Origin of the sequence: Mesorhizobium sp. B3-1-6 (assembly GCF_006439555.1) — a bacterium.
In the GTDB taxonomy this organism is placed as follows: Bacteria; Pseudomonadota; Alphaproteobacteria; order Rhizobiales; family Rhizobiaceae; genus Mesorhizobium.
Window position 1 is genome coordinate 54241 of the sequence record NZ_VFTM01000017.1, and the last position, 57671, is coordinate 111911.

Sequence of the window (57671 nt, forward strand, 5' to 3'; positions counted from 1 at the left end):
CATGGGCGCCATGGCTTTGATCACCGACCTGATCGGCGTGCACACCGTGCTCGGCGCCTTCGTCGCCGGCATTTTGGTGGGCGAGTCGCCCATCTTGTCGCGCCACATCGAAGGGCAGTTGCGCGGCATCATCACCGCGCTGTTCATGCCGGTCTTCTTCGGCGTCGCCGGCCTGTCGGCCGATCTCACCGTGCTTATCGATCCGCAGCTCGCGCTACTCACCGTGGCGCTGGTGGTGATCGCCTCGATCGGCAAGTTCGGCGGCGCCTTCATTGGCGCGGAAGTCGCCGGCATGAGCCGCGCCGAAGGCATCGCTGTCGGCTGCGGCATGAATGCGCGAGGTTCCACGGAGGTCATCGTCGCTTCGATCGGCCTGTCGATGGGCGTACTTTCGCATAACCTCTTCACCATGATCGTCACCATGGCCGTCATCACCACTTTGATCATGCCGCCGACCTTGCGCTGGGCGTTGCGCCGCCTGCCGATCGGCGAGAAGGAAAAGAAGCGGCTGGAGCGCGAGGAGGTCGACCAGCGCGGATTCGTCGCCGGTCTGGAGCGGCTTCTGGTGGTGGTCGACGAGGGCGTCGTCGGCCGCTTCGCCGCCTATCTTGCCGGCGTCATCGGCGCCGGCAAGCCGACGACGGTGCTGCATTCCAGCGGCGAGATCGACGCCGAGCCGACCGAGGGGCTGCATCTGGAGGAGATCGAGAAGGGTGCGGAGGACAGCCGCGAGGCGGCGAAAAAGGGCGACGAGACGCCGGCGCGCGAAGCGCCGGTCACCCGCCGCCAGCACGAGGTGCTTTCGGCCGAGGCGGTCGCCAAGGAGGCGCGCAAGGGCTACGGCATGCTGCTCGTCGGCCTCGGCCGGGCGGTCACCCCCAAGGGCGGCTTCTCGCATCGGCTGAATGAAGTCGCCGGCGCATTTGACGGGCCGCTCTGCCTGGTGTTGAAGCCGGCGGCCGCTGGCCGCCAGATGCCTCGGCTCGGCCCGGGATCCGGCAAGATACTGGTGCCGGTCAACGGCACGGCGGTTGCGCGCCGAGGCGCCGAACTGGCTTTGGCCATCGCCGCCGTCACCGGCGCGCCGGTCAAGATGCTCTATGTCGCCAGGGTCGGCCGCGACGAGCCGCGCGACACGGTCTCGCATCGCCGCCGAGAAGCGGTGTTGAAGGACATCGTGGCCCTTGCCGACCGCTACGGCGTCGAGATCGAGACGGCCATCCGCTCGCGGGCCGCCGCCGCCGATGCCATCGCCCGCCAGGCCGGCCGCAGCGTGGCGTTGATCGTCATGGGCGTGGCGCGGCGCCAGGGCGAGGAGCTGATTTTTGGCGAGACGACGACGGCCGTCCTGCGCCGCGGCCCATGCCCGGTGGTGCTGATCTCCGACGAGCGGGTGAAACGCGACGAGAGCGACCGCGAGGCCGTACGCACGGGGACTGGGGCAGGGTGATTGGCCGATCTCCCCCGCAGGGAGGGGATTACCCGCTCCCTCGGCGTCGCCTTGTCCTCACTTGCCTTCGAAGAACGCGTGGATCGCCGCTTCCAGTTTCTCGATGAGCTCGCCGTTGCGGGTGCTGCCGGCCCAGATCAGGGCGTTGAGCCGCATGTCCTTGTTGAGGAAGTTTACCTTCCTGGACTCGAGCAGATAGTCAGCGACCGCAAAGTGCCGCCCCTTGATGGCTTCGATGAGGGCGCTGTTGCGTCCAGTCTTGTCGGCCGCATTGACGTCCGCGCCGTGCTCGACCAGCAGCTTGACGGCATCGAGATGTCCGTTCCTTGCCGCTTCGATGAGCGCCGTCCTGCCGTAATAGTCGGCACGGGCATCGATATCGATACGGGGATGGGCCGCCAGCGCCTGGATGCAGGCGTAGTGGCCCTTGGCCGCCGCCAGGCTCAAGGGCGTGCTCTTCCATTTGTTCCTGGAATTGACGTCGATTGCCGGATCCGCGATCAGCGCCATGAGCGCCGCGATGCGGGCATTATGGGCGGCAAGATGCAGCGCCGACCAGCCGTCTTCGTCGGCCTGGTTGATGTCGGCGCCTGCCGCGAGTTCCGCCCGAACGGCTTCGGTGTCGCCCTTCTCCGCCGCGATCAGCAGGTTGGACCACCCCCTGGCGTCGTCGGCTTCCACGCTTGCGCTCACTGCGATGCTCTCCGGACCACGATCGCGCCGACACCCACTGGATATTCGTCGGCCGGCGCTCATCGATCGCGGCTTTTATGGAGCGTTTCACACTCACCGGCGTCCGGCAACGGATTTCGAGCCGGTGGAGCCGCCAATCTCCCACAAAGCGGGAGATCAGCAGTTTCCTCACGCCATCTGCAGCTTCTGCCGGCTGGGCTGCGGCGGGAAGGCGATGGCGATGCCGGCCGCGCCCAGCCCGATCAGCGCCGAGCCGATGAACAGCCAGTGATAGCTGGCGGTGGCATCGTAGATCATGCCGCCGGCCAGCGGCCCCAGCGACATGCCGAGGCTGGAGAGCATCGTGGCCGCGCCGAGGATCGTGCCAATGATGCGCAGGCCGAAATATTCGCGCGCCAGCACAGCGTAAAGCGGCATCACGCCGCCATAGGTGGCGCCGAAGATGACGGCCAGAAGGTAGAACTGGTCGAGCTGGCCGACGGTGAGATAAGCGGCGATCACCAGCCCCTGGATGGCGAGCCCGGCGACCAGCACCGGCTTCACGCCCAGCCGGTCGCCGAGCATGCCATAGAGAATGCGCCCGCCAAGGCCGGCGAGCCCCTCGACGCTGTAGATCGATACGGCCGCCATCGGCGCCACGCCACAGGACATGGCATAGCTCACCATGTGGAAGATCGGGCCCGAATGCGCTGCGCAGCAGGCAAAGAAGGTCAAGCCCAGCACGATGAATTGCGGCGAGCGCAGCGCCTGGCCGACGCTCATGCCGGGATCGTCGGCGGCGGGCGCCGGCGTCCCATCGGCGGTAGTGATTGCCGCCGCGGGTTGGCGCACCAGGAAGACGGCGGGCAAGAGCAGCACCCAGGCCATGACGCCGATGTCGAACATGGCGGTGCGCCAATCATAGGCCGTGATCAGCCAGCGCGCGAAGGGCGAGATGGTCATCGGCGCGACGCCCATGCCGGCCGAGACCAGCGAGACGGCCAGGCTGCGGTTGGTGTCGAACCAGGCGGTGGTGAGCGCGATCATCGGCGCGAAGAAGGCGCTGGCCGCAAGGCCTACGATCACGCCATAGCTGAGCTGGAAGACCAACAGCGAATTGGCGCGGCTCGCCACCACCAGCGACAGGCCGAGCAGCACCGCGCCCGCAAGCACCACGGGCCGCGCGCCGACCCGGTCATAGATCGCGCCCCAGGCGAAGCCGCCGAGGCCCATCACCAGGAAATTCAAGGTCATGGCGCTGGAAATGCCGGTGCGCGACCAGTTCGTGTCGAGCGACATCGGCTCCAGAAAGATCGCCAGCGAAAACATGGCGCCGAGCGCCACGCAGGTCATCAGCGCGCCCGCCGCGACGATGACCCAACGATAGGAATGGTTCATGGTTCTGCTCCCATGCCGAAAGGCATCCTGTTTGATGCGGCACGGTTTTTCCAGTCCACCGGGCCGTTTGCGTCCGAAGGACGCCAGGGCGGGAGCCGATCCTACAATCTGGTTGCATTTTTTATCCGGATTTTTGGCGCCCAAGAGAGTGGAAGGCGCCGACGAGGAAAGTCATCGCTCTGCGAAATCCCCTCTCTGGCATTTTCCAAGCACTTGCTTGGGACAAGTCCGCTCGCAAATGCAGGAAAATGCTATCTCTCCCCTCGTGCGGGAGATGTCCGGCAGGACGCTGTCCCGCCAGCGTCTCCAACTGTCAGCAGCCTGCAGACCCCCGCGTTGACCGCACAGCAGGCGCTTCTAGATTGAGCCGCAGCATTCAGAAGGAGGCGTCACCCATGGAACTCTATCGCGGCCGGCTCATCGACCATCTGCACCTGGTGGTGCGCGACCTTGAGGCCAGCCGGCATTTCTATGGCGCGGTGCTTGAGGTGCTGGGCATCCCGATTGGCGGCGAAGCCGAGGATTACTTCTGGGTGGACGAGCTATTCATTTCCGGCATCGACAGCCGCGCGTCACGCGGCGCGCTCACCGGCCGCCACCATTTCGCTTTCCAGGCCAAGGACCGCGCCATGGTCGACGCTTTCTACCAGGCGGGGCTCGCCGCCGGCGGCAAGGACAATGGCGCGCCGGGCGAACGCCACTACCATCCCGGCTACTACGCCTGCTTCCTGCTCGACCCCGACGGCAACAACGTCGAGGCGGTGTTCCACGGCGAGGCCAAGCGAAGTGCCGCGGCGGTGGAGATCAGTTTTTAGAGCAGCCCCGCTGCTACTCCTTCACCGCGCCCGTCATCGATGAAACATAGTGCTCGACGAAGAAGGAATAGAGCACCACCACCGGCAGCGAGCCGATCAGCGCGCCGGCCATAAGCGCGCCCCATTCATAGACGTCGGAGCGAACGAGTTCGGTGAGCACGCCGACCGGCACCGTCTTCTTCTCCGAAGACTGGATGAAGGTCAGCGCATAGATGAACTCATTCCAGGACAAGGTGAAGGCGAAGATGCCGGCCGAGATCAGGCCGGGCACCGACAGCGGCAGCACGATCTTGGTGAGGATCTGCCAGCGGCTCGCGCCATCGATGAGCGCGCATTCCTCCAACTCGAAGGGGATAGAGCGGAAGTAGCCCATCAGAAGCCAGGTGCAGAACGGGATGAGGAAGGTCGGATAGGTGAGGATCAGCGCGAATGGTGTGTCGTATAGACCGAGGTTGAACACCATCACCGATAGCGGGATGAACAGGATAGAAGGCGGCACGAGATAAGCGAGGAAGACGGCGAGGCCAACTTGCCGCGCCCCCGAAAACCTCAGCCGCTCGATCGCATAGGCGGCAAGCACGGCAGCCGCCAGCGACAGGAAAGTTGCGGCGGTCGAAATGATGATGGTGTTGAGCAACCAGCCTGGGTAGGAGGTCTCGAAGAGCAAATAGCGAATGTGCTCCAGCGTCGGATGCACGACCCAGAACGGATTGTAGTTCACATAGTCGGTCATCTCGATATTGGGCTTAACCGCAGTGATCGTCATCCAGTAGAACGGAAACAGGAGCACGATCAGAAACACCAGCAGCGGCAGATAGACCGTCACCACCCGCCGCGGAAGGCTTTGCAGGTAGCCCATGCCGCCTTCGTCGGTCTCCAGGCGCTCGATTTCCTTGATTGCGGCCATATCAGTCCCCGCCGCCTTGCTGCCATCTGCGCCGTTGGAGGCCGAAATAGCTGAACAGGATCGCCGCCAGCAGGAAAGGAATCATGGCGACCGCGATTGCCGCGCCTTCGCCCAGTTGGCCCCCCGCAATACCGCGCTGGAAGGACAATGTCGCCATCAGATGCGTGGCGTTCACCGGGCCGCCGCGGGTCAGCACATAGATCAGCTGGAAATCGGTGAAGGTGAACAGCACCGAAAACGTCATCGTGATGGCTATGATCGGCGTCAGCAACGGCAGGGTCACGTAGCGGAACAGCTGCCAGCGGCTGGCGCCGTCGAGCGTAGCAGCCTCGTAGAGCGATTGCGGAATGGTCTGCAGTCCGGCAAGCAGCGTGATGGCGACAAAGGGAATGCCTCGCCACACATTGGCAGCGATGACCGAGGCGCGCGCATTGGTCGGATCACCGAGAAAATTGATGCGGTGGTCAATCAGGCCCATCTGTTGCAACGCCCAGGACAGGATCGAAAACTGCGAGTCGTAGATCCACCAGAAGGCGATGGCCGACAGCACGGTCGGCACCACCCAGGGCAGCAGCACTACGGCGCGAAAGAACGACTTGAAAGGCAGCTTCTCATTGAGGATGAGAGCCAGCCACAGTCCGAGCACGAATTTCAGGATCGAGGCGCTGACCGTGTAGAGCAGCGTGTTGAAGACCGACAGCCAGAACACGCTGTCACTCCACAGATATTCGTAGTTCTCGATGCCGATGAAGATGCCCGGTCGGCCGATGCGTGTGTCAGTGAAGCCGAGCCAGACGCCGAGGCCGAGCGGATAGGTGAGAAAGACCAGGAGCAGCGCCGCCGCCGGCAGCATGAAGCCGAAGCCGAGAGCGTTCCTGCTCTCGGCGAGCCGCGACAGGATCGACGGGCGCGGCTGAACGGCAACGGACGGCACGGCCATGGCGCGGGCTCCTTGTTATGCGGGTGGAACTGTGGCTGACCGCGCTTGGCGTGCGTAGGCCGCAAAGCGCGGTCAGCCTGCTTCAACTACGCCACGATCAGACGCGGTAGTAGCGGTTGGCGCGTTTTTCAGCCTCTTCCATTGCTTCCTGCGGCGTCGCCTGGCCCGTCACCGCTTTGGCGAACATGTCCACCAGCACGTAATCGGCCATTGTCGCGGCGGATGCATAGCCGAGCGGCCCGGCATAGCCGTTGGGGCGCAGCGTCGCCGAGGCTTTCGCGTAGGCCGCATTGTTAGAGTCGGCCTTCCAAACCGGGTTGTTGTCGAACGCTTTCAGCGTCTGGCAGCAATAGCCCGCCGACGAAGTGATCCAGTCGGACATTTGCGGATCCTCGAACATGAACTGCAGATAGGCTTTGGCAGCATTGGGATAGGGCGTGTAATTGAAGATGACAGCCGTGGTCACCTGGAAAAGCTCGACCGATTTCCCGACCGGCCCGATCGGCATGTTGGTAGTGCGGATGTCCTTGGCGATCTCAGCCAGCTTCGGGTCATTGTCCTTGTTGATCTTTGCTGTGTTGTAGGCCGAGATGCCGTTGGCGATCACGCTCACTTCCCCAGCCAGGAAAGCGCGGTTGTTGTTGACGTCAAGCCAGCTTTCGGTGCCGGGGATGAAGGTCTTGTAAAGTTCCTGCGCATATTCGATCGCCTTGAGCGTCTCCGGACTGTTGATCGTCACCTTGCCGGCTTCGTCGACCATCTGGCCGCCGTGGCTCCACAGCAGCCAATGCGCGTAATTGTTGCCGTCGCCAACGCCGTGGCCATGGGTGAAGCCGGCGGGATGGCCTTTCGCCTTCAACGCCTTGCAAAGCTCCAGGAAACCGGCCGTGTCCTTGGGGAATTCGGAGAAGCCTGCCTCCTTGACCCAGCTTTCGCGGTAGACGATGGCGTTGCCGATGGTGGCCAGCGGCAAGCCGATGAACTTGCCCTCGCGCGTCGCATATTGTTTCGGGCCGTCATACCAGCCGCCATACTTCTTGCCGAGATAATCACCCAGTTCCGTCACATCGAGCAGCTTGTCGGGATACTGGTGCGGGTCGTCGAACCAGACGAACATCAGGTCGGGGCCGGAGCCGACATTGGCGGCGACCGCCGCTTTGGGACGGATGTCTTCCCAGCTTTCCTTGTCGACGCGCACCTCCACGCCCGTCGCCTCGGTGAACCGCTTGGTATTCTTCAGCCACTGGTCCTCGTCGCCCTGCACGAAGGGCGACCAGCGCAGCAGCCTGAGCTTGGCACCTTCCTCGGGCTTATAGGTCAGGCCTTCCTGGGCGAAGGCGCTCGAGCCGGCGAAGCGGCTGCCCAGGGCTCCGGCCGCCGCGGCTGCGGTCGTGCGGATTACATCGCGTCTGGTGAACTTCATACTCGTTTCCTCCTGCTTGCTTCCTCGTTGCGTTGTCTATCGCGCCGCTTCGATCCGCTGGCCCGTTCCGCCGTGGAACAGATGGATGGGGCCAGGCTCGACCGACAGCCGGATGGTTTCTCCCGGCGTGAAGGAATGGCGTTCGCGGAAATTGGCGACGATGTCCTCGCCGCCCGCCGTCCGGCCGATGATCTGCACTTCCGAACCGGTCGGCTCGATCACCACCACCGTGACCGGAATGCCGTCGTCGGCGAGCCGCAGGTGCTCGGGCCGCACTCCGAGCATCATTGCCTCGCCGTTGCGGATCGCGGGTGGTTTCGGCAAAGGCACGGAAATGCCGCCCGCGCCCCGGAAGGACGGCGCGCCGTCGCTGGCGAACGTGCCCTTGAGAAGGTTCATGGCCGGCGAGCCGATGAAGCTTGCGACGAACAGATTGTTCGGCCGATCGTAGAGGTCCAGCGACGGCCCGATCTGCTCGACGACGCCGTCATGCATGACCACGATCTTGTCGGCCATGGTCATGGCCTCGATCTGGTCGTGCGTGACATAGACCGTCGTCGTCTTCAGCCGCTGGTGCAGTTCCTTGATCTCGGCGCGCATCTGAACCCTGAGCTTTGCATCGAGATTGCTGAGCGGCTCGTCGAACAGGAACACCTGCGGATTGCGCACGATCGCCCGGCCCATGGCGACGCGCTGGCGCTGGCCGCCGGAAAGCTGGCGCGGATAGCGCGACAGAAGAGGAATCAGCCCGAGGATCTCGGCCGCGCGCTTGACCCCCGCATCGCTTTCAGCCTTCGGAACACCCTTCAGCATGAGCGAGAAGGCCATGTTCTCGGCCACCGTCATGTGCGGATAGAGCGCATAGTTCTGGAAGACCATGGCCACGTCGCGCTCTTTCGGCGCAACGTTGTTGACGATACGGCTGCCGATCGAGATATGGCCGCGCGAGATTTTTTCCAGGCCGGCGATCATTCGCAGAAGCGTCGATTTTCCGCAGCCCGATGGGCCGACGAGCGTGACGAACTCGCCGTCTTCTATATCGACTCTGACCCCATGCAGGATTTCGGTGGCCCCGAACGATTTGTAGACATCGCCAATCGCGACAGACGCCATCGAACTCCTCCCGATGGTTCCCTGCGAGGTCTCGCGGGGAGCCGTTTCTATCAGGCGTGGTTGAAACGGATGCCGGCAGGCATCCACCACTGGCGTCGGCGACGTCTGCCCCAGCTCCCCCCGGGTCACGCGACGGTGAAACGGTAGCGCTACCACATCCGCCTGTAAAGCGGCGACAGGCGCCCTTATACTTTCGTCGCGCAGGACATGTGAGCGAAGCCGGCTTTGAAGCGAAGCCAGGCCGGACGGTGCCGGATTGCCGGCAAGTGAATGCTCGAATAGCGGCTGGACAAGGTTTGCTCTCAGCCTCCAAACAGAAACGCCGCGATCAGCTTCAGCATGTTGCCGTCCTGCCCGAACTCGACCTTGTCGAAGTCGCGGCTGTCCTGGCGCTGCGCCTTGGAGAGCTGGTCGAGATAGGCCGTCAGTTCCGCCCTGACCTTCTTGCAGCCGGGATCGTTCTGGGCGGTAAGGCCAGTGCTGAAGGCGACGATCTTGTCCACCATGTCGACGATGCCGGCGCCGTGCACCTTCTCATGCGCGATCAGCCCGGCGGCGAAGGTGTCCCAGCGCGTTTGCAAGGCTGAACCAAGCTTTCCCGCCGGCTTGGGCAGCGTGTAGGTGATGATCAGCTTCGGCCGCGCCGTCTTCAGCACGCAGGCGCCGCCTTGCGGCTGGTAGTCGCGCTGCCATGTCAGCTTGAAGAAAGTATGCGCGATCACGCGCCGGGCGTTGCCGGCCGAATCTTTGCCGATCACCGGCCCTTTCTCCCCGATCGAGAGATAAAGCTGTTCGGCGCTCTGGCCTGAGACGGCATAGGTCTCGATTTTCTCGATGGGTTTCCAGTCGGCGAGCGCCGGCGTGGGCGAAAGCAGGGCGGCGAGGAGGAGGGCGGGCTTCATGGGCGAGCCATAGCATCGCGCCTCGTTCTGAAGAAGCCGGCCCGCGGATTTTTGGAACCCGCTTCGCCCGTCGCTCGTTTCCTTGGGCAATCATCCCGACCCATGGGGGAGGACAAGATGACCCGCAACGATATCATCTCCGTGCTTGGACCGGTCGACGAGGCCGTCATCGCCGACATCGCGCTGACCGGCGCCAGCCTCGAGGAACTGCGCGAGGCCTTCGCCTGGATCGGCGCCGACGAGGCGCTGGTCAACGAGGGCCACGCCATGCCCGGCGTGCGCGTGGCGAAACTGATCGAAATCCTCGACCCTCCCGAGGACGAGCCCGAGACGCCGGGCGCGATAGAGTAGGGCAGCGACGCTTTATCTCCCCCACTTGCGTACCCTCGAGGGGAGATAGGCGGCGTGCCGCCCCTCTAGGTATTCTCACCTACTTGTCCCTCTGCACCTCTCGTCATAGCCTGCGTCGCCTGGGCGGGAGGAGAGGTTCTTGGACACCAATGTCGTCATCGTCGGCGCCGGCCCTGCCGGGCTCGCCGTCGCGGCCTGCCTCAAACAGGCGGGGCAGGATTTCGTCATTCTGGAAAAGGCCAGTGAGGTTGCACCGGCCTGGCGGCGGCATTACCGGCGGCTGCATCTGCACACGGTGAAATCCTTCTCCTCGCTGCCCTTCGTGCCGTTCCCGAAGAGCCATCCGCGCTACGTGCCGCGCGAAAAAGTGGTCGATTATCTCGACGCCTATGCCGGGCGTTTCGGGCTGAAGCCGCGCTTCGGCGTCACCGTCAAATCGGTCCACCGCGAAGGCGAGCGCCTGCTGGTCCAGACCGATGCCGGGCTGTTCGATGCTCATAAAGTGGTGGTGGCCACCGGGAACAATGCCGAGCCCATCACGCCACGCTTCCCCGGCATCGAGGCCTTCAAGGGCAAGGTGCTGCACAGCGCCGCCTATGCCGAGGCCGCGCCTTATGTCGGCAAGGACGTGCTGGTCGTCGGCATGGGCAATACGGGCGCGGAAATCGCGCTCGATCTCGCCGAAAGCGGCGCCAGGCCCACCATCTCGGTGCGCAAGGGCGTCCACATCGTGCCGCGCCAGCTGTTCGGCGTGCCGATCCAGATGGTGGGCATCGCCAGCCGGCCGATGCCGCAGGCGCTGAACGACTGGATGTTTCCGAAAATCCTCGATCTGGCGCTGGGCAAGCTGGAGAGGTACGGCATCGTACGGCCGAAACAGGGCATCCTGGAAGGGATCGAAGCCGGCCGCATTCCGGTGATCGATGTCGGCACGGTGGCGGCGATCAAGGCCGGCCGGATCGGCATCGCGCCGGATATCGCAAGCTTCACCGCGGACGGCGTGAAGTTCGCCGATCGCGTTGAGAAGAAATTCGACGCGGCGATTTTCGCCACGGGCTACCGCCCGGCCTATGACGGCTTCCTCCCGGCGGAGCTCAGGCCGGACAAGAGCGGCGTGAATGCTCGCGCGACGGAGCTCGGCGTCTATCTCGTCGGTTTCTACAACCCGGTCACCGGCCTGCTGCGCGAGATCGGCATCGAGGCGAAGGCGGTGGCGAAGGATATCGCAGGGCGGTGAGGGCGAAGCGTCGAAGCTGCTGGTCTGCCTGCTCGAGGTTGAGATGAGGCGCCTGAATCGGGTGGCTCTCACATCGCCCTCCATGCGAAGCAATCCCATCACACCGAGGATCGCTCAATGCTCACGCTCTACGACTATCTCCCCTCGCAAAATGCCTGGAAGGTTCGCGTCCTGCTCGGCTTGCTCGGTATCGCCTACGAAACCCGTATCGTCTCGATCTTCGAGGGCGAGAGCCACACGGAGGCCTTCCTGAAGCTCAATCCGGCGGGCGCCGTTCCGGTGCTCGCCGTGGAGAATGGCCAGGCGATCGCCGAGTCCAACGCGATCCTCGTCCTCGTTGCGGAAGGCACGTCCTATCTTCCGATAGACCGGCTTGCCCGCGCCAAGGTGATGCAGTGGCTGTTCTTCGAGCAGTATTATGTCGAGCCGGTCATCGGCTCGCTGCGTTTCTGGACGCTGACCGGCCGCCTGGAGCGCAACCAGGCGCTAGTTGCCGGCAAGCGCGAAGCGGGCGCGCGGGCACTTGGCGCGCTGGAGCGCAGCTTGGTCGACACACCTTTCCTGGTCGGCGACGCGCTCACCATTGCCGACATTGCTGTCTACGCCTACGCCCACCGCGCAGAAGATTGCGGTTTTGAGATTGCCGATTATCCGGCGGTCGGTGCCTGGATGGGGCGCGTCAGCGAGGCGATCGGCCCGGACTATCCGGTGCATCCCTACAGCATCGATCCGCATTCGCACGCCTGAGCCACCGGAACACAGCGGCGGGACAGGGCGTTCTCCAAAGGCAGCGTGTCGGGCGTCGCCTCATCGGCACCGCCTGCTTCGCGTCCCAGCCATGGAGATCCGCAATGGTTCGCACCATCGCCGTCGCAATCCTCGCCACTGGCATGATTAGCCTGCCCGCCAAGGCGGCCGAGCAATACTGGGTGGCCCGAGACGCGGTCTCGAAGCAGTGCGAGATCGTGCCGAAGAAGCCCGACGGAACGCTTGTCATCGACCTCGGCAAGAAGAAATACGCCAGCGAGGGTGAGGCGAGGAAGGCGATGGAGGCGATGTCGGACTGCAAGAAGAACTAATGCATGTCGCGCAAAAGTGTGCAGCGGTTTTGCGATAACGACATGCATGAAAACAAAGGCTTTAAAGCGCGTCGCCTGAATCCGCTTCAGCGCGACACGCTTTAGCCGCTGGGATAACGCCTACCGGTCCACAAGAGACATCGTCCGCTCGTTGTAGCGCGGCCCTGACACCTTGTCGGGCGTCAGCGCCATGTCGAGCCCGAGCATCTCGGTGGCGTCGAGCGCGATGTCGGCCGCCGCGACATTCTCTTCCAGATAGGTCCGGCGCTTGGTGCCGGGGATCGGCACGATGTCGATGCCGAAATCGGGACCTTTGGCGAGCAGCCAGGCGATTGCGATCTGGCCGGGCTTCACCCCCTTGGCGCCGGCGATGTCGCGCACCGTGGCGGCCGCGGCGACATTGGCGTCGAAATTCTCGCCCTGGTAGCGCGGGTCGCCGCGGCGGAAATCGCCTTCGGAATAGTCTTCCGCGCGCCTGACGTCGCCGGCGAGGAAGCCGCGGCCGAGCGGCGCGAACGGCACCAGGCCGATGCCCAGCTCCTTCAGCGCCGGGATGATCTCCGGCTCGAGGTTGCGCTCCCACAGCGAATACTCGCTCTGCAGCGCCGAGACAGGATGCACGGCATGCGCGCGGCGGATGTTGGCGATGCCCGCTTCCGACAGGCCGAAGAAGCGCACCTTGCCCTCGGCCACCAATTCGCCGACCACGCCGGCGACGTCTTCCATCGGCACCGACGGGTCGACGCGGTGCTGGTAAAGCAGGTCGATGCGGTCGGTGGCGAGCCGTTTGAGTGAAGCGTCGACAACCTCGCGTATATGCTCGGGCCGGCTGTCGGTGCCGGACTGCTTGCCGTCGGCGATGCGGAAGCCGAACTTCGTCGCGATCGTCACCTGGTCGCGCCGGCCTTTCAGCGCGCGTCCAAGCAGTTCCTCGTTGACGAACGGCCCATAGACCTCGGCGGTGTCGAGAAAGGTGCAGCCGAGCTCGATCGCCCGGTGCAGTGTCGCGATCGACTCCGCCTCGTCGGCCGGCCCATAGGCCTGGCTCATGCCCATGCAGCCGAGGCCGATGGCCGAGACTTCGAGCCCCTGGCTGCCGAGTTTGTGTTTGCCGAGGCTCATGCGTCTTGCTCCGCCGAATTTTCGATCCTGCTAAATTATAGGGCCGGGCGTGAATGCGTCCAGCGCTGGCCCTATTGACGGCGCAATCGTCGCCATCCTTGCCCGGCGATGACTCCACTGCGATGACCGTCCAATGCGGCACGACAGACTTGTCCTGATATTGCTCTGGCGCGAGCTGGTCGCCGGCCTGCGCGCAACGCGGCGCCGCGATCTCGCCTGGATTGCGCTCGGCGGCGGTGGACTTCTGGCCTATGCGGTTGCGGATATCGTCGTCGCCCTGCATGCCGCGGGTCCGAAGCTGCGGCACGACCAGCTTTTGTGGATGCTTGGACTGCCAGTCGCTTTCGCCGCGCTGGGATGCCTGGCGGGCAATGCAATGTCGCGCCTTTGCCTTTCTCGCGCCTTTGCCCCCTTTCTCAAGGCGCTGCCGCTCGCTTCGGCGGAGCGCTGTCGCATGGCGGCGGTAGGAGCCTTCGCGCTCGGCCTTCCACTCACGCTGATGATCGCCACGGCGGTCGGCTTCGCCTGCGCTGTCATCGGAAAGCCGTTGGCGCCGGCCTGGGGCTTGGGCGCGGCCATCCTGTTTGCCTTGAGCTTCGGCATGGCAGCCTTTTGGCGCCTGCGGCGGCGGCCGCGCCTTGTCGTCGATGCGGCGAGCGAGGCGGCGCCGGTCGGAAGGCCCTGGCTGCGCCGCCTCGACCAGGCGCGTCCAAGCTGGCTTTCCAGCTGGGCCTGGAAACTGCCGGCCGGCAATATACGGCCGTCTTGGAAGCTGGCGACCGCCAGCCTGCTGCTCGGGCTTGCGGCCATCCTTGGCGTATGGGCCAGCCTGGCCGGCCGAACGGCTGGGCCGGCGGCTGTCGCAGGCCTTGCGGGCGGCATTTTTGTTTTCATGCTCAGCCTGCGCTGCCAGCCGCTCGGCTCGCCGGTGCTGCGCACGGCGCCCATCGGTTTTACCCGCGTATGGCTGCGGCTGGTACGACTGCCGCTGCAATTGTCGCTCGCCTTCTTTCTGCTGCCGGCCGGCGCGGCGCTCGCGGCCGAACCGTCGGCCTGGTCGGTGCCGGTCGCGAGCGGCCTTTGGCTGCTGGTGCTGAACGGCGCCTATGCGGTGTTCGGCGCCTATTTCCTCAATGCGCCCTTCGTCGCAATGCTGAGTTTCGCCGGCGCGCTCGCCTATGCCGGCTACGAGACGCTCGAATATGGCCGTACCGTGCTGATCGGCTTGGCGGCGCTGGTGTTTTTCTTGTGGCACCGAACCCGACAGAGATATCGCAATGGCTGAAGTCCTCACCATTAAAGAGCTCAGCGCTGGCTATCGCGGGCGCATTGTCGTTCGCGGCATCGATCTTTCGCTCCGTCGGGGCGATATAGTCGGCCTGCTCGGTGCCAATGGCTCGGGCAAGTCGACGCTCATCAGGGCGATCACCGGCCAGATCCCGTTGATCGGCGGCAGCGTGGCGATCGACGGCATCGACCTCGCCGCCGCGCCGGAACGCGCCAAAGCCGGCTTCGGCCTTGCCATCGAGCCCCACGAGCTGCCGGCGCTTTCGGGACGCCAGTATATCGAGCTCGTCGCCTCGATCCGTGGCTGCGCGCCAAACGACCTGCCAAACGGCGACCTGCCGGGCGGCGACCTCCTGGAGCGACTAGACCTTGGACGCTGGATCGACCGCCCGATCGCCGAATATTCGCTCGGCACGCGAGCCAAGATCGCCATCGTCGCGGCGCTTCTCGGCCGGCCGCCGCTTCTGATCTTCGACGAGACGCTGAACGGCCTCGACCCGGTCGCTGCCTGGGAGGTGAAACGCGTGATCACCGCGCTCTGCGCGAGCGGGCGGCGTGCCGCCATCGTCTCGACCCATGTGGTGGAGGCCGTGCCGGCGCTCTGCAATCGCGCGGTGCTGATGGCCGACGGCAGCCTGAGCCGAAGCTGGGATGCGGCTCAGCTGGCCGAAGCGGGCAGGGCGCCTGGGGCGTTTGAGGAAAGCGTCATGCAGGCGTTGCGCATGCGGGCCGCTGCCTGATGTCGACCTAAGCCCTCGGCAGCATGCGGCGCATGATCAGCGATGCATGCCCGCCGACGCCGTGTGCCGCGTCCCGGCGTTCGACCACTTCGAAGCCATGCTTGCGGTAGAAGGCGATCGCGCGGTCGTTGCCTTCGATCACTTCCAGCGCGATGCTGGGGATGCCGGCATGCGCGGCAAGCACCGCGTGCAAAAGGTCGACCGCGAGACCGCTGCCGAACGCCTGCGGCTCGATATGGAGCCGCTCCAGCATGACGTCGCTCTTTGCGTCCATCGCCGCCATGGCGTAGCCGGCGATCGAGCCGTCGGCGCCTTCGGCGACGAAGGACATCTTGTCCTCGTCGTCGAGCTCGGCCGCGAGCTGGTCCGGCGCATGCCTTTCGTCGGAAAGCCGTGCCACGGTTTCGTCGCCCATGATCGGCGCATAGGTCCGCCGCCAGGATTGGCCGAGCAGCCGCGATACATCGGCCAAGTCGTTCCTCGTCATCGCCCGGATGCGGGTCATCTTCGTGGTCCTTGTTACAACCTGAAGATAGGGCGAAGCGCGGGGCGCGACCACCCCGCGCGAGCGGCTCCGGATGCAGCAGACGCAAGAGCGATGCCTTTCGGCTCAGGCAGCGCTGGGCGCCGGCAATTCTTCGCGATCGCGCATCTTGCGCCCGAGGATCACCAGCTGGCGCGCCGTGTTGTTGCGCAGGCGGCGCAGCCGCCATTCGAGCCCCGTCTCGATGGTGATCCGCTTGGCGTAGATGCTGGAGCGCATGCCGGCTTTGTCGGTGGCGACCTTCACCGGATCGTCGTAGAAGGCGCAAATCTTTTCGGCGTCCATGCCGGGCGTCGAGAGCCATTGCGGGATATAGGTCGAAGCAAGCCGGTCGACGTCGGTCACCACCCGGTTGATGCCGATGCCGGGCGTCGGGCACGTCGTCCAGAACGCGTCGCCGATGGTGACGACGCCGGCGCGACGATGCTGCCTGGTCGTCGTCAGGCTGACCTGCCTCACTTCGACGGGCCCGGCGACGGCGAAGTTGCCGCATTGCCTGGCGATCTCCGGCATCAGCTCGCAAAGCATTTTCTGCGGATTTTCGCGGAACGCCCGCGTCCATTCCTCGGCCACGGTGCGATAGGCGAACATGTTGCCCCGCATGCGGTCGCCGATCGGGAAGACGCTGAGATAGGCGACACGATCCGCCGGGTTCCTGGCGTAGCAGGCAAGGGCCGGGTAGGCGCATTGTTGCGGCGTGATCGCGAGGTCGAATCCGATCGATAGCGAATGCGCCTTCGATTCCTCGACGCGTTCGATGCCGATGGCGCGCCGCACCGCCTCGCCGTAGCCAGTGGCCACCACGAGCAGTCGGGCATTGATGACGGAACCGTCGGTCAGCACCAGGCGCTGCCGGTCCGGCCCGGTCGAAACCTCGGCGACCTTGCCCACCGTCAGCGGCACCTGCCGAGGCAGGGCCTGCCGCATGCCGTTGACCAGCGCGCCGTAGGAGAAGGCAAATTCCCATTTCCGTTCGCGCCGGAAGAACTGGCCGAGGCGGAAGACGTGGATGTCGGTCATCGGCGTGACCAGGGGCCTGATGGCAGGGCCAAGGCCGAGCTTCTCGAACACCTGCATCTGCTTCATGCCGATCTTCTCGGCCCGGAACTCGTCGTGATGCACCAGATGCGGATCGACCAGCGCCACCTTGCGGCCGGCTTTGCCCAGCACCGCGGCCAGGCTCGTGCCCGCCAGCCCGGCGCCAACGATCGCCACTTCGACTTCGGCCGCGCCAGCCTGGACGGCGGGCGTTTCGCGGCCCTGTGCGGTGCTCATTGTTCTGCCCTCCACAGCCACGGCGAAATATCTAGAGTAGCTGAAACAATCTCAAGCAACCCAGGCGCGAGCAGGGTAGCAATGGAAAATTAGGTTAATCCGCGGCACTGCCCGGCACGTGCCGCCGCTCGATAGCCCGCCGCCGAGCCGATAGAGACGGCAGCGGGCCATTGGTGCGACGGGAGTGCTGTCCCGCCGAGCAGGAGACACTGCTCGCCACGATCTAAGCCAGCTTCGCCAAGGATCGCGACTTACGGATTGGTAAGATCGCTCACGATCATGTTCCCAGGCCGGGCCGGCGTCTTGCCGGTTTGGTCGAACGCAGTTCCCCCTGGGTCAAGCCCGGCGCCACTCGGTTTTCCCGCCTCGCGGAACCGTCGGCCGAAGATCATCAGGTGCCGCGCGGTATTGTTGCGCAGGCGGCGCAGGCGCCATTCAAGCCCGGTCTCGGTCGTGATGCGCCTGGCATAGATGCTGGCGCGCATGGCTCTTTCGTCGGCGGCGATCTTGATCGGATCGTCGTAGAAGGCGCAGATCTTGTCGGCCGCCATGCCGGGCGTTTCGAGCCAGGCGGGGATATGCGTCGAGCCGAGGCAATCGACATCGGTAAGCACCCGGTGGATGCCGTCGCCTTGCGCCGGGCAGGTCGTGGCGAACGCATCGCCGATGAAGACGACGCCGTCGCGGCGATGGCCCTGCGTCGTCGTCAGGCTGACCTGCCTCACTTCGACCTCGCTGGCGACGGCGAAGTTGCCGCACCGCTCGGCGATCTCCGGCATCAGCTCCATGAGCATCTTTTGCGGGTCTTCGCGGAACGTCCGCACCCACGGATCGGCGACGGTCCGGTAGATGAACATGTTCGCCCGCAGCCGCTCGCCGATCCGGAAGATGGTAAGAAAGGCAATGCGGTCGGCGACCCGCCTTCCGTAGAAGGTGAGGGACTGGAGGCCGAATTCCTGTGGCGTGATCGCGAGATCGAATCCCATCGTCAGCGAATGCGCCTTCGATTCCTCGACGCGCTCGACGCCGATGGCGCGCCGCACCGCCTCGCTGTAGCCGGTGGCCACCACCAAGAGCCGGGCTTCGATGACGGAGCCGTCGGTGAGCACCAGGCGCTGGCGGTCCGGTCCCGTCGAGACCTCCGCGACCTTGCCAATCGTCAGCGGCACTTGCGGAGGCAGAGCGGCGCGCAGGCCGTTGACCAGCGGCGTGTAGGAAAAGGCGTACTCCCAGCCTTGCTTGCGCTCGAACAGCTGGCCGAAGCGGAAGACATGGACGTCGGTCATCGGCGTGACGAGAGACCTGAAGACCGGGCCGAGGCCGAGCTTCTCGAAAAGCCCCATCTGCTCCGCCCGGGTTTTCTCGGCCCGGAACTCTTCATGGTGGATGCGATGCGGATCGACCAGCGCGACCTTGCGGCCCGCCTTGGCGAGCGTCATCGCCAGAACGGTGCCGGCGAGCCCGGCGCCGACGATCGCCACTTCGACCTCGGACCGCCCAGGCGGCGCGCCAGCTGTCTCGCGGTGCTCTGCGATGCTCATTTTCCGTCTCCAGGGGCCGCCGGGATGACATCATGCCGCCGCGTCCTCCAACGCGGCGCCATTGCCGAACCATCTATGAATTCCAGTCCGCCCGCTTCGTTGAGTGTATGCAGCTTGCGGCCGGCCCAGCCGGCGCCTGGGTTGAGGATCGTTTCGACGGTCTGTTCCATGCCGCTATCGTCGAGTCGGGTGACCCGCGCTATGCCGAGCCCGGCGCCATAGCTCCTGCGGCAATCCTGCACCGGGCGCAGGAGCTGGCCGCCGCGGCTGACCATGCGGCCCGCCGGCCGTGCCGAGGCGATGTCGATCAGCAACGGGTTCTTCGGATGCGCCGTCCACGGTCCACGGAAATCCGGCGCCGACCACAGATGCAGCTGGTCCGAGAAGGAGCCGCCGCCGTCGCGCACGGTGGCGAACATCCACCAGCGTCCGCCATGCTCGGTGAGCGTGGCGTCGCTGGCGACGATGTCCGACAGAAGCGTCGCTTCCTTCACCCAGCCGCCCGGGAAGGCGGTGGCGCGGTAGAGATCGACGCTGCGGTTGGCGCCACTTTCCGGCACCATCCACATCTGGCCGTCGCGCTCGAAGACGAAGGGGTAGGAGAGGTGGTAGGGCAGTTCCAGAACTGGTTTCGGGGTGCCGGCCGGTCCGTTCGGACCGAAAGCCACGGCCGAAAGGATCGCCTTGCCGGTGCGGTGGATGTAATCCTCGACGAACAGCGTCACCTGGCCGCGATAGAGCACCGGGAAAGGGTCCGCGTAAAAGCGGCTGCCGTCGTCCGGCAGATCGCGCCAGCCCGATTGCGGATGGGCGCGCAGCTCGTAGAGGTCCTTGCCTCCGGTCTCGCGCCAGCCGACCCGCCAATGCGGGGCGTTGTAGCAGAGATGGTATATCTGCTGCACGATGCGGCGCGCCGTCGCCTTCGCCGCATGCACGCCGAGCTTCGTGGCCGACGGCATGGCCGGAGCCGGCGCCTCGGATGACGGTTCGGGCAGCACCGGAAGCGGCGAGCGCGCGGCACCGCTGACCGCCGCGACGATCAGGCTGGCGCTACGCGCCAGCCTGTCCTGGAAGGAAGCCAGCGCGATCCCGTGATATTCGGTGCCGAGCCGCCCTTCGGCGACGGTCGCACCGTTCTGTTCCAGACGGGCGAGCGGGGTGCGGCCGGCAAGGATCAGCGCCAGCAGGGCCTCTTCGCCGCAGGCGCCGTCATAGGTCAGGCGCCAGACCCGTCGGCCCTGCGGCTCGACATCGCCGATGAGATCGACGGTGATATCGGCCGGCGCGGACGCTCTCGCATGGCCGGCCAGTGTCGAAAGTGGCACACGCCTTGCCGTGCCATTGGCGGGCAGCCGATGGATCAGCGTCTCAAGTTGGAACAGCGCCTCGGCGGCGCGCGGCACGCCGCCCGCCGCCGGCCGGGCGTCGACGGCAAGCTCGACGCCGGGCAGCAGCGACAGCCGCTCAGCCAGCGCCACATGGAAAGCGCGCACGCAATCGCCGTCGAGGCGCAGGGTCAGGCGCATCGCCAATCCCCGGGCGACTCATATCCGGTGCCGGCGGACCGGCCGGCCAAGTCAAGCTCCCGCCGCATGCGCACGATGTCTCCAATTTTTACGCTGCACTTAAATTTCTACTGCGTTGGTGCAAACTTCGTGCCAGTACCGCATCAATTTATGAACATAATTAACAGTGTTTTAATCGTTGCCGGGAATAGCTAGGCCAACGCCGCATTTCTCGTCTTGCCGGCCGATGGAGCGTTGTCGGAGCGACCTTTGCAATCACCCCTGCTCATGGTGCCTCAGCCGAACGCTCCGGAGGCGATCGCGTCGGCGCCGGCCTATTACGCGCCCGCGCCCGCCACGGTCGAGCTTGGCGATCTCGGCCGCATCCTGCTGCGCCGGCGCACGCTGATCTTCGCAACCGTCGCGCTGCTCACCATCGCAACGCTGATCTACACCTTTCTGACGCCGGCGCTCTATTCCTCGACCGCGCAGATCATCATCGATCCGCAAGACCTCCAGGTCGTCACCAACGATGTCAATCCGAGCCGCATTTCGCCCGATGGCGGCATCACCCAGGTCGAAAGCCAGGTGAGCGTGGCCCAGTCGAACGGCGTCCTGCTGCGCGCCATCAAGGCGACCAACCTGACCGAGAACCCGGACTTCAACGGGCAGGGCGGACTTGGCCGCTGGCTGGGCATGTTCTTCGGCTCCGGCGACGGTGACAGGACGGCTGAGACGCTTGATGCGCTGCGCCGCCGCCTGGCGGTGAAGCGCGACGACAAGGTGCTGGTCCTCAACATCATCATCACCGCCAAGAGCGCCGACCTGGCGGCGGAACTCGCCAACGCCATCGCGCAGGCCTATCTCGACGACCAGGCGGAAGCGCGCTCGAAGGCCGCCGCCGACGCTTCCGACGCGATCAGCGCCCGGCTTGATGACCAGCGCAAGCGCGTCGAGCAGGCGGCCAACGCCGTCGAGACCTACAAGGCTGAGCACAACATGGTGATGGCGGCCGGCAATCTGGTCAGCGACCAGGAACTGACCGACCTAAACACGCAGCTGACCGCCGCGCAGACCCGCACCGCGCAGCTCAAGGCGCAGGTCGACCAGCTGCGCCGGCAGGGCGGCGCGCCGGACGCGACGTCGGAGGCGATGCGCTCGCCGGTGATCGCCAGCCTCAGGGCGCAGGAGGCGACGCTGGTCGATCAGATCGCGCACTTCGGCACCGAGCTCGGGCCGCGCCATCCCTCGATGATCTCTGCGCAGCAGCAGCTGAGCGACCTGCGCAAGCTGATTTCGCGCGAGCTCGGCCGCCTCGTCACCGCCGCCGAGACCGATTACGAGCGCGCCTTGGCCAATCAGAAGGCGCTGGAGGCCAAGGTGGCGTCGCTGAAGGGCAAGTCACTCGACACCGACCAGGCGTCGGTCAGGCTGCGCGAGCTGCAGCGCGATCTCGACGCCGTGCGCACCGTTTATGCCAATTACCTGCAGCGCGCCCAGGAAACGCGCGAGCAGACCAACGTCAACAGCACCAACGCCCGCATCATCTCGCAGGCCATGCCGGCGCTGAAGAAGAGCTGGCCGCCGAAGGGGCTGCTTGTGTTCGGCGCGATCTTCGGCGGGCTGGCGCTGGGCGTCGGCATGGCGCTGATCGCCGAATATCTGTCGCCGACCGTGCTGTCCGCCAACCAGATGCAGTCGGCCATCGAGGCGCCGGTGCTGGGCGTGTTGCCGGGCAAGGCGCGGCGCCGCTCCGGCGGCGCGGCGCAAAAGACCGACGCCGTGGCGGGGCTCGCGCTGCAGCGCATCGCCGCCGCCACCAGGCGTCCGCCGGACTGGCCGCTGGTCCCGTCGATCCTGGTGGCGTCGCCGCCCGAGGACAAGGCCCAGCGGTCGAGGGTTGCATGGCAACTCGCCAACGCGGCGGCGGCCAGGGGGCGCCGCGTGCTGTTCATCGACATCAATGCCGGCAAGGGCCAGAAGGATCCGCAGCCCGGCGTGCTCGACGTGCTGCGCGGCGAATATCCGCTCGACGCGGTCAGCCGCTATGCGCCCGGCAGTTCCGTGGCGCTTATCGGCAGAGGCCGGCCGACCGCGGTGTTCCAGGAAGCGCAGGCGCTCTATTTCGCCCATCGCATGCTGGCCGAGGCCAATCACAGCTTCGAGCTCGTCGTCGTCGACGGCGGCGCGCTGGCGGACGACCTCAACGTCCTGCCGCTGGTCGCCATGGCCGACGAGATCCTGCTCGTCGCCAGGCTGAACGCGACGCCGATGCGCGACGTCGCCTCGACCTCCGAAGCGGTCTCGGTCATGGGGCGGCTGCCGACCGGTGCCATGCTGGTTGACGAGGCGGCCTGACATGGCCTCGACCCTGGCTGGTTCCGCCCGGCCTGTTCCTGCTTCGGGCTACGGCATGGCCGGCCCGCGCACTGTCCCTGTCGACACGCTGACCCGTCTCGGCATCACCGTCGGGGTGCTGCTTCTGTTTTCCGTCTCCGGCGGCATGCTGTGGCTCGCCGGTTACAATTACGACGGCCTGCAGGGCAGTCCGCTGAGCAAGATCCACCCGTCCACCTATCTCTTCGTGCTCGTCTTCGTCTGGCGCTCCTGCACCTTCGGCAATCCGGTCGGCTATGCCGTCTACGTCGCCAACAAGCGGCCGGCCACGACGCTGATGGCGGTGATCTCGACGGTGCTTCTCTTCGTCGTCATCCTCAGGCAGCGACCCGGCATGGCCGGCATGATCGACACGTTCGTCGCGCCGGCGCTGCTGGTGCTGCTGCTCAGCGAGGATGACGAGAAGACCTTTGCCCAGCTGCAGACCGTCATCCATGTCGTCATGACTGTGAACGCGCTGCTGGCGCTGTTCGAGTTCGGCACCAAGCATCTCGTATTCCCGTATCGGTTCGACGGCGCGGTGTTCGTCAACGATCTGCGCTCGACGGCTTTGCAGGGGCACCCGCTCTCCAATGCCACGGTCACCTCCATCTATGTGCTGTCGCTGCTGTCCGGCTCGCGTTCCCTGTCGACGCCGCTCAGGCTGGCGCTCGTCGGCCTGCAGTTTTGCGCGCTGGTCGTCTTCGGCGGTCGCTCGGGAATGGTGCTGACGATCCTGCTCGGCGGCGTCTATTTGCTCATCCGCGGCGTGGCGCAGCTCACGACCGGACGCGTCAACCTTCTGGGCGCTGCGCTGGTGATCATGCTCGCCGCGCTGCTGCCGCTGGCGCTCGCGCTCGCCGGCTATTACGGCTTCTTCGACGCGCTGCTCGAACGTTTCGTCTCCGACAGCGGCAGCGCCAATGCCCGCGTCGAGATGTTCGATCTCTTCAGGCATCTGGAACTGCGCGACCTGATCGTCGGACCCGATGTCGACCTGCTCGACAGCATGCGCCGCATCAGCGGCCTGGAGCAGGGCATCGAGAACCCGATCCTGCGCCTGACGCTTTACCAGGGGGCGTTCTTCACGCTTCTCATCTTCTTCGGCTTCGCGCTGTTCATGCACGAGGTCGCGCGCCGCTGTCATCCGGGTATCTGGCTGCCGATGCTGGGCTGGCTCATCCTGCTCAACACCTCCGAAAGCATCGCCTCCAAGACGACGCTGATGACCAAATTCGTGGTGATGGCGCTGGCGCTTTATCGGCCGGCGAGGGTTGTGCGTCAACGGATGCAGGCATAGCGCTCTACGGCGCCCCCTGTCCTGCCGGACAGAGGGGGGCGCGACGGAACTCCGCAACTCGCATTATGCGTTCACAGGCTGACCAGCCTCACTCTTCCGTGTCCCAAGCAACACCAGCGGCACCGCGACCAGATTGATCGCGATCACCGAAAGCCAGATGGCGCCCGGCCATTCTCTTCGCGTGGCGAAGTAGAAAGTCGAAAAGGCGAGCGGGGCGACTATGGAGGCGAGGCTGACGGCCGAAGCCAGCACGCCCTGCAACTGCCCCTGGCGTTCCGCATCGGCCTGCCTTGTCGCCAGCGCCTGGAAGGCCGGCGTGCCGATGCCGGAGAGTGCGAAGACCGGCATGATGGCGAACACCATCCAGCCTTGGTCGGCGAAGGCCATTGTGGCGAGCGCGATGCAGGCAAAGCCGATGCCGGCGACGAAGGCCTTGCGTTCGCCGAGCAGCCGCGCGGCCGGACCGGGCAGGAAGGCCTGCGCCAGCGTCTGGCAAAGGCCGAATGCGCCCAGCGAAAGTCCGATCCAGAGGCCGTTCCAGCCGAACGTGTCGAAGCCCCAGAGCGCCCAGCAAGTGCCGTAGGCCTCGCCGGCGCCGGAGAGGATGAAATGGACCAGAACGATGGGAAGCAACCCTTTCATCGAAAACACCCAGCGCAAGGGCTTCAGCGGGTTGAGCGCAGCAAGATCGATCCTCTGCCGGGCCGGCATACGCGGCTCCGGCAGGACGAAGACGGCCAGGAGCAGGTTCGCGGCGTTGAGCAGCGCGGCGGCAATGAAGGGCAGCCGGATCCAGTGGTCGCCGAGCACGCCGCCCAGAACCGGCCCGATGATGAAGCCGATGCCGAACATGGCGCTGAACAGGCCGAAGCGGCCGGCGCGCTTATCATGCGGCGTAATGTCGGTGATGTAGGCCGTTGCCACGGAGATGTTGGCGCTGGTCAAGCCGGCGATGGCGCGACCGATGAACAGCATCCAGAGCTGCGGCGCGAAGGCCATGATAAGGTAGTTGATCGCGGCGCCCGCCAGCGAAATCAGCAGGACCGGACGGCGGCCCAGATTGTCGCTCAAGGCGCCGAGGACCGGCGCGAAGAGGAACTGCATCGCCGCGTAGAGCGCGGTCATGATGCCGATATACGCGACGATATCGGGGCTGTGCGTCACCTCCTCGAGGAGGCGCGGCAGGATGGGAAAGACGAGCCCGATGCCGACGGCGTCGAGGCAAATGGCGGCAAAGATGACGATGACGGGTTTGTTCATAAGGGATTGATCTCCGGGAGTGAAGGCCGTCTCGCCCATGGCGGCAAAGGGGTCGAACCTCGCCCCGCCCGGGCGTCAAACGTCGGTATACTGAGTTTAAATTTATACTGAGTACATATATCGGCGATCGATGGCGCGGAGTCAATGGAAATATGTACTGAGTACAAAAATCATGCTACCGGAAGCCATGCCAGAACCGTCCGACCGCCGCTCCAGAAAACGCCTCGCCACCAGCAAGGCCATCTCCGATTCCGCCACGCGCCTGTTCATGGAGCGCGGCTTCGATCATGTGACGGTGGACGAGATCGCCGAAGCCGCCGACGTCGGGCGCATGACGGTCTTCAACCACTTCCCGCGCAAGGAGGACATGTTCTTCGACCGCGACGAGGAGGGGCGCGAGATGCTGCGCGAGGCCGTGCGCCGGCGTGAGGCCGGTGTCGCGCCACTGGAGGCGTTGCACCTGCTCGCTCGCAGGCTGGTCGCCGAACGCAGCCCGGTGGTCGAATTCTCTGCCAGAAGCGAGCGCCTGGTGCCGACGGTCGCCGGCAGCGAAACGCTGAAGGCGCGGGCGCGGGCGATCCGCGACGAACTGGCCGACCTGGTGGCTACGGCGCTGGCCGAAGCGGTCGGGCGCGATCCCGCCGATCCCGACGCGCAGCTCGCGGCCAGCCTGCTGCTGGCAACGTGGACTGTCGCCTTCCTCGAGGCGCATCGAACCTTCCGGCAGACCCGCAGCCGGGAGAAAGCGAACGATGTTTTCCTGGCGCTCGTCGACAAGGGGGCTGCAGGCCTGAAAGCCGCGATGACCGGCACGCCTTATCTGTGAGCAATGCAGGCTCGACGTCCCGAACGAAGCGCGGGCTGTCGGCCAGCTCTTGCATGAAACCAGACCTTTAGCGCGATTTGATGATTCAACAAGTCAAGCGCGCGGCATCGTCAGCCCGAGCGCTTCGACCATCGCCGGGTCGAGCGCGCGCGTGGTGTCATCCATCATGCCCATGCCGTCGAACAGGTCCCAGAATGCCCAGGGGAAGCCGGCGGCTTCGGCGCTTTGCCGGACATCGGCGATGTAGCGGGCGCGGTCGGGATTGGGCGCTGCGGTGTATCGGGCATCGGTGCGCAGCGCGCCGAATTCACCCATGATGATGCGCTCAGGCGTGATGCCGTTTCTGTCCGCCCAGTCGCTCACCTGCTTCAGGTAGCCGTCGATGAAGCGGCGGTCGGGCTGGGCGTCGAAATAGACTTTCAGCACCTTTTCGGTCTCTTCGTAGGCGGCCCTCTTGGCCTCGTCGGACCTTTCCGTGTCCGCAGCCATCCTTGCCCTGACCGAGGCCAGCGTCTTGTCGAGCGAGCCCGCCGAAGCCGGCCACGGCACGTTGTTCAGCGCGCGGTACACCGGCTCGCGCATCCACAGCGCGCCCTGATGGCTGAACAGATAGGGTTCGTAGAAGTGGAAGGTGAACAGGATCGGCTCGAATTCCGCCAGCGGCGCCGGATCGAGCGCGGTCAGCCCGCGCACCATCGAGCCGCAGCCGCTGGTGGCGAGCAGCGGCAGCTTTCGCGCCGGGCCCCGCGCGGCGGTCAGCAGCGCGGCCTGAACCTTGGGCCAGACATCGGAAGAACAGTCCTGCGGCGGTTCGTTGACCGGCTCCAGCGCGACCCTGCCGGGCGCCATGCCTTCGAGCATGCCGGCCACCTCGCCGACGAAGACCTGGTAGCGCGCAAACTCAGGCGCGCTGGTGCTGGAATACATGCGGTCGGGATTCCAGTAATGCGTAGCGCCATTGGCTTGAACGTTGACGATGACGCCGAGATCGGCGGCGACGGCCGCCTCGACCGCCGCGCTCAGCATTGCCATGAGGTCGGCGCGCTGGCCCGCATCGGCTGCAAGGAACGGGCCCGGATCGACGGGCAGGCGGATGAAATCGAGGCCGCTGGCGCGCAGCCGGACAAGGTCGGCCAGTGTCGGCACCGGCCGCTGCGATTGGAAGGGCGGCCAGTCATAGTCGGTGCGGGGCGCGGGAAATTCGCGCGTCAGCGCAAACCACGGCCAGGTGTTGACGCCGCGCCTGAAAGGCCATGCGCCGGTTGCGGCCTGCGCCGAATATGAGAGTGGCGAGACCACTGTCGCCAGTGGCGCCGTTGCCGCGGCCAGTGCTGCGCCGAGGATACGGCGGCGCGACCAGCCGGCCGTGTGTGGGCCAGTCATGCGTGCTTGGCGCGGTCGGCTTTCGCCGGCGCGGCGGTGGCAACGCCGAGCTGCCGCAGCGCTTCCTTCTCATAAGCGCTAAGCACGTCTTCCCAGCGGAATGCCTCGCGGGCGCGAGCCCGCGCCGCCTTGCCGCAGTGTGCCGCCAACGCGTCGTCGGCCAGCGCCTCGTCGATACGTTGGCTCAGGGTCTCGGTGTCGCTGAAATAGATCGCCGCATCGCCGGCGACCCAGCGGTTGTAGCGGTTGTCATGCGCGATCACCATGTTGCCGGCGGCCAGCGCCTCGACCAGCGAGGGGTTGGTGCCGCCCACAGTATGGCCGTGCATATAGGCGCGCGCATGATAGCGCAGCGCCTTCACCACCGCCTGGTCGTAGATCGCGCCCGGCATGATCACCGCGTTGCCCGCCGCGGCGCGCACGGCGCGGTGGTAAGGAATGTTGTCATTGAGCGTGCCGAGCACCACCAGCTTCATGTCGCCGCGATCGCGGCGGCGGAAGGCTTCGATGATCGGCAAGATGTTGTTGTCGGGCTCGATCCGCGCGATCGAGACCAGATATTTGCCGGGCTCGAGCCCGAGCGCGCGAATGGGTTCCTCCGGCGCCGAGGTCACCGGGTCCGCGCCATAGGCGATCGTGGCGATGGCGCTGCGCGGCCGCCGTGTCGCCAGATGGTCGGCGATCGCCGGGTGGTCGGCGACGAGCCGGTGCGAGAGCCAGGCGCCGATCCATTCGTTGAGCCAGAACCAGCTGCGCGCCGCCGATCCCCATTTCGGCCGCCGCCACTCGATGCCGTCCATATTGGTGAGGATCTTGCGCCCTCGGAGCCTCAACCAGGTCAGGAACACCGCGCCGTTATAGCCCAGCACCAGGCAGACACCCGGCCGCCTGGCCGCGTCGAGCACGCACTGCCAGTCGAATTCCAGCGTCGCGCGCGGACCCTTGGAGGCAACCTCGATGGTGATGAGCTCGATGCCGCGCCAGGTCTCGCTCGTCACCCTTTGACCGACGCGCTCGACCTCCTTCTGGCAGTAGACGCCGACCTTCCAGCCGCGTCCGGCCAGGAAAAGCGCCAGCCGCTCGGCGAAGGTTTCGAAGCCGCCGTGAGAAGCCGGAATGCCGCGCGTCCCCAGGATCAGGATCGAAGGCTTTTCGATCAGGGTGGAAGGTCGTTCCGGTTTCAAAATAAAGGATTCCCCGGGGTCCGGTCATGGTTGTTGTTAAATCAATGACACGCCCAGCAACTTCCGTGCCAGGGTACCCCCCAGGGCGAATATTCACATGAAGGTGTAAAATTTCTCTTCAGAACGGAGGGCTTGCTTCATTATCGGTCAACTTTCGCGACGTATCTGTATCGATACGGGGCACGGCCGGGTTCCCGGGTCGCAGCAGGGCGTTCAAGACCCGGCATGATCCTTGCTCCCGGGCCTGCAGTGGCCACCGCTGGGTAAGGCGGCGTGCGGATTTGGCATGAAGTTCCTTCCGCGCTTGAAGGGTCCGGTGCTGAGCGGACCCGGGGTGCAAGGTGGAAAAGATAGCGATGCGCATCGCCTGCGTTCATCAGGGCTACGAGCTCTATGGTTCGGACCGCAGCTTCGCGGAGAGCGTGGCTGCGCTGCGCGCCGCGTTTCCGGCCGCCGAGATCGAGGTCGTGCTGCCGCGCGAGGGGCCGATCGTCGATATCCTCAAGCCGCATGCCAGCCGCATCGTGTTCGAACCGCTCTGGGTGCTCCGGCGCCAGGCGATGCTCAAGCTCGCCACCATCGAGATGGCGCGGCTGCCGGCGGCGCTCTGGCGCGCCTGGCGGCGCATGCGCGACAACGACCTGACCTATATCAACACCTCGATCATCGCCGACTATGCGCTGGCCGCGCGGCTCCTGCCGCGCAAGGCGCTGCTGCATATCCACGAGATCCCGGAAGGCGTCCTGCGCAAGGTGCTTGTCGCGCTGATGCGCTGGAGCAAGGCGGATCTGATCTTCAACTCGCGCGCAACGCGCGCCACCTTCGGCGATCCGCCGGCCCTCGATGCCAAGGGGCGGCGCACGCATGTCGTCTATAACGGCGTTGCCGGTCCCGCCGCGGCCCTGCCGATGACCTATGATGGCAGCCGCCCGCTCAAGGTCCTGCTGCTTGGCCGCGTCAACCGTATCAAGGGGCAGGAGGTGCTGCTTGATGCCGTCGCCTCGCTCCAAGCCGAATTGCGCGACCGCGTCGAGGTCCGCCTGGTGGGCGGCGCCTTCGAAAGCGTCGAACGCGAGCAGGCGTTGGCTGAACTGGTCGGGCGCATGGGGCTGACCGGGCATGTCGAGGTGCTGCCTTTCGTCTCCGACCCCGCCGACCATTATCGCTGGGCCGACATCGTCGCGGTGCCATCGCGCCGCCCGGAATCGCTCGGCCGCGTCGCCATCGAGGCGATGGGCTGGGGACGGCCGCCACTGGTGTCGGCGATCGGCGGGCTGGTGGAAGTGGTGGCCGATGGCGAGACCGGCTGGCATGTGCCGCCGGGCAACGCCGCGGCCCTTGCCGGCAAGCTCACGGAGATCATCCTGCGGCCGGATCTGTGGCGCGACTTCGCCGCCGCCGGTCGCGCGCGCTACGAGGCGGTCTTCAGCGAGCCGATCGCTGCCGCCGCGATCGTGGCGATCGTGGCCGATAAGCTTAAGGCGACGCCGCCGCGGCAGGGGCGGGCGCGTGTCGCCCGCGAGGCGGAGACGAGCCCGTGAAGTTCACCTTCCCGGCCCATCTGGTGCGGCGCCTCATGCTGATGATCGGCGGCGAGGCGATGCAGAGCGGCTTCCATTTCGCCCTCAACATCGCGCTGCTGCATCTTCTGTCGGCCGAAGGTTACGGGCTCTTCGCGCTGGCCATGGTGATGGGCGGCGTCGGCTTGTCCTATATCCGCTCGCTCACCGCCGTTCCCGCCACAATATGGATGAGCAGAAGCGCCAACAGCGCCGGCGTCGACGCCTACGACGTGACCTTCGGATCGGCGGCGCTGGTGGTGGCGCTGCTGATGGGATTGGGCACCGGGCTGCTGATGCGCCTCCTGGGCGACCCGAGTGGCATCGGCGCCGCCTGCTTCGTCGGGGCCTGGTCGCTGCGCAGCCATATGCGCACCGCCTTCTTCGCGCGCCGAATGCAGCTCGTCGTCTCCATCAGCGACGCCGTGTTCACGATCGCGGGCATAGTGCTCGCAGGAGCGGCGATCTGGTTCTTCGCGGACGCGCTTCAGGCCACCTTCTACGCGCTTGCCGCGGCCAATATGGTCGGCATCGCCGTGCTGGTGAGGCTGGCGCGCCGCAGGCTGCGTATCTCCTTCCGCGCCCCGACCTTGCGGCGCTATGCAAAGCTCTGGCCGCAGCTTTGCTGGTCGGGGTTCAGCGCCACCACCACCAACATTCAGGGGCAATGCCTGGCCCTGCTGGTCGCCGGCATCGCCGGACCCGCGGCTTACGCGCCGCTGGCGGCGGTGCTGGTGCTGTTTGCGCCGCTGCGCATCTCCAGCCTTGCCTTCTCGAACATGACGCAGCCGGAACTCGCAAAGCTGGTGCGCAACAAGGAGTTCGACCGCGTGTGGACGCAGGCCAAGATCTGGGCGCTCGTCATGGGGCTTGGCAGCCTGGCCTATGGTTGCGGCATCCTGTTCATCTTGCCGATGATCAAATCCCAGGCCCTGCAGCATGCCTCGGTCGGGCTGATCGGGCTTTTCGCCATCGCCAACTATGTACCGATTATGGCCTATGTCATGCCGCGCGTAGTCCTCGAGATCCTCGGCGATTTCCGCATCGTCGCCTTCATCACCATGGCCGGCGCGATCGTCGGGCTGGCGACGATCGGGATTCTGCTGGCCATCGCGCCGTCGACATGGTCGCTGGCGGGCGCCGCGGTCTCCGAGACCTTCGTGCTCGTGGCCTCATGGTATTTCGCTGCCCACCGTATGTGGAACTCCAAGCACCCGAACGAGCAGCGCCCCAGCGTGTTCGGCGCCTGGCGCCGCGCGGCCACGCTGGCAGTGCAGAGACGATAGGAGAATGATGTGGTAAGCCAGGCAATGCCGATGGCCGCAATGACGACCGGCTTGGCCGACGATGAGGCCGCACCGCACGCCGCCGGCGCCGCCAGCGGCGCTTACGTGGCGCAACTGCACACCAGTCTCGAAGCGGTCAAACCGCTCTGGCTGCGTCTCGAGACAGAGGGCGTGTGCACCGGCCACCAGCATTTCGCCTGGGCCGAAGGGATCGTCGAAGGGCTCGTGCCGCAAAAGGCCGACCTCGCCATCGTCGAGGTGAGGGACGCCGCCACGGGCGAGCCGAGGATGCTTGTGCCGCTGATGCGCCGCCGCGCATTCCACCATTGGGTGATCGAGTGGCTGAGCTGCGGCGTGTGCGACTATTCCGCGCCTTTGCTCGCCGACGCGACGCCGTGGACCAGGCAATCCGCCGAGGCTGCCTGGACGGCAGTGCTTTCCGTGCTGCCGCCGGCCGACCGCATCCACATCGTCGGTATCCCGAAGGAGGTCGGCGGCGTCGCCAATCCCCTGGCGCTGCTTGCGCCGGCGCGCGACTCCATCCACTCGCACTACGGCATCGCCATGGACGGCGACGCCGAAACCGTCGTCAAGCGCATCTGCCGACCGTCCTTCGTCAAGGCGCTCAACAAGGACTTGCGCCGGCTCGATCGCAATGGCGGCCTGGCCCTGGTCGAGGCCGACACGCCGGCCCTGGTGGACTCCATCTTCGGCAAGCTGGTCGAGATGCGGCTCAGCCGTTTTCGCGAGCTCGGCCGCTTCGATCTGCTCGCGCAGCCGCCGGTGGTCGATTTCTACCGCGAAGCCGCGCATCGCGGCCTGACGGACGGTTCGGTGCGGATCTTCGGCCTGCGCGCCGGCGAGGTCATGGTCGCGGTCCAGTACCTGGCGGCCCATCTGGGCACCTTGCATGCGCTTCTGATCGCGATCGACCAGGGCGCGGTGCCCAATGTTTCGCCGGGGCTCTGCATCATGGGCGAGCTGATCCGATGGGGGCGCGGCGCCGGCTTCGACTATTTCGACCTGTCGGTCGGCAACCAGAGCTACAAGGAACATATGGGCGCGGTGAAGTCGGTTCTGTCCGAACTTTGCTACGGCATCACACTGAAGGGCGTGGCGGCGAGCGAGGCCATCAAATACCGCGGCCGGGGCGTGGCTTTCGTGCGTGACAACCCGCGCCTGTTCAAGGTCGCCCAGGAGTTCATGCAGCGCTGGCGGCGACTGCGGGCGCCGCGGTGAACGGCCGCCTGCGTCCGGCAAATTGACTCATATTGAGCTCTCCGCCATGTTTATGGGCGGCCGCTATCCGAGCGGCAGCGTGTTCGAGTGAGGCCATGGTCAGTCCTGTCGCCAGAGAAAAGTCCCGCCGCGCCGCGGTGAAGACCGCGCTCGACCGCCACAGGGTCTATGTCACCGCGCAGCGCTTTTCCGGCGGCTCCTACAGCGCCCGCGTGCTGGTCGATGGCGAGGCCTATTGGGTCGACGAGTTCCGGCTCTCGCAGTTGAGGCAGGGACTTTCCCCCGCCGAGCTGGAATTGACGCCGGCGATTGACGATTGATCCAGTTCCCTTGCTCCGCCGCGCTGTAGGAAAATCTGAAATGCTGGCGGGACAGCACCCCCCTCTGTTCTGCCGGACATCTCCCCCGCAAGGGGGGAGATCAGATGTCATCACCGCTTCCGCCAATCGCCAACGCTGCAGAAGAGGGGCCGACAGCCAAGCTGCCAATCTCCCCCCTTGCGGGGGAGATGTCCGGCAGGACAGAGGGGGGTGTGACGGAACGCGGCGTCGGCAAGGCGAGCTTGCCATCCCTCCCGCCTGACCCATGGCCGCCAACCTCAAACCCTACCGCGCCAAGCGCGAATTCTCCCGCACGCCCGAGCCGGCGGGCAGCCTTGCGGGCGGAGAGGGCAACCGCTTCGTCGTCCACAAGCACCACGCCACAGCTGACCACTATGACCTGCGCCTGGAAGTCGGCGGCGTGCTCAAAAGCTGGGCCGTCCCGCGCGGTCCTTCGCTCAACCCGGCCGACAAGCGTCTCGCCGTCGAGACCGAGGACCATCCGATCGAATATATCGACTTCGAGGGCGTCATCCCCGAGGGCGAATATGGCGGCGGGCCGATGATCGTCTGGGACACCGGCACCTGGGCGCCGATGGACGATGTCGAGAAGGGCCTCAAGACCGGTGCCTTCAAGTTCCGCCTTGCCGGCGAGAAGCTCAATGGCGGCTGGATGCTGACGCGGCTGAAGCCCAAGCCCGGCGAGGATGAGAACAAGAAGAACTGGCTGCTCTTCAAGGAGCGCGATCTCGCTGCCGATCCCAAGCTCGACATCCTCGAAGCGCGGCCGGAAAGCGTGAAATCGGGACGGCGCATCGAGGAACTGGTCGCCGTGAAGAAACCGCCGCGCTTGCCGCCGAAAGCCGGTTCGCTGAAGCCCGGCGCGCTGCCCGGCGCTGTGAGAGGCGATCCGCCAAGCCGCGTCGAGCCGCAGCTCGCCACGCAGGTGCCGAAACCGCCGGGCGGCGATGATCCCGCCGGGCGCACCGGCGAGCTCTGGCTGCACGAGATAAAATTCGACGGCTACCGCACCATGGCGCATGTGGTGGATGGAACGGTGAGATTGATGACCCGCGCGGGCATCGACTGGACGAAACGCTATGGCGATCTCCCGCAGGCCTTTTCGCGGCTGCCGGTCAGCCGGGCGATCATCGACGGCGAGATCATGGTGCTCGACGACAAGGGCATCTCGCGCTTCGCGCTGCTGCAGGACGCGCTGGCCGAGGGCGCCGGCTCGAAACTCCACTTCTACGCCTTCGACCTGCTCCATCTCGATGGCTGGGACCTGCGCAAGGCGCCGCTGCAAAAGCGCAAGGCCCTGCTTGCCGAACTCCTCGCCGGCCAGGCCGCCAACGCCGCCATCCAGTATAGCGATCATGTCGAGGGCGACGGGCGCGGGCTCTACCAGCAAGCAACGGAACTCGGGCTGGAAGGCGTCGTTTCCAAACGCGCCGACGCCATCTACCAAAGCGGCCGCACCAAGAGCTGGACCAAGGTGAAGGCGCAAGAGAAAGGCGACTTCGTCATCGCCGGCTACACCGTTTCCGACCGGGCTGAGGGGCTGGCGGCGCTGGGCATGGCCGAATTCGAGAATGGCGAACTGCACTATCGCGGCAAGGTAGGCACCGGCTTCGACAGCGATATGGCACGGGATCTCCTCGCCCGGCTGGAACGGCTGACCGCCGGCGCTACGCCGCCCGAAGGCGCGCCGCGCGAGATCATGCGCGAGATGCACTGGGTGAAGCCGCTGCTGTCGGCCCGCATCCACTATGCCAACCGCACCGCCGACAATTCGCTGCGCCACGGCGTCTTTCGCGGCCTGCGCGATATCGGCGGGCTCACCACGCCGGTGCCGGTCAAGCGCAAGCGGCTGATCGCCGAGTCCGATCTTGCCACCATCTGGGTGACCAATCCGGAACGGCGGCTGTTCGGCAAGACCGGGCCGACCAAGCTCGACATCGCCGTCTATTACGCGCTGGTCGGCGATTTCATGCTGCCGCACATCATCGGCCGTCCGGTGTCGCTGGTGCGCTGCCCGACAGGGCGGCCGCAGGACTGCTTCTTTCAGCGCCACGCCTTCACCGGCATGCCGCCTTCGGTCGCGGTGTTCGAGAGCAGCAATTCGGAAGGCGAGACGAAAACCTATCTCTCGGTCGAGGACGCCAAGGGCTATCTGGCGCTGGCGCAGTTCGGCGTGGTGGAATTCCACACCTGGGGCACGCACCGGTCAAAACTCGACAAGCCCGACCAGATCGTCTTCGACCTCGACCCGGGCGAGGGGATTTCCTGGCGCGAGGTGGTGGAGGCGGCGGTCCACATCAAGGGCGGGCTGGAGAGCCTCGGCCTGGTGCCTTTCGCGAAAACCTCCGGCGGCAAGGGTATCCACATCACCGTACCAGTGACGCGCAAGCAGAACTGGAAGAAACTGCACCAGGTGAGCAGCGCCATTTCGACTTTGCTGGCCGCGAGCGCGCCCGACACCTTCACCACCACGATGGGCAAGGAAAACCGCAAGAAGCGCATCTTCATCGACTTCCACCGCAACGCCCGCGGCCACACCTCCGCCGCGCCTTACTCGCTGCGCGCCCGCACCAACCTGCCGGCCTCGACTCCGGTAAGCTGGACCGACCTGGAAACGATCGACGCGCCGGAGGATCTGAACTACGCCTCGCTGCCGGGGCTGCTGGAGACGTCCGGCGATCCCTGGGCGGAGATCGATGAGGCGGCCAGGGATTTGCCGGTGGTGGAGAATGGGCTGTAGCCTCTCGGCGTCGTCATTCTAGGGTCTGCGCGCGTGCCTTCGCTCCTTGCTCCACCCTAGAACGACGAAATGTCGAGGCCTTCAGCCAATCGCCGGCGTCTCAATTCCTCTCCATCGACGCTCGATACAATTTGAACTATCCTCCGTCGCAACTCCGCCCGAAAACACTTCGCTAGGGTTTTACCGCTACGATCAAAGGTCGGTGTAGGATTTCCACGGCGCTGTTCGTCCTACGGACGAAGCGCTGCAGAGCATGGTCCCAAAAAGTGGGAACCGGTTTTTGGACAAGACCATGCTCCAACATAGTGTCAGTGCATGGCCGCGTAGGAGTTCATCATGGCGCCCAGGGCAAGTTGGAAAGGTTACCTCAAGCTCAGTCTCGTCAGCTGTCCGGTCCGGCTCTATCCGGCCACCAGCGCGAGCGAGCGCATCTCGTTCAACCAGTTGCACAAGAAGACCCACAACCGCATCAACATGAAGCCGGTCGATCCCGAGATCGGCCTCGTCGAGCGTTCAGACCTAGTGCGCGGCTACGAATATGAGGACAAGCAATATATCATCATCGACGACGCCGACCTCGATGCGGTGAGGATCGAATCCAATCACACGATGAACATCGAGGCCTTCGTCGACGAAGGCGAGGTCGACGTCATCTACCAGGACGCGCCCTATTACCTGGCGCCCGACGGCGCCATGGCCGAGGAAACCTTCGCGGTTCTGCGCGAGGCGATGCGCAAGTCCGGCAAGGTCGCCATCGCCCGCCTGGTGCTTTCCAGCCGCGAGCGCGTGGTGACGATCGGCGCGCGCGAGAACGGCATGTTCGTCTGCACCTTGAGGAACCCCAACGAAGTGCGCGGCACCACTGAATATTTCGGAAATATTCCGGACGCCAAGCCCGATGCGGAAATGCTGCAGCTGGCCGAGGCGCTGATCAAGCAGAAGGAAACCCACTTCGATCCGAAGAACTATGAGGATCGCTACGAGGTGGCGCTGATGGCGATGATCCGCGAGAAGCTCAAAGGGCACAAGCCGATCATCGCGGCGGCGCCCGAGCGCGGCAATGTCATCAACCTGATGGATGCGCTGAAAGCGAGCCTATCGCAGCAGGCGAAACCCCCGGCCAAGTCGAAGAGCAAGGCCGAGGAAGCGCCCGCAAAGCCCGCCAGGAAGGCGGCCGCCGGCGGCGGCGCGCCTGAGAATCCGCTGAAGGCGAACCTGTTGAAGGCCGTCGGCAAGAGCAAGAAGTGACGGGAAATGCAGGGCCAGTGATCGTTCCCGGCGCCGTCTTTGGCGTCGTCGGCGCGCTGGCCGCCTTTCCGTTGCGGCTTGCCGTGCGCGAGGTCGAGCGCCGCCACGCGGAGCTGAGGCGCGGCGTCACCCGCCGCACCACTCATGTCGTCTTCGGCCGCGCGCTTCTCGCCAAGGCAGGCCTGACTAGGACCGGCGATGCCGAGATCGAGCGCCGTGTTGCCACCGAGCGAGCCGCCGGGCGCATCCTGATCAGCGAGAACGGTTTCCTGCGCCTGCTCGGGCTGATGAAGGCGCCGGAGACGTCCTCGCTCTCCCGGCAATCGCTGATCGATCAGTCGCGGCTTGCCGGCGGCGATCTCGACATGTTGTCGCTGTTCGACGCCTTCGAGCATGACGCCGAGCCTTATTCCTTCCGCGACCTGATCCTGGCGAGGAAATATGCCGGACTGATCGCCAGCGGTGCGTCCTGGGGCGCGATCGCCCGCTCGGTGCACCGCTCCGGCCCGGTCGCCTCGCTCACCGCCAAGTCGCTCAACCTCGGCTCGCAGCATGGCCGGCCCGACGCGATCTATCTCGACGAGGGCCGAAGCGAGCTCGACGGCCAATTGCTGTTCGATCTCGGCTCGCCGGAAGACGACACGCTGGAGGAACTCTTTGCCGAGGCGGAGATGGCGGAAGAGGAGGGGCGCCACGACGATGCCGCGGCCCTTTACCAGCGCTGCCTGGCGATCGATCCCAAAGATGCGATTGCCGCCTTCAACCGTGCCAACTGCCTGCGCGGCGCCGGCCGGGTTGCCGAGGCGGCGCATGACTATGCCCGCGCCATTAAACTCGATCCGGGCTTCGTCGAAGCCTGGTTCAATCTTGCCGGGCTGATGAGCGACGAGGGCAAGGTTGCCTCGGCGCGGCGGCATTTGCAGAAGGCGATGGCGCTCGACAAAACTTATGCCGACCCGGTGTTCAACCTGGCGCGGCTGGAGTTCGACGCTGGCCATCTGGTGGAAGCGCGGCGGCTCTGGGTACGGTACCTGGAGTTGGACGCAGAGTCTGAATGGGCGCGAACTGCACAGAAGGGCATCCAGTTCGTCGATCTGCATATAGCAGGTGAGCGAGATGTTCGCGCTTGAGCACCCCCCTCTGTGCTGCCGGACATCTCCCCCGCAAGGAGGGAGATTAGCAGTTCATGCGCCGCGCCTTTCCTCCCCCGCTAGCGGTTGGCGAAAGCCGACGCGACGGCTGATCTCCCTCCTCGCGGGTGAGATGCCCGGCAGGGCAGAGGGGGGTGTGAAGGAACGCGGCCCTTCCCGAAAGTCCACCCCATGACCCACTTCCTCTTCGACGGCGACGACACCGCCTCCGTCACCATCCTGCTCGCCCATGGCGCCGGCGCGTCGATGGATTCGCCTTCCATGACGGCCACCGCAAAGGCATTGGCCGCCGCCGGTTTCCAGGTCGCGCGCTTCGAGTTCCACTACATGGCGGTGCGCCGCTACGGCCATCGCAAGCCGCCGCCGCGCGCCGAGACGGTGAACCCGGAATATGTGAAGGCGATCCTCGACCTGCGCGCCAAGGGCGTGACCGGCAAGCTGATCATCGGCGGCAAGTCGATGGGTGGTCGTGTCGCTTCGATGGTCGCCGACGAGATGTACGCCAAGGGCGAGATCGCTGGTTTGATTTGTCTTGGGTATCCGTTCCATCCGCCGGGCAGGCCGGAGCAACTACGGACAAAGCATCTCCTTGATCTGAAGACGCCGACGCTGATCTTTCAAGGCACGCGCGACGAGTTCGGCATCAAGGAGGAAGTCGCGACCTACGGCCTTTCCTCGGCAATAAAGGTGATCTGGCTGGAGGACGGCGACCACGACCTCAAGCCGCGAAAGGCGATCTCGGGATTTTCGACGGGGGATCACCTGAAGACGGTGGCGGAGACGACAAAGGCGTGGGCGGAGCGTCCACATCGGTCGTCATCCTAGGGCGAAGCAAGGAGCGAAGCGACGCGCGCAGACCCTAGGATCCATGCCGTGACGTTAAAGCGTTGCAACGGTTCAGGATTTTGCTCCGCCGCGCTCCACGGCGAACGTAACGGAATGGATCCTCGGGTCAAGCCCGAGGATGACGAGGCGAGAGGCGCCTTCGGCATTCAAAAATGAAGATCGCCACCTTCAACATCAACAACATCAACAGCCGGCTGGAAAACCTGCTGGCTTGGCTCGCCAAGGCAAAGCCCGACGTCGTCTGCCTGCAGGAGTTGAAGGCGCGCGACACGCAGTTTCCGCTGACCCGGCTCGCCAAAGCCGGCTATGGCGCGGTGTGGAAGGGCGAGCCGACCTGGAACGGCGTGGCGATCCTCGCGCGCGGCTCCGAGCCCGTCCTGACGCGCGATGCGCTGCCCGGCGACGATGCCGATCGCCAGGCGCGCTACATCGAGGCGGCGGTCGACGGCGTCGTCATCGCCTGCCTCTATGCCCCCAACGGCAACCCGCGGCCGGGGCCGAAATTCGACTACAAGCTCGCCTGGCACGAGCGCTTCGCGGCGCATGCGGAGCAACTGCTCGACACCGGCCTGCCGGTGGCGCTGGCCGGCGACTTCAACATCGTGCCAGAGCCGCGCGACATCTATGCCACCCGCTCTTATGACGACAACGCGTTGGTGCAGCCCGAAAGCCGCGCCGCCTTTGCCGCGCTAATCGAGCAGGGCTGGACCGACGCGCTGCGTAAGGTTTTTCCCAGGCAAGAAAAACTCTACACCTTCTGGGATTATCGACGGAACCGCTGGCCGCGCGACGCGGGCCTGCGTCTCGACCACATATTGCTGTCGAAGAAGCTGGCGCGGAAACTGAAAGCGGCCGGCATCGACCGCGACGTGCGGGGAGGCGACAATCCCAGCGATCACGCGCCGGTCTGGGTGGAGTTGGGGTGAGAAAACAAAAAATCCCGCCGTAGCGGGGATCGTTGAGAATCAAAATCCTGAGTGCCCGATCATGGGGGCGGAGCGGGCGGAGGCGAGCCCGCCACAATCGCGGAAAGCTTGCCTCTGCGGATCAAAACCGGCTTCTCGTAAGTCTTCTTCATGGGTTGCCCTCCAATACTCCAGCAGATGATCTCAAATGAGTGGTTTCTGTCAAGCATTCGACCAGAGCGGCCGTTCGACACCTGGGGAAAGCCTCCTGCTGGTAGAACCGTGGTCCAATAGTTTCGCTAGCACAGGCGTTCTCCCGCCGGCGTCTCAATCATGCGCCTTCCACAGCAACGACTTGCGGTGTTGGTGTCCAGCGCTAATCTGCTGAAGAGTTGGACGGGGTAAAATTTCATGCTCGTGGTCTTGAACACGTGTCTCCAGCCGTTGCCGCCTCGCAATGGCTGATACCATCCTCGTCGCCCTCATCTCCGCCCTCGTCGTTGCCGGCGCTGTAGCTCTCGTCGCGATCGCGCTGCGCTGGCGCCGCAAGCGCCGCAGGGCGCGCGGCAACCCCAATGCGGCGGGCGACTATGCGCCGCGCGCAGCCTGGGGCGGCAGCCGCGGAGCGCTCAACTATTCGTCCTTCGTCTTCATGGATGTCGACGGCGACGGCAAGTTCGGACAGGCCGACCGGCCGATCGCCGGCATCGTGGTAAGGGCCTATGACGAAAAGGGCGCATTCCTCGCCGCGGTGCGAACCAACAATGGCGGCTTCGCCAATTTCGTCATGTCGGCGAAGAAACATCGGGCTGTACTGCGCGCGCCCGGAACCTACCGGTTTTCGGTCTCGGTGCCGAAAGGCTGGCGCGTGAGCACCGGCAATGAAGATCAGTCGCTGCGCCTCGACACCATGCCCGGCGCGCCGTCAGGTCTCGCCGGCGAAGACTTGCCGAAGGCGGTCGGTCTCTCGCCAGGACGTTTCATTCGCGGCAGGACAGCGACCGAAGCGGCGCTTCACGTCATGGGCAAGGGCAGGGTGCTGGAAACCAGAGCGCTACTGCCTGGCGACTTCCTTGTCGGTCTCTCCTCCGACGCCGACACGCTGACGATCTCTGGATCGGGTCTCGACCGTCGCCTGGCGCTTACCCCCTATCCGGCCGATCTCGGACTTTTGCGATCGGACGCGATCGCAGCCGATGCGGCACTCGAAACGGTCGACTTCGACGCTGTCACCGCCCTGCCTTTTCAGAAAATCCCCTGCGGCCATGCCGGTCTCGACTGGCGCAACCTGAACGCCCTGACGAGCCAGTACGTCAAGGACAGCGAGGGCTATCTCAACGGCAATCTCTCACGCGGCCGCGTCGCCTATACCAGCAGCGGCCACCCGGCGGAGTTTGCCGGCACGACACCCTTCGGCTTTCATTCGATTATGCTCACCGCCGCATGGCTGGCTTCGGAAGGCGAGGTCGCATTGGTCGAAAGCTGGCTCGATGACGAACTGGTCGCCAGCGACGAGATCGCGCTCTCGGCGTTGGCTCCGGTCCACTACGCACCGATGCTGAAGGCGGTGACGCGCGTGCGCATTTCCACGAAGCACTATTGGCAAGCTGTGCTGGACGGTTTGGTGCTGGTGCGCTGAAGTCGCCGAATTGCTCGACGCCGATCAAGTTGTGCGATCGTCAGGCCGAGATTGCCGGCGTCGGCCTTCGCGTATTATCAAGAGGCGCGGGATAACCGGTCAGATCACCGGCCCGGTTCCATTGATGGGACCTGAACCGGCGCCGTTAATTGCCGTGATGGCCGAAAGCTTGCCCTTCCTGGCGAAGGTTGGCTTCTCATAAACTTTCTTCATATTCCGAAGTCCCCGATTCACCCAAAACAGCATGCCGGCCGACAACAAGCTGTCGGTCCAACATGCCAAGCCGGTATGTTCGATCGTAGGCCGATCAGTCCGTCGAAACCGGAGCGTTCGCCGTAACTGCCGAAAGCCTGCCCTTCCGGATGAGGTTGGGCTTCTCGTAGACCTTCTTCATAAAAAACCTCTCCAAACGCTCGCGCCAACGTGAGCAGCGCCTATGGCTGCTTCCCAGTCGGGCCTAACGATCGCTATTCCCGATGATCAACCCGGGAGGGGGTTGGAAGGGCTGTTCAATGCCGTGACCGTCGAAAGCTTGCCTTTGCGGACGAAGATAGGCTTCTCATAAATCTTCTTCATGCTAATGGCTCTCCTGAAAATCCCCGCCGGATAATGTCATAAGAGCGTTTCCTGTCAACCAATGCGAGTGGTTGAGTTCTTTATTCTTGGGGAGTGTGGTTTTCTGTTCGCGCGACCGGCGCTCAACGAAGAGAAAGACCTCAACGCCTCGAGCTAGTCGGCGGGATATTGGTCCGCCGGTCCAGTAAAGTTGAAAAGCCGGCCGTCGTTGGGCGGAAGAACGCGCCCGGAGGCCGAAGCAGATTAATCTTTCCTCGTGTGATGTCGTGCACTTAGCCTGGCAAGAAAGCTCGGCTAGGATGGCTGATGCGCCTTCCGCATTCAGGCGGGAGGAACGGGGGGTGGATGAAGCGATCGACCGAGAGGCTGCTGGCGCTGGCGATGCTGATCGTCGGCATTGCCTGCTTCGCCAAGCTCTGTCTGGCGTTGGGCGGCAAGCCGCTGGCGACGGCGCGGCTGGAAGTCTTCGGCGTGGCCGGCGTGCTGTCGGTCCTTGCCGGGCTGCTTTTCCTCGCCGGCCTGCTGCTGGGCGCCGCCAGGCACGATCCGGCCACCCCCTTGTTCGGCCGCGACGCCGAGATCGCGCCGGCCGGCCATCCGCGGCTGCGCCGCGCAGCACTCGCTTTGCCGCCTTTGGCGCTGCTCGTCATCGTCGCCGACCAGTTCGGCCCTTGGCGGACGCAGGAGCCGGCCGGCGAATCGGCGAAGGAAGTCGCCACCGCGCCGGCGGAGCCGGCGCCTCGGCCATCCGAGCCGAAGCCCGAGCCGGAGGCGAGCGCAAAACCGACGACGCCGGAGGCGAGCGCAAAACCGACCACGCCGGAGGCGAGCGCAAAGCCAACCGCGCCCGCACCCGCGCAGGAAGAAATCGCGAAACCCACGCCGCCGGCAGAGCCAGTTGCGGCTCCCGTTCCGCCGTCGCCGCCAGCCATCGCGCCGCAGCCTGCCCAACCGGCACAGCCCACCGAGCAGACGGCGCTCGCGCCCGCAACGCCGCCACAGATAGTGGCGCCGCCTCCACTGGCGCCTCCGGCCCAACCGACCGCGCCCGAAGGCCACCGCGACGCCGTCGTCTGGCTGGCGGTGTCGGCCGACGGCCACGAGATCATGAGCGCAAGCACCGACCGCATGATCAAACTCTGGGACATCGACGGCAAGCGGCTGATCCGCGATCTCGGCATCCACAAGGACATGGCGCGCAGCGCGCTTTTCATGCCCGACGGCAAGACCGCGCTGACCGCCGGCGACGACGGCGAGATCGTGCTGCGCCAGCTATCCGACGGCACGGTGCTGCACGTCTTCTCCTCAGGGGCGAACGGCGGCGTCCGGCAACTGAAGGTCAGCCAGGACGGCAAACTCGCCGTCAGCGGCCACGACACCGGTTCCGTCGTCGTCTGGGACCTGGAGAAGGGGACGGTGTCGCATGTGCTGCCGGGCCATGACTGGTCGGTGAACTCCGTCGCCATGTCGCCCGATGGCACCAGGGCGCTCACGGGCAGCATCGACGGTGAGCTGAAGCTCTGGGATATCGTTTCGGGCAAGCAACTGCGCAGTTGGCACGGCCACGACCGCGGCGCCTATGGCGCGGTCTTCCTGGCCGACGGCCACCACGCGGTGACCGGCAGCGGCGACTACACGATAAAACTCTGGGACCTCGACAGCTTCAAGGAAGTGCGACGTTTCGAGGGCCATTCCGGCACGGTCTACGCGCTGGCCCTGTCGGCCGACGGCAAGCGGCTCGGCTCCGTCTCGCTCGACGGCACGGCGCGCATCTGGAATATTGACACCGGCGCCGAGATCGCCGAGTTCGACCCCGGCACCGGTCCCATGTATTCGGTCGCCTTCGCCGCCGACGGCACGCTTCTGACCGGCGGGATCGACCGCACCATCCGCGACTGGCCGGCCGCGGGAGGCGATGGCACGGTGCTGTTCGCGGGGGCGCCAGAGTAGCATTTCATTGGAGCTATATTTCAGTTCTGCCCCAACTTGCACTATCAACTACTGTTGGTTGCAAATGGGCGGGTGATCTTGAGCAATTTCGAATGGCCGAGTAGGTCGCAGACGGAAGTCTATAGTCCACGTCCGCCGCGTCCCGGGCCTGCCCTATGCCTCGCCCTAGTGGTGCTGGCCGGCTTCGTTCTGTTTGGGCCAGTCCTGAATTATTACCAGCAGTGGTCCGCAATAAGGAAGGCACAGGCCGCCATTCTGGCGAAGGACTATGCGGAAGAGTATCGCCAGCTTTCTTTACTGGCGAATATGGGTAATCCCGATGGCCAGTATGGTCTCGGGGGCCTGTACTGGCAGGGCCAAGGCGTCGCGCAGAATCGCCAGTTGGCTCTCTATTGGTGGCGGAAGGCTGCGGATAGAGGAAACGCCCGGGCTGCCTACGGCATCGGTCGAGCCTATTACGTCGGCGAGGGCGTGGAGAAAGACGACAAGGTTGCGGCGACTTTTGTGAGAAAAGCCGCCGACAATGAAGACCCGAACGGGCAGAGTTTGCTCGGGACGCTTTATGCGCGCGGTCACGGTGTCGATCAGGATTTCAGCAAGGCGTTCCAATGGTGGATGAAGGCCGCTGCGCGTGGCCAGGTGGACGCGCAAGCCGCTGTCGGCAACGCTTACGCTCTGGGCAGCGGCGTTGGAAAGGACGATGCTCAAGCTGTCGTCTGGTATCGCAAAGCGGCTGAGCAAGGTTACATCCCTGCGCAGTCAGCGCTAGGCTCTGCCTATTCGACGGGCAAGGGTGTTGCCAGGAGTGACACCGAGGCAGCGTCATGGTGGCTGAAGGCGGCCAAGCAGGGTGACGTTCCAAGCCAGCTGTGGGTGGCTTATGCCTACGCAAACGGCATAGGCATCGCCAGGGACGGCAAAGCCGCCGAGTTCTGGTGGCTGGCAGCTGCGAAAACAGGCAATGCCGATGCCGAGTTCAGCTTGGGTCAACTCTATTATCTCGGAGTACTGGGAAAGCCGGACTATCCGGAAGCAGCCAAATGGTTCCTGAAGGCGACGGAACACGGCAACGCCCGGGCAAAGACCTACATCGATCTTATGAGGCAAAACGGCCAGTTCGACAGCAAGACGCTGTGAGGTGCTTTGTCATTGACGCCCCGCGGCTCGAACCTAGTTCTCCTCGCATGGCGCCACGCCTGCGACGCGTGCCCGCCCGACTCACGCAAGGAGTACCTCCTTGAAACGCTTCTGGACCGGCGTTCTCATCCTCATTGTAGTCTGCCTGGCGGGTTTCGCCGCCTATGCCTGGAAGCCGGCGATCGACCCGATCGAACCGCCGCAACGCGCCTCCTTCGACCACGCGCTGATCGTGAAGGGGGCGGTGGTCGCTTCGGTCGGCAACTGCACGGCCTGCCATACCAAGCCCGGCGGAAAGTCCTTCGCCGGCGGGCTGGCGGTGCCGACGCCATTCGGTACCATCTATTCCACCAACATCACGCCGGACCCCAAGACCGGTATCGGGCGCTGGTCGGAAGCTGCCTTCAGCCGGGCGATGCGGGAAGGCGTCGAGCGCGACGGCGATCACCTTTATCCGGCCTTCCCGTTCGACCATTTCACGCTGGTCTCCGACGAGGACAACAAGGCGCTCTATGCCTATCTGATGACGCGGCATGCCGTGGAGAATCGACCTCCCGCCAATGAGCTGCCGTTCCCGCTCAACCTGCGCTTCGTGCTGGCGGGCTGGAAGCTGCTCTTCTTCGACAAGGGCGCCTATCGCGAGGATGCCTCGCAGAGCGCCGAATGGAACCGCGGTGCCTATTTCGTCGAAGGGCTTGGCCATTGCGGCGCCTGCCACACGCCGCGCAACCTGCTGGGCGCCGAGCGGAAAGGCGCGCATCTGGCAGGCGGCGAAGCAGAGGGCTGGGATGCCTTCGCGCTCGACAGATCGTCCTCCGCGCCAATCCCATGGACGCATGACAGCCTCTTTGCCTATCTACGCCAGGGCTGGCATGCCGATCACGGCGTGGCCAACGGACCGATGGCCGAGGTCACCGGCAATCTCGGCCGACTGCCGGATTCCGACATCAGCGCCATCGCCACTTACCTGGTTTCCCAAATGGGCGAGCCGGTGCCGGAGCGCGCGGCGGCAGCCGAGGACATCCGCAAGAAGCTTTCGATCGACCAGGGTGGCACGCCGATACCGGCCAGCGCCACCACCGGCAGCCCGACAAGCCGCGGCGGCGCGATTTACCAGGCGGCCTGCGCCACCTGCCATGACGGCAGCCGCCCGCAGCCCTTCGGCGGCATCGATTTCCATCTCTCCAGCACGATCGCCGCGCGCGATCCGCAAAATGCAATCAACGTCGTGCTCTTTGGCCTGCCGGCGGCGAGCGGCCGGGAGAGCCCGATCATGCCGGGCTTCGCCGCGACGCTGACCGACGATCAGGTGGCGGACCTGCTCGGCTATCTGCGCGAGGCCTATGCCCAGAAGCCGGCATGGGCGGACGCGAAAGCGAAGACCGCCGACACCAGGAGCGGCAAATACCGGGTCAGCGTCCGGCCTTCGGACGGCATCGAGCGCAGCCCGGACAATGTGGGAGCCAAGGACTGATGGTCAAGCTCAACGTCAATGGCACGTCACATGACGTCGACGTCGATCCGGCGACGCCGCTGCTCTATGTGCTGCGCAACGATCTGAAGCTCAACGGAGCAAAGTTCGGTTGCGGCCTCGGCCAGTGCGGCGCCTGCACGGTGATGGTCGACGGCAAGGCGGTCTTTTCCTGCCTGACGCCGGCCATGCTGGTCGAGGGGCGCGAGATCAAGACGGTCGAGGGCCTTGGCACCATCGACGATCCCGGCCCGATGCAAAAAGCTTTCATCGAACAACAGGCGGCGCAATGCGGCTATTGCATTGCCGGCATGATGATGCGGGCGCAGGCGCTGCTCGAGGCAAAGCCCGATGCCGCCGACGCCGACATCAGGCAGGCGCTGGAGCCCAATCTCTGTCGCTGCGGCACGCATATGCGCATCCTTCGGGCCGTGGCCCGCGCCCGCGACCTGATGCGGGGCAAGTCCGCCGGCAACGTGGCGCCGGCAGCCGCCACCGGGAGGGGATGATGAACGCACCGAACCTGCTTCCCGATGTCACCCGCCGCGGCTTCCTGGCGGGAGCCGGCGCGCTGGTCGTATCCTTCGCCATCCCCGCCGAGGCGCAGCAGGGCGAGGTACCGAGCGCGCCCGGCGCCCAGACGGCGAAACCCGAATTGCCCGGCAGTCTGGCTGATACGCCCTCGCTCGACGCTTGGATCCGCATCGACGCCGACGGTTCGATCACCGTCTTCACCGGCAAGGCCGAGCTTGGCCAGGGCACCAAGACGTCGCTGCGCCAGATCGCGGCCGAGGAGCTCGAGGTCGAGCCGGCGGCGATCAAACTGATCACCGCCGACACCGCGCTGACGCCGAATGAAGGCTACACCGCCGGCAGCCAGACGATCCAGAATTCAGGCACCGCCATCCGCTATGCTTCGGCACAGGCGCGGCAGATCCTGATCGCCAAGGCCAGCGAAAAGTTCGGCGCGCCGGTCGAGGCGCTGAAGGCTGAGGCGGGAGCGGTCGTCGGCCCGAACGGCGCCAAGGCCGGTTATGGCGAACTGGTCTCGGCCGATTTCCTTCATGTCGATGCGGCGGCGGATACCAGGCTCAAGCCGCCGGCAGCCTATCGCGCGATCGGCAAGCCTTTCGCGCGGGTCGACATCCCGGCCAAGGTCACCGGCGGCGAGGCCTATGTCCAGGACATGCGCCCGCCGGGCATGGTTCATGCCCGCGTCGTGCGGCCGCCGAGCTACGGCGCGAAGCTCGCCGACTTCGCCGATGTCGCGGTCAAGGCGATGCCTGGCGTGATCGCCGTGGTGCGCGACGGTGATTTCCTCGCCGTGGTCGCCGAGCAGGAGTTCCAGGCCGTGAAGGCCATGCGCGCCATGGCCGTCGTCGCGAAGTGGCAGGAGCAGCCTGCGCTTCCCGACCCCAACGATATTTCGGCTTTCCTGGAAAAGGCCGTGTCGAAAGTCGGCACGGTGACCTCCGTCGGCGCCGACAGCGCGCCGGGCGCCAGGACGCTCCAGGCGCAATTCACGCGCGCCTACCAGATGCACGGCTCTATCGGTCCATCGAGCGCGGTGGCCATGCTCGACAATGGCCTGACGACGGTCTGGACGCATACGCAAGGCGTCTATCCCGATCGCAAGGCGATCGCCCAGATGCTCGGCGTGCCGCAGGAGAAGGTGCGCTGCATCCACACCGAGGGCTCGGGCTGCTACGGCCACAACGGCGCCGACGATGCGGCGGCCGACGCCGCGCTGATCGCGCAGAAAGTGCCGGGCAAGCCGGTGCGCGTGCAATGGATGCGCGACCAGGAGCATCTATGGGAGCCATACGGACCGGCGATGCTGACCAGGGCGAGTGCCACGCTCGACCAGAACGGCAACATCGTGAACTGGCACTACGACCTGTGGAGCAACAACCATGGCACGCGGCCGGGTTCCGCCGGATCGCTGATCGCCGGCAGGCTGATGGAACGGCATTTCCCGCCCGATCCCGCCGAGCTGCAAATCTCTCCGCTCGGCAATGGCGACCGCAACGCGATCCCGCTCTATGACGTGCCCAACCAGCGCGTGAATTGGCATTTCGTCGCCGACATGCCGGTGCGCGTGTCCGCGCTGCGCGGCCTCGGCGCCTATTGTAACGTCTTCTCCATCGAAAGCTTCATGGACGAGTTGGCGGTGGCGGCGAACGCCGATCCGGTCGAATACCGCCTGCGCCACCTGAAAGACCCGCGCGCCAAAAAGGTAATCGAGGTCGCGGCGCAAAAATTCGGCTGGTCGAGGGATGCTTTGCCGGAAGGCCGGGGCAGGGGTTTCGCCTTCGCCAAATACAAGAACCACGCCGCTTATCTGGCCCTTGCGCTGGAGGCCGATGTCGACAGCGACAGCGGCGCGATCAAGGTGTTGCGCGTCGTTGCGGCGGTCGATTGCGGGGAGGCCGTCGCCCCGGATTCGATTATCAACCAGACCGAAGGCGGCATATTGCAGTCGATGAGCTGGACGCTTTACGAGGCCGTGCATTTCGATCGAACGCGCATCTTGAGTCCGGACTGGTCAACCTATCCGATCCTGCGCTTCAGCGCGGTGCCCGACAATATCGAGGTGCAAGTCGTCGATAATCCCGGCACGCCTTATCTCGGCGTCGCCGAAGCCGCACAGGGCCCTACCGCTGGCGCCATCGCCAACGCATTCCGGAATGCGACCGGCAAGCGCATATACGATCTGCCTTACACGCGAGAGAGGGTGAAGGACGTGCTGGGGGTTTAGGGCGCTTAATCTCCCCTCGAGGAAGATGTCGCCGAAGGGGACAGGGGAGTTCACTGTACAAGTTACGTGCGCGCCGTCATCCTAGGTGGATAGACAAACCTACCAGTCAGCGTCCCGTCCCATCATGCTCAACCTCCACCTCGTCGAAGCCTCGATCGCCGACCTGCGCAGCGGGCTGGAAGACGGCACCGTCACCAGCGTCGAGCTGGTCGGTGCCTATCTCAACCGCATTGCGCATTACGACCGCCACGGCATCGCGCTGAACGCGGTCCCTATCCTCAATCCGAACATGTTCGAGGAGGCGGAAGCTTCGGACCGCCGCCGCCGAGAGGGCAAAGCCCTCGGCCCGCTCGACGGCATCCCTTACACCGCCAAGGACAGCTACAAGGCCAAGGGCCTGACGGTCGCCGCCGGCTCGCCCGCCTTCCAGCATCTCGTTGCCGGCGAGGACGCCTTCACCATCGCCAGGCTGCGCGCCGCCGGCGCGGTATTGATCGGCCTCACCAACATGCCGCCGATGGCCAATGGCGGCATGCAGCGCGGCGTCTATGGCCGCGCCGAGAGTCCGTACAACAAGGACTTCCTCACCGCCGCTTTCGCTTCCGGCTCGTCCAACGGCTCGGGCACGGCGACCGCCGCGTCCTTCGCCGCCTTCGGCCTCGGCGAAGAAACCTGGTCGTCCGGTCGCGCGCCCGCTTCCAACAACGCGCTGGTGGCCTCCACGCCATCGCGCGGCGTGATTTCGGTGCGCGGCAACTGGCCCTTGGTGCCGACCATGGATGTGGTGGTGCCGCACACGCGGACCATTCCCGACATGCTGGAGCTGCTCGACGTGATCGTCGCCGACGATGCCGAGACGCGCGGCGATTTCTGGCGCGTGCAGCCCTGGGTGGCGATCCCGAAAACGTCGGCGCTGCGGCCGGCGAGCTACGCCGCGCTTCCGCTGCAAGGCGCGCTGAAGGGCAAACGCCTCGGCGTGCCGAAAATGTATATCGGCAAGGATGATGGCGCCGACCGGCCGATCGAGACGCGCGCCTCGGTGCTGGAGCTTTGGCGTCAGGCGGCGCGCGATCTCGAAGCGCTCGGTGCTGAAGTGGTCGAGGTCGATTTCCCCGTCGTCTCCAACTACGAGCGCGATCGTCCGGGCGTGCTGTCGATGGTCGACCGTGGCCTTGTGCCGGCTGAATTCGCCGAGCGCGAGATCTGGGACCTGTCCATCTGGTCCTGGGACGATTTCCTGCGCGCCAATGCCGATCCCGCGATCCCCGATCTTGCTTCGGTCGACGGCGCAAAGATCTTTCCGCAGCCGCCGGGCACCTTGCGCGACCGTTATGGCGAGGTCGATTTCGATCTGGCGCAGTATGTCGAGCGGGCGAAGCAGGGCGTGGCGCCGCTCGAGGGCATTCCCACCATCGAGGCCGGATTGAAAGGCCTGGAGACAACGCGCCGTATCGATTTCGAGGAGTGGCTCGATGCCAACCGCCTCGACGCCGTGGTGCTGCCGGCGGTCGCCGATGTCGGTCCGGCCGATGCCGACGCCGACGAGGCTTCCGCACGGCTTGCCTGGCGCAACGGCACCTGGGTCGCCAACGGCAATCTCGTGTGGCGCCATCTCGGCATCCCGACGGTGACGGTGCCGATGGGAACGATGGCCGATATCGGCATGCCGGTCGGCCTCACCTTCGCCGGCAAGGCTTATGACGACGTGGCATTGCTGACCATCGCCGGCGACTATGAGCGGGCCACCAGACGCCGCACCGTTCCGCCGCGCACGCCGGCGCTGGCCGGCGATGTGTTCGAAGGCAGGGGAGCGGCTGCCGGCGATGCGCCGCTCACGCTGGCGCTGACCGCCGAGACGACGCGCTCCGGCGACACCGACGAGATCGCGATCGTGTTGGACGTCGGCGCGGACGAGCCGGCCGCGGTCAAGGTTCACGTCAATGGCGAGCCTGTCGTCATGCGGGCGGAGGGCAACCGCCAGACCGGTCGGGTGGTCGTGCCGGCATCGACGCATCAGGGCTTCCACAGCGTCTGGCGCGGCGCCTATGGCTCGATCGTCACGGCCATCGCGCGCCTGCCCGACGGGCACTGTAAGGGAACCTTCACGATCACTGGCGGGATCGGGTGACAGGCCACCACCGATCTGGCAGAGTGACCTTAAGAGGCCGGGCTGGTCCGTTGTGTTTACTGCTCGGAGGGGGATTTGTACGCTGGCGGCTCAGTGCGATTGCATGCCGGAGTTCGGTTCAGGCTGATCCGCATCGTCGTGGCATTGGCGGGACTTGCCGTGGTGCTCGACGGCTGCGCCAACCCCAAGGTCATCGAAAGCGCCGTGCCCCAGGCTGCCACGCCGAAGGCCGCAACACCGAAGCCTGCCAAAGTGGCCGTCGCCTCGCCGGCCGCCTCACCAGCGGTGGCGCCCGTTGTCGCGTCCCGGCCGTCCTGCACCGACCAGTGGAAATCCCACGGGCATACCACCCAGCCGGAGGCGCAGGCTTTCGCGAAAAATTGCCTCGCGGGGCAGGGCGCGCTGACAAAAATGGTCGATCATAAGACCGTGACGCGCAAGCTGACCTACCTGATCGATGCCGAAAAGCCGCTGAGCGGTCTCGAGCCTTCCGACATAGGGGTTTTCTGCCCCGGCTATCTGCGCCAGGACCGCGGCGGCCGCGCTGTGTTCTGGCGTACGCTGCTTGCCGACCTGGTCAGCGCGGAATCCGTCAACAGCAGCTCCGCCGCCTATTGGGAAGAGGACCAGGACCAGTATTCGATCGGCTTGCTGCAATTGTCGCTTTCGGACGAGCAGAGATACCATTGCGGCTTCAAGTCGGAGGTCGACATCACCGATCCCGACCGCAACCTTGCCTGCGGCGTCAAGATCGTGACGATGCTGGTCGGCGCCGACGGTGCGCTCGGCGGTGGCCAGGGCACGGAAATGAAGGGCATCGGCGCCTACTGGCAGAATTTGCGCCGGCCTTCCGAAATGCGCGGCAAGCTGATCGCCGCCACCCGCGCGATTCCGCAATGCGTGGCCGACCCGAGGAATGCCTAGGCGGATAGCAGGACGATTGGCGGCACAGGCTGGCGAGGCGCGTTATTTCCCCCTCGAGGGAGGAGAAAGATGCGGCGCTACTCCAGCCAGTCCACCACTAGCGCCATCACACCGAACACCGCGGCGGCCGCGCACACCGCGTTCCAGCCGCCCCAGGCCCAGGCAATGCCGGCAAGCAGCGAGCCGATTGCGCCGCCGATGAAGAAGATGCCGACGAATAGCCCGTTGATGCGGCCACGTGCCTTCGGCTGCAAAAGATTGACGGCACGGCGGCCCAGCGTCTGGTCGCCGACGACGCCGACGTCGAGCAGCACCGCGCTTACCCCCATCAGCACCAACGGCAGCCATGCGCCACCGGCCTCGACGGCCCCGGCCGCGGATGGTGCGTTTCGGCGCTGTCTTGTTCTTGACCCATCCCCCACCCACGCTATCTTCGCCGCCATGCCAGAGACCGCCCCCTCCGCCGCTGCGCCGCTGATCGTCATCGATCTGCAGACCAACATGTTCGACGGCCGTTTCGAGCCGCCGATCCACGACGCCGACACGATCGCCGAGCGCGCCCGCAGGCTGATCGACTGGGCGCGGCGTTCCGGCCGCAAGGTGGCGTTCATCCGCCATGACGGGCCGGAGGGCGACCCGCTGGCGCCGGGCGCTTCCGGCTGGCCGGTATGGCCGCTGCTCGGCCAGGCCGCCGACGAACCGACCTTCGGCAAAAGCGTCGGCAACGCCTTCTCCAACCCCGACCTCGCCGAATGGGTGGCGGGGCAGGGTGCTGACGACGTCGTGCTCCTTGGTGCCCAGACCGATTTCTGCGTCGCCGCTACCGTGAAGGGAGCCTTCGCCGAGGGGCTTGGGGTCACCGTGGTCTCCGACGCGCATTCGACGCTGGATTCACTGAAGGAGAAGGCGCCCGATATCATCGCTCGCCACAACGAGGCCTTCGAGGGGCAGGGCGCGCGGATGACGACCACGGCGGAGCTGGTTGGGAGTTGAGCGCTTTCTTCCTTCTCCCCTTGTGGAGCACCCCTATCCGTCGCCTTCGGCGACACCTTCTCCCGCAAGGGGAGAAGGAATAACCCAACCCAAGGAGCCTATCTTGCCCACCCTCGATCTTCCCGCCGAAGGCGGCTGCCGCTGCGGCCGCGTGCGCCTGAAGATTTCGGCAAAGCCGCTGCTCACCATGGCCTGCCATTGCACCGGCTGCCAGTCGATGTCGTCCAGCGCCTATTCGCTGAGCGCGGCAATCCCCTCGGAAGGTTTCGAGGTGACCAAGGGCGAGCCGGTGGTCGGCGGCCTGCATGGCGCATCGAAACACTATTTCTGCGGCTATTGCATGACCTGGATGTTCACCCGACCGGAAGGGATCGACTGGTTCGTCAACCTGCGCCCGACCATGCTCGACGAGCATGCCTGGTTCGCGCCCTTCATCGAGACCTGGACCAGTGAGAAATTGCCCTGGGCGACGACATCGGCCGCGCACAGCTACCAAGCGCTGCCGTCCTTCGAGGAATATGAGCCGCTGGTCGCCGAATACGCCGGCACGCAAGGCTGACCAAAAGCGGGGCCGATCAAAAAAGCGGCGACCTAGGGCAAGGTCGCCGTTGCCATTTCCGTTCATGGTCGACGCGGCCGTTGGGGGCGCATTGTTGGGGATGTGCTTGGGCGTCCGCGTCGACCACGGCGGCCTCATACCGCAGACTGCACCATGGCACATTTGCCGCCCGCTGAAACTTCCGCGAAAACGGTATATGGCGGCTCTTCCCTTCTCCCCTTTGTTTGGGAGAAGGTGGCCGAGCGAAGCTCGGACGGACGAGGAGTGTTCCAGCTTGGCGATATCGCTTGCTCAGCCGTGGCCGTGCGGCCCTCACCGGCGCCTCATTCCTTCCAGCAACCGTCTCGGCGCTGCGCGCCGATCCGCCTTCTCCCACAAGGGGGCCCGCAAGGGGGAGAAGGCGAAGGCGAAACACTTTCTCCCTCGATCCGCATTGACCTGGTCCGCCCGGCCGGCGACGACTGAGGCTTTCCTTTTCAATGGATTGCATCGTGGACCAGACTCATTTTCTCAACGCCAGGCTTGCCGACGGCACGGTCGCCGACCTCGCCGTCGCCGGCGGCCGTTTCAGCGCCATCGTGCCTGCAGCCAATGCGACGACGCCGCCGGCTGGCGCCATCGATCTCGCCGGCCAGCTCGTGCTGCCGGCTTTCGTCGAGGGTCATATCCATCTCGACACCTCCTTCTATGGCGATGCCTGGCGCCCGCACATTCCCTGCACCAATGGTTTTGACGTGCGCGAGCGGGTCGCCTTCCAGATGCGCAATCTCGAGCAGGCCGCGCCGATGGAAGAGCGCGCGAAAAGCCAGCTCGAGCTCTGCGTCGGCAATGGCAGCCTTACCATGCGCAGCCATGTCATGGTCGACGCCGCGGTCGGGCTGAAGCATGTCGAGACGATCCTTGGCGTGCGGGAGAAATACCGCGACTTGATCGACATCCAGCTCGTCGCCTTCCCGCAGAGCGGCATTCTGTCCTCGCCAGGCACCGCGGAGCTGCTCGACGAGGCGCTCAAGCTCGGCTGCGACCTGATCGGCGGGCTCGACCCGGCAAGCTTCGACCGCGATGTGAAAGGCCATCTCGATGTCGTCTTCGGCCTTGCCGAAAAGCACGGCGCCGGCGTCGACATCCACCTGCATGACCGCGGCACGCTTGGCCTGTTCGAGATCGAGGAGATCGTCGCCCGGACCGCGGCACTGGGCATGCAGGGAAAAGTCGCCGTCAGTCACGCCTACGGGCTGGGCGACATCTTCGCCGATGCGTTGGCCGGAGCCGGCGAGCGGATCGCCGCCGCCGGCGTCGCCATCATGACCAACGCGCCCGGCGATCATCCTTTCCCGCCGGTGGCGGCGCTGCGCAAAGCGGGCGTCACGGTCTTCGCCGGCTCCGACAACATCCGCGATTCCTGGTGGCCCTATGGCGATGGCGACATGCTCAACCGCGCCAACATGATCGGCTACCGCTCCGGCTTCTACGAGGACCGGGAACTGGAAGCCGCTTTCGACGTGGTGAGCCATGCCGGCGCCAAGGTGCTCGGGCTCGAGGGCTACGGCATCGCCGTCGCCGCCAAAGCGGATTTCGTCGCGCTGAAGGCAGAGCATGTCCCGGAAGCGGTGGTCGCGGTGTCGAGGGATCGCACGGTCTATCGCGCGGGCAGGGCAGTGGCGCGAGGCGGGAAGGTGGCGGCGTAGGACGTCGCCTCCTGGAAGGCGGGCCTTCGCTTGACAACGTCTATTCGGATGCCGCACCCTTCCGTGCAGCTTGGGGACTTGGCCATGAAGAAAGAATATTCAAAGCCGGCGCTCGTCCGTAAAGGCCGGCTCTCAGCGCGGACCGCGCAGCAGACCGGATCGGATGCGCAGGCGCCGGAGTAACGCGCGCCCTCCCTCTCGGCTGAATGTATCGGCGATAAGACCAAGCGTCCGACATTGCAGGCACGCAGTTCGGCGACTGGCGCGCCGCCGCATGGTCGATCCCACAAATTAGTTTGCATGCATATGTTTCAAGCCCCTCCGGTTTCGTGAAGCATTTCACCGTTCGCGCGCAATCCACCGGTTACAGACGCATCGCAAAAGCGGCACCGGGAAGAGGCGGCACCGGTTTTCCGCCGCTGATCTATGGAGGTTTCCATGTTCAAAAGTCTTAACCGAATCCGCGCCGCCTTCGAGCAGGCCAGCAAGCGCCGCCGCACGACGCGTCAGCTGAACGAACTGCCGGCGGAGGTCCAAAAGGACATTGGCTGGCCGGAACAGTCGAACCACCTCGACGAGATCCGGTTGCCGTTCTGATCGCGGCCGCCTGCGGGCACTGGCAGACGGATCGGGGGTTGCTATCCCAGCCACCACCATAAACCGCCGACCGCCAGCGCGATCAGGACCGCAACGCCGGCAAGCATCAGATAGGATCCCATGATCATCTCGTTGATGATCTTCTTGATGCTGGCGCGGTCGTTGAGATTGGGGAAGGGCTCGTTGGGCAGCGCGACCCCGAGGAAATCGCAGAGCGGCGCCCAGCCGTCGCTGACCTTGAACACCAAAAGCTTCTCCGGCGGCACCGCCGCCTTCACCTCGTCGATATAGGAATTGTAGCGCGCCACCGCCTTATCGCGGTCGTTCATCACGCCCTTCAGCGTTCGGCCCCAGATCAGCTTGCGCGACATATCGCCGAACTTGCGGCCGAAGGGTGTGAGCCATTCCAGCACTTTGAATTGCCAGACGTTCTCGGTGAAGTAGATCGTGTCGATTGTGCTGTCATACCAGGCTTCGCCTCCGCGCGGATGCAGTGTCAACAGCACTTTAGCGTCGGGATAAGCGGCCATCAGCTCACGCCACACGCAGCAGCCCGGATTGTCGACGGTCGCCCGGTAGTTGGAAAAGACCCGGTTCCAGTCATGCTGGCTGCCCGGCGGGCTGTTCGCCACCTTACGCCAGAAGTCGAGGTGGCCCTTGTTGGCCTTGTTGATGATGACTTCCTGCATGTGGTAGCTCGGAAAGCCCAGTCGGTTCAGCGCGGCGAAAGTCGACCACGTGCCGGTGCGGCCGAAACCGGCCCCGATGACTTCGAGTGTCATGCGCGTCCCCCCCTTGGTCCGGATTGATTTTCTCTCGGCTTCCGGTTCTTTGGTCGTGATGGTGCGCCCGGCCGGCCGATCGCGCAATGGCTTTCCATTGGCGTCGCACAAATTTTGTGGACCAAAGGTCGCCTGGACGATGCGCCATGGTCGTTTTGTGTATTCACGCGAAAGGCGCGGCCTGATAATAGGTCAACCAAGCTGACCTAAATAAGCACTGCGGGAGGTGCGCCTTGACCCTGTTGAACCTTCTGGCCTCGCGCTCCTCGCGCATGAAGGCTTCGGAAATCCGCGAGCTGTTGAAGCTGCTCGACCAGCCGGACATCATCTCCTTCGCCGGCGGCATTCCCGACCCGTCGCTGTTTCCGGCCGAAGCCATCGCCGATGCCTATCAGGCGGTGCTGGGCGGCAAGGAGGCGGGGGCCGCGCTGCAGTACCAGGTCAGCGAAGGTTTCCTGCCGCTGCGCAAATGGCTGGCCGGTGAAATGGGCAAGCTCGGTGTCCCGTGCGACGAGGGCAACATC

General features: G+C 65.3%; 49 protein-coding genes and 1 pseudogene (2 of these 50 only partly in view). 33 read left to right on the forward strand and 17 right to left on the reverse strand.

Annotation, left to right across the window (positions count from 1 at the left end):
* Positions 1-1450: the 3' portion of a cation:proton antiporter gene (locus FJ414_RS16625; RefSeq protein ID WP_246672422.1), read on the forward strand. It extends 746 nt beyond the left edge of the window; only the last 1450 of its 2196 coding nucleotides appear in the window; the start codon falls outside the window, past its left edge; its stop codon occupies positions 1448-1450.
* A 57-nt stretch (positions 1451-1507) separates the two neighbouring features.
* On the opposite strand, the gene FJ414_RS16630 is transcribed toward FJ414_RS16625, so the two are convergent.
* Together FJ414_RS16630 and FJ414_RS16635 are read right to left on the reverse strand one after the other, a co-directional pair.
* Positions 1508-2143, reverse strand: a complete 636-nt coding sequence (locus tag FJ414_RS16630) for an ankyrin repeat domain-containing protein (protein ID WP_140645450.1) — start codon at positions 2141-2143, stop codon at positions 1508-1510.
* A gap of 168 nt (positions 2144-2311) precedes the next feature.
* Positions 2312-3520, reverse strand: coding sequence for an MFS transporter (locus FJ414_RS16635; protein ID WP_140645451.1), 1209 nt, complete (start codon positions 3518-3520; stop codon positions 2312-2314).
* A 395-nt stretch (positions 3521-3915) separates the two neighbouring features.
* On the opposite strand from FJ414_RS16635, the gene FJ414_RS16640 reads away from it, so the two are divergent.
* Positions 3916-4335: a VOC family protein gene (locus FJ414_RS16640; protein WP_140645452.1), complete on the forward strand. Its 420-nt coding sequence runs from the start codon at positions 3916-3918 to the stop codon at positions 4333-4335.
* A gap of 13 nt (positions 4336-4348) precedes the next feature.
* Here FJ414_RS16640 and FJ414_RS16645 read toward each other — a convergent pair whose 3' ends face one another.
* The 5 genes from FJ414_RS16645 to FJ414_RS16665 form a co-directional block, all read right to left on the reverse strand.
* Positions 4349-5242 carry a carbohydrate ABC transporter permease gene (locus tag FJ414_RS16645; RefSeq protein ID WP_140645453.1) on the reverse strand — a complete coding sequence of 298 codons (894 nt, stop codon included), beginning with the start codon at positions 5240-5242 and terminating at the stop codon, positions 4349-4351.
* 1 nt (position 5243) lies between these two features.
* Positions 5244-6182 carry a sugar ABC transporter permease gene (locus tag FJ414_RS16650; protein WP_140645454.1) on the reverse strand — a complete coding sequence of 313 codons (939 nt, stop codon included), beginning with the start codon at positions 6180-6182 and terminating at the stop codon, positions 5244-5246.
* 97 nt (positions 6183-6279) lie between these two features.
* Positions 6280-7605: an ABC transporter substrate-binding protein gene (locus FJ414_RS16655; protein ID WP_140645455.1), complete on the reverse strand. Its 1326-nt coding sequence runs from the start codon at positions 7603-7605 to the stop codon at positions 6280-6282.
* A 36-nt stretch (positions 7606-7641) separates the two neighbouring features.
* The gene (ugpC, locus tag FJ414_RS16660; protein WP_140645456.1) at positions 7642-8718 is read right to left on the reverse strand and encodes a sn-glycerol-3-phosphate ABC transporter ATP-binding protein UgpC; all 1077 of its coding nucleotides are present in this window, start codon (positions 8716-8718) and stop codon (positions 7642-7644) included.
* 302 nt (positions 8719-9020) lie between these two features.
* Positions 9021-9620: a DUF922 domain-containing protein gene (locus tag FJ414_RS16665; protein WP_140645457.1), complete on the reverse strand. Its 600-nt coding sequence runs from the start codon at positions 9618-9620 to the stop codon at positions 9021-9023.
* Between the two features lie 117 nt (positions 9621-9737).
* Between FJ414_RS16665 and FJ414_RS16670 the strand changes: the two genes are divergently transcribed.
* The 4 genes from FJ414_RS16670 (at position 9738) to FJ414_RS16685 (ending at position 12287) form a co-directional block, all read left to right on the forward strand.
* A complete protein-coding gene (locus FJ414_RS16670; RefSeq protein WP_140645458.1) occupies positions 9738-9971 on the forward strand; it encodes a hypothetical protein in 234 nt (77 codons plus the stop codon).
* Positions 9972-10110: 139 nt separating this feature from the next.
* Complete coding sequence (locus tag FJ414_RS16675) at positions 10111-11208, forward strand: NAD(P)/FAD-dependent oxidoreductase (protein ID WP_140645459.1); 1098 nt, start codon at positions 10111-10113, stop codon at positions 11206-11208.
* Between the two features lie 117 nt (positions 11209-11325).
* Positions 11326-11955, forward strand: coding sequence for a glutathione S-transferase family protein (locus FJ414_RS16680; protein ID WP_140645460.1), 630 nt, complete (start codon positions 11326-11328; stop codon positions 11953-11955).
* Positions 11956-12059: 104 nt separating this feature from the next.
* A complete protein-coding gene (locus tag FJ414_RS16685) occupies positions 12060-12287 on the forward strand; it encodes a hypothetical protein (protein WP_226891882.1) in 228 nt (75 codons plus the stop codon).
* Between the two features lie 120 nt (positions 12288-12407).
* Here the strand turns inward: FJ414_RS16685 and FJ414_RS16690 are convergent, their stop codons facing one another.
* Complete coding sequence (locus tag FJ414_RS16690) at positions 12408-13409, reverse strand: aldo/keto reductase (protein ID WP_140645461.1); 1002 nt, start codon at positions 13407-13409, stop codon at positions 12408-12410.
* A gap of 133 nt (positions 13410-13542) precedes the next feature.
* Here FJ414_RS16690 and FJ414_RS16695 point away from each other — a divergent pair, with 133 nt between their 5' ends.
* Both FJ414_RS16695 and FJ414_RS16700 read left to right on the forward strand, forming a co-directional pair.
* Positions 13543-14694 (forward strand): hypothetical protein, encoded by a 1152-nt coding sequence (locus tag FJ414_RS16695; RefSeq protein ID WP_140645462.1) that lies wholly within the window; start codon positions 13543-13545, stop codon positions 14692-14694.
* The gene (locus FJ414_RS16700; RefSeq protein WP_140645463.1) at positions 14687-15436 is read left to right on the forward strand and encodes an ABC transporter ATP-binding protein; all 750 of its coding nucleotides are present in this window, start codon (positions 14687-14689) and stop codon (positions 15434-15436) included. Before FJ414_RS16695 ends, FJ414_RS16700 begins: the two co-directional genes overlap by 8 nt.
* Before the next feature lie 7 nt (positions 15437-15443).
* Here the strand turns inward: FJ414_RS16700 and FJ414_RS16705 are convergent, their stop codons facing one another.
* The 4 genes from FJ414_RS16705 to FJ414_RS16720 all read right to left on the reverse strand — a co-directional run bounded on the left by FJ414_RS16705 (position 15444) and on the right by FJ414_RS16720 (position 20322).
* Positions 15444-15941: an N-acetyltransferase gene (locus tag FJ414_RS16705; protein WP_140645464.1), complete on the reverse strand. Its 498-nt coding sequence runs from the start codon at positions 15939-15941 to the stop codon at positions 15444-15446.
* 105 nt (positions 15942-16046) lie between these two features.
* A complete protein-coding gene (locus tag FJ414_RS16710) occupies positions 16047-17255 on the reverse strand; it encodes an NAD(P)/FAD-dependent oxidoreductase (RefSeq protein WP_140645465.1) in 1209 nt (402 codons plus the stop codon).
* Positions 17256-17506: 251 nt separating this feature from the next.
* Entirely contained in the window at positions 17507-18796 is a 1290-nt protein-coding gene (locus FJ414_RS16715; RefSeq protein ID WP_140645466.1) for an NAD(P)/FAD-dependent oxidoreductase, read from the reverse strand.
* Entirely contained in the window at positions 18793-20322 is a 1530-nt protein-coding gene (locus FJ414_RS16720) for a formyl transferase (RefSeq protein ID WP_140645467.1), read from the reverse strand. Before FJ414_RS16720 ends, FJ414_RS16715 begins: the two co-directional genes overlap by 4 nt.
* Before the next feature lie 249 nt (positions 20323-20571).
* Here FJ414_RS16720 and FJ414_RS16725 point away from each other — a divergent pair, with 249 nt between their 5' ends.
* Both FJ414_RS16725 and FJ414_RS16730 read left to right on the forward strand, forming a co-directional pair.
* The gene (locus FJ414_RS16725; protein ID WP_140645468.1) at positions 20572-22659 is read left to right on the forward strand and encodes a Wzz/FepE/Etk N-terminal domain-containing protein; all 2088 of its coding nucleotides are present in this window, start codon (positions 20572-20574) and stop codon (positions 22657-22659) included.
* Positions 22660-22714: 55 nt separating this feature from the next.
* Entirely contained in the window at positions 22715-23977 is a 1263-nt protein-coding gene (locus FJ414_RS16730; RefSeq protein ID WP_246672423.1) for a VpsF family polysaccharide biosynthesis protein, read from the forward strand.
* A 63-nt stretch (positions 23978-24040) separates the two neighbouring features.
* Here FJ414_RS16730 and FJ414_RS16735 read toward each other — a convergent pair whose 3' ends face one another.
* Positions 24041-25237 carry a TCR/Tet family MFS transporter gene (locus FJ414_RS16735; RefSeq protein ID WP_140645469.1) on the reverse strand — a complete coding sequence of 399 codons (1197 nt, stop codon included), beginning with the start codon at positions 25235-25237 and terminating at the stop codon, positions 24041-24043.
* 187 nt (positions 25238-25424) lie between these two features.
* Between FJ414_RS16735 and FJ414_RS16740 the strand changes: the two genes are divergently transcribed.
* Entirely contained in the window at positions 25425-26063 is a 639-nt protein-coding gene (locus tag FJ414_RS16740; RefSeq protein WP_140645470.1) for a TetR/AcrR family transcriptional regulator, read from the forward strand.
* Positions 26064-26156: 93 nt separating this feature from the next.
* Here FJ414_RS16740 and FJ414_RS16745 read toward each other — a convergent pair whose 3' ends face one another.
* Together FJ414_RS16745 and FJ414_RS16750 are read right to left on the reverse strand one after the other, a co-directional pair.
* Entirely contained in the window at positions 26157-27446 is a 1290-nt protein-coding gene (locus FJ414_RS16745) for a cellulase family glycosylhydrolase (RefSeq protein WP_140645471.1), read from the reverse strand.
* Positions 27443-28630 (reverse strand): DUF1972 domain-containing protein, encoded by a 1188-nt coding sequence (locus FJ414_RS16750; RefSeq protein ID WP_246672418.1) that lies wholly within the window; start codon positions 28628-28630, stop codon positions 27443-27445. Before FJ414_RS16750 ends, FJ414_RS16745 begins: the two co-directional genes overlap by 4 nt.
* 341 nt (positions 28631-28971) lie before the next feature.
* On the opposite strand from FJ414_RS16750, the gene FJ414_RS16755 reads away from it, so the two are divergent.
* The 17 genes from FJ414_RS16755 (at position 28972) to FJ414_RS16855 (ending at position 52528) form a co-directional block, all read left to right on the forward strand.
* The gene (locus tag FJ414_RS16755) at positions 28972-30171 is read left to right on the forward strand and encodes a glycosyltransferase family 4 protein (RefSeq protein ID WP_246672419.1); all 1200 of its coding nucleotides are present in this window, start codon (positions 28972-28974) and stop codon (positions 30169-30171) included.
* Positions 30168-31475 (forward strand): hypothetical protein, encoded by a 1308-nt coding sequence (locus FJ414_RS16760; RefSeq protein ID WP_140645473.1) that lies wholly within the window; start codon positions 30168-30170, stop codon positions 31473-31475. Before FJ414_RS16755 ends, FJ414_RS16760 begins: the two co-directional genes overlap by 4 nt.
* Before the next feature lie 30 nt (positions 31476-31505).
* Entirely contained in the window at positions 31506-32714 is a 1209-nt protein-coding gene (locus FJ414_RS16765; RefSeq protein WP_226891878.1) for a GNAT family N-acetyltransferase, read from the forward strand.
* A 95-nt stretch (positions 32715-32809) separates the two neighbouring features.
* Positions 32810-33034: a hypothetical protein gene (locus FJ414_RS16770; RefSeq protein ID WP_140645475.1), complete on the forward strand. Its 225-nt coding sequence runs from the start codon at positions 32810-32812 to the stop codon at positions 33032-33034.
* Between the two features lie 265 nt (positions 33035-33299).
* The gene (gene ligD, locus FJ414_RS16775; protein ID WP_140645476.1) at positions 33300-35795 is read left to right on the forward strand and encodes a DNA ligase D; all 2496 of its coding nucleotides are present in this window, start codon (positions 33300-33302) and stop codon (positions 35793-35795) included.
* 336 nt (positions 35796-36131) lie between these two features.
* Positions 36132-37043 (forward strand): Ku protein, encoded by a 912-nt coding sequence (locus FJ414_RS16780; RefSeq protein WP_140645477.1) that lies wholly within the window; start codon positions 36132-36134, stop codon positions 37041-37043.
* Positions 37040-38173 carry a tetratricopeptide repeat protein gene (locus FJ414_RS16785; RefSeq protein WP_246672420.1) on the forward strand — a complete coding sequence of 378 codons (1134 nt, stop codon included), beginning with the start codon at positions 37040-37042 and terminating at the stop codon, positions 38171-38173. Before FJ414_RS16780 ends, FJ414_RS16785 begins: the two co-directional genes overlap by 4 nt.
* 192 nt (positions 38174-38365) lie before the next feature.
* On the forward strand, positions 38366-39019 hold the full coding sequence (locus FJ414_RS16790) for an alpha/beta fold hydrolase (protein ID WP_140645478.1): 654 nt from the start codon (positions 38366-38368) through the stop codon (positions 39017-39019).
* A gap of 173 nt (positions 39020-39192) precedes the next feature.
* Complete coding sequence (gene xth / locus FJ414_RS16795; RefSeq protein ID WP_140645479.1) at positions 39193-39966, forward strand: exodeoxyribonuclease III; 774 nt, start codon at positions 39193-39195, stop codon at positions 39964-39966.
* Positions 39967-40402: 436 nt separating this feature from the next.
* A complete protein-coding gene (locus tag FJ414_RS16805) occupies positions 40403-41584 on the forward strand; it encodes a hypothetical protein (protein ID WP_140645481.1) in 1182 nt (393 codons plus the stop codon).
* 921 nt (positions 41585-42505) lie between these two features.
* Positions 42506-44110: a WD40 repeat domain-containing protein gene (locus tag FJ414_RS16825; RefSeq protein WP_140645484.1), complete on the forward strand. Its 1605-nt coding sequence runs from the start codon at positions 42506-42508 to the stop codon at positions 44108-44110.
* 78 nt (positions 44111-44188) lie between these two features.
* Positions 44189-45247, forward strand: coding sequence for a tetratricopeptide repeat protein (locus tag FJ414_RS16830; protein ID WP_140645485.1), 1059 nt, complete (start codon positions 44189-44191; stop codon positions 45245-45247).
* 100 nt (positions 45248-45347) lie between these two features.
* Positions 45348-46721: a cytochrome c gene (locus FJ414_RS16835; protein ID WP_140645486.1), complete on the forward strand. Its 1374-nt coding sequence runs from the start codon at positions 45348-45350 to the stop codon at positions 46719-46721.
* The gene (locus FJ414_RS16840) at positions 46721-47227 is read left to right on the forward strand and encodes a (2Fe-2S)-binding protein (protein WP_140645487.1); all 507 of its coding nucleotides are present in this window, start codon (positions 46721-46723) and stop codon (positions 47225-47227) included. The genes FJ414_RS16835 and FJ414_RS16840 overlap by 1 nt, the downstream gene beginning before the upstream one ends.
* Positions 47227-49476: a molybdopterin cofactor-binding domain-containing protein gene (locus tag FJ414_RS16845; RefSeq protein ID WP_140645488.1), complete on the forward strand. Its 2250-nt coding sequence runs from the start codon at positions 47227-47229 to the stop codon at positions 49474-49476. The genes FJ414_RS16840 and FJ414_RS16845 overlap by 1 nt, the downstream gene beginning before the upstream one ends.
* 124 nt (positions 49477-49600) lie before the next feature.
* Positions 49601-51604: an amidase gene (locus FJ414_RS16850; protein WP_140645489.1), complete on the forward strand. Its 2004-nt coding sequence runs from the start codon at positions 49601-49603 to the stop codon at positions 51602-51604.
* Between the two features lie 93 nt (positions 51605-51697).
* Positions 51698-52528 (forward strand): hypothetical protein, encoded by an 831-nt coding sequence (locus tag FJ414_RS16855; RefSeq protein ID WP_140645490.1) that lies wholly within the window; start codon positions 51698-51700, stop codon positions 52526-52528.
* A gap of 77 nt (positions 52529-52605) precedes the next feature.
* On the opposite strand, the pseudogene FJ414_RS16860 reads toward FJ414_RS16855, so the two are convergent.
* Positions 52606-52866, reverse strand: a pseudogene (locus tag FJ414_RS16860) (MFS transporter); the annotation flags it as partial.
* Positions 52867-52969: 103 nt separating this feature from the next.
* Between FJ414_RS16860 and FJ414_RS16865 the strand changes: the two are divergent.
* From FJ414_RS16865 to FJ414_RS31500, 4 genes are all read left to right on the forward strand, one after another.
* The gene (locus FJ414_RS16865; protein ID WP_140645491.1) at positions 52970-53521 is read left to right on the forward strand and encodes an isochorismatase family protein; all 552 of its coding nucleotides are present in this window, start codon (positions 52970-52972) and stop codon (positions 53519-53521) included.
* A gap of 103 nt (positions 53522-53624) precedes the next feature.
* Positions 53625-54080 carry a GFA family protein gene (locus FJ414_RS16870; protein ID WP_140645492.1) on the forward strand — a complete coding sequence of 152 codons (456 nt, stop codon included), beginning with the start codon at positions 53625-53627 and terminating at the stop codon, positions 54078-54080.
* A 479-nt stretch (positions 54081-54559) separates the two neighbouring features.
* Positions 54560-55768: an amidohydrolase family protein gene (locus FJ414_RS16875; RefSeq protein ID WP_140645493.1), complete on the forward strand. Its 1209-nt coding sequence runs from the start codon at positions 54560-54562 to the stop codon at positions 55766-55768.
* 438 nt (positions 55769-56206) lie between these two features.
* A complete protein-coding gene (locus tag FJ414_RS31500) occupies positions 56207-56365 on the forward strand; it encodes a hypothetical protein (RefSeq protein WP_181167012.1) in 159 nt (52 codons plus the stop codon).
* Positions 56366-56406: 41 nt separating this feature from the next.
* Here FJ414_RS31500 and FJ414_RS16885 read toward each other — a convergent pair whose 3' ends face one another.
* Complete coding sequence (locus tag FJ414_RS16885) at positions 56407-57147, reverse strand: sulfotransferase family protein (protein WP_140645495.1); 741 nt, start codon at positions 57145-57147, stop codon at positions 56407-56409.
* Between the two features lie 272 nt (positions 57148-57419).
* Here FJ414_RS16885 and FJ414_RS16890 point away from each other — a divergent pair, with 272 nt between their 5' ends.
* Positions 57420-57671, forward strand: partial view of a PLP-dependent aminotransferase family protein gene (locus FJ414_RS16890; RefSeq protein ID WP_181181640.1) — the 5' end (the start) only. Its footprint extends 918 nt past the window's final position; 252 of the gene's 1170 nt are visible here — the first part of the coding sequence; the start codon lies at positions 57420-57422; its stop codon lies off the right edge, out of view.

What these genes read in the sequence shown, in the direction of transcription:
- FJ414_RS16635 (WP_140645451.1), bottom strand. Translation starts at nt 3,520, where the DNA reads ATGAACCATTCCTATCGTTGGGTCATCGTCGCGGCGGGCGCGCTGATG.
- FJ414_RS16640 (WP_140645452.1), top strand. Translation starts at nt 3,916, where the DNA reads ATGGAACTCTATCGCGGCCGGCTCATCGACCATCTGCACCTGGTGGTG.
- FJ414_RS16645 (WP_140645453.1), bottom strand. Translation starts at nt 5,242, where the DNA reads ATGGCCGCAATCAAGGAAATCGAGCGCCTGGAGACCGACGAAGGCGGC.
- FJ414_RS16650 (WP_140645454.1), bottom strand. Translation starts at nt 6,182, where the DNA reads ATGGCCGTGCCGTCCGTTGCCGTTCAGCCGCGCCCGTCGATCCTGTCG.
- FJ414_RS16655 (WP_140645455.1), bottom strand. Translation starts at nt 7,605, where the DNA reads ATGAAGTTCACCAGACGCGATGTAATCCGCACGACCGCAGCCGCGGCG.
- ugpC (WP_140645456.1), bottom strand. Translation starts at nt 8,718, where the DNA reads ATGGCGTCTGTCGCGATTGGCGATGTCTACAAATCGTTCGGGGCCACC.
- FJ414_RS16665 (WP_140645457.1), bottom strand. Translation starts at nt 9,620, where the DNA reads ATGAAGCCCGCCCTCCTCCTCGCCGCCCTGCTTTCGCCCACGCCGGCG.
- FJ414_RS16670 (WP_140645458.1), top strand. Translation starts at nt 9,738, where the DNA reads ATGACCCGCAACGATATCATCTCCGTGCTTGGACCGGTCGACGAGGCC.
- FJ414_RS16680 (WP_140645460.1), top strand. Translation starts at nt 11,326, where the DNA reads ATGCTCACGCTCTACGACTATCTCCCCTCGCAAAATGCCTGGAAGGTT.
- FJ414_RS16685 (WP_226891882.1), top strand. Translation starts at nt 12,060, where the DNA reads ATGGTTCGCACCATCGCCGTCGCAATCCTCGCCACTGGCATGATTAGC.
- FJ414_RS16690 (WP_140645461.1), bottom strand. Translation starts at nt 13,409, where the DNA reads ATGAGCCTCGGCAAACACAAACTCGGCAGCCAGGGGCTCGAAGTCTCG.
- FJ414_RS16695 (WP_140645462.1), top strand. Translation starts at nt 13,543, where the DNA reads ATGCGGCACGACAGACTTGTCCTGATATTGCTCTGGCGCGAGCTGGTC.
- FJ414_RS16700 (WP_140645463.1), top strand. Translation starts at nt 14,687, where the DNA reads ATGGCTGAAGTCCTCACCATTAAAGAGCTCAGCGCTGGCTATCGCGGG.
- FJ414_RS16705 (WP_140645464.1), bottom strand. Translation starts at nt 15,941, where the DNA reads ATGACCCGCATCCGGGCGATGACGAGGAACGACTTGGCCGATGTATCG.
- FJ414_RS16710 (WP_140645465.1), bottom strand. Translation starts at nt 17,255, where the DNA reads ATGAGCACCGCACAGGGCCGCGAAACGCCCGCCGTCCAGGCTGGCGCG.
- FJ414_RS16715 (WP_140645466.1), bottom strand. Translation starts at nt 18,796, where the DNA reads ATGAGCATCGCAGAGCACCGCGAGACAGCTGGCGCGCCGCCTGGGCGG.
- FJ414_RS16720 (WP_140645467.1), bottom strand. Translation starts at nt 20,322, where the DNA reads ATGCGCCTGACCCTGCGCCTCGACGGCGATTGCGTGCGCGCTTTCCAT.
- FJ414_RS16730 (WP_246672423.1), top strand. Translation starts at nt 22,715, where the DNA reads ATGGCCGGCCCGCGCACTGTCCCTGTCGACACGCTGACCCGTCTCGGC.
- FJ414_RS16735 (WP_140645469.1), bottom strand. Translation starts at nt 25,237, where the DNA reads ATGAACAAACCCGTCATCGTCATCTTTGCCGCCATTTGCCTCGACGCC.
- FJ414_RS16740 (WP_140645470.1), top strand. Translation starts at nt 25,425, where the DNA reads ATGCCAGAACCGTCCGACCGCCGCTCCAGAAAACGCCTCGCCACCAGC.
- FJ414_RS16745 (WP_140645471.1), bottom strand. Translation starts at nt 27,446, where the DNA reads ATGACTGGCCCACACACGGCCGGCTGGTCGCGCCGCCGTATCCTCGGC.
- FJ414_RS16765 (WP_226891878.1), top strand. Translation starts at nt 31,506, where the DNA reads ATGGCCGCAATGACGACCGGCTTGGCCGACGATGAGGCCGCACCGCAC.
- FJ414_RS16770 (WP_140645475.1), top strand. Translation starts at nt 32,810, where the DNA reads ATGGTCAGTCCTGTCGCCAGAGAAAAGTCCCGCCGCGCCGCGGTGAAG.
- ligD (WP_140645476.1), top strand. Translation starts at nt 33,300, where the DNA reads ATGGCCGCCAACCTCAAACCCTACCGCGCCAAGCGCGAATTCTCCCGC.
- FJ414_RS16780 (WP_140645477.1), top strand. Translation starts at nt 36,132, where the DNA reads ATGGCGCCCAGGGCAAGTTGGAAAGGTTACCTCAAGCTCAGTCTCGTC.
- FJ414_RS16790 (WP_140645478.1), top strand. Translation starts at nt 38,366, where the DNA reads ATGACCCACTTCCTCTTCGACGGCGACGACACCGCCTCCGTCACCATC.
- xth (WP_140645479.1), top strand. Translation starts at nt 39,193, where the DNA reads ATGAAGATCGCCACCTTCAACATCAACAACATCAACAGCCGGCTGGAA.
- FJ414_RS16805 (WP_140645481.1), top strand. Translation starts at nt 40,403, where the DNA reads ATGGCTGATACCATCCTCGTCGCCCTCATCTCCGCCCTCGTCGTTGCC.
- FJ414_RS16825 (WP_140645484.1), top strand. Translation starts at nt 42,506, where the DNA reads ATGAAGCGATCGACCGAGAGGCTGCTGGCGCTGGCGATGCTGATCGTC.
- FJ414_RS16840 (WP_140645487.1), top strand. Translation starts at nt 46,721, where the DNA reads ATGGTCAAGCTCAACGTCAATGGCACGTCACATGACGTCGACGTCGAT.
- FJ414_RS16845 (WP_140645488.1), top strand. Translation starts at nt 47,227, where the DNA reads ATGAACGCACCGAACCTGCTTCCCGATGTCACCCGCCGCGGCTTCCTG.
- FJ414_RS16850 (WP_140645489.1), top strand. Translation starts at nt 49,601, where the DNA reads ATGCTCAACCTCCACCTCGTCGAAGCCTCGATCGCCGACCTGCGCAGC.
- FJ414_RS16865 (WP_140645491.1), top strand. Translation starts at nt 52,970, where the DNA reads ATGCCAGAGACCGCCCCCTCCGCCGCTGCGCCGCTGATCGTCATCGAT.
- FJ414_RS16875 (WP_140645493.1), top strand. Translation starts at nt 54,560, where the DNA reads ATGGATTGCATCGTGGACCAGACTCATTTTCTCAACGCCAGGCTTGCC.
- FJ414_RS31500 (WP_181167012.1), top strand. Translation starts at nt 56,207, where the DNA reads ATGTTCAAAAGTCTTAACCGAATCCGCGCCGCCTTCGAGCAGGCCAGC.
- FJ414_RS16885 (WP_140645495.1), bottom strand. Translation starts at nt 57,147, where the DNA reads ATGACACTCGAAGTCATCGGGGCCGGTTTCGGCCGCACCGGCACGTGG.